Source organism: Streptomyces sp. NPDC053541 (assembly GCF_044544705.1).
In the GTDB taxonomy this organism is placed as follows: Bacteria; Actinomycetota; Actinomycetes; order Streptomycetales; family Streptomycetaceae; genus Streptomyces.
This window is the reverse complement of the sequence record NZ_JBITXM010000010.1, coordinates 274,247-328,575: the sequence shown is the minus strand read 5'-3', so window position 1 is coordinate 328,575 and position 54,329 is coordinate 274,247. Positions and strand designations below refer to the sequence as shown.

Genomic DNA, 54,329 nt, shown 5'->3' with positions numbered 1-54,329 from the left:
CGTGCGGGTGCCGTCGGCGGAGCTGTTGCCGGTGACGTCGAGGCACTTGTCGGCGGCCGTGTTGACGACGTCGTGCGTGGCGGCGTTGTACGACCAGCGTTGGGCGCCGGTGCCGTTGCACGTGTAGAGCTGAACCTTGGTGCCGTCGGCGGTCCCCGCCGCGGTGACGTCGAGGCACTTGCCGAGGGCGCGGACGGAGCCGTCGGCGGCGAGGGTCCAGCGCTGGGCGGCGGTGCCGTTGCAGGTGTAGAGCTGCACCGGGGTGCCGTCGGCGGTGGCCGCGCCGGCCACGTCCAGGCACTTGCCGGCGAGCCCGGTCAGCGGCCCGGTGGGCGCGCTCGCCGCCGTGCCGGCCCAGGTGAAGGTGGCGGTGGTGCGCGCGGGGAGGCTGTACGTGAAGGACTGGCCGCCCCAGTCGACGCGGAGGGACTGCGCGGAGGCGCCGGGGTTGTGGGCGATGAGCGCCTTGGAGCCGTCGGGGTTGCGCCAGGCCACGTTCGGCACGGCGGAGTCGGCCGTGGAGGCGATGCGGTACGCGCCGGGGCGCACGAACTTGGTGAGGTGGCCGGTCGTGTAGTACTCGATGGTGTAGTCGACCTGGCCGGCGCGGGGGCCGCCCTCCTGGACGGTGATCAGTCCGGTGCAGGTGCCGCAGCCGCCGTTGTGCGGGCCCATGTCCTGGTTGAGCGCCAGGCTCCACTTGGTCAGGCTGCTGCTCCAGTTGCGGGCGTAGCCGACGATGTCCTTGAGGTCCTCGTCGTGCTGGTTGGCGATCCAGGTGCCGCCGGAGTGCTCGGTGCTGAACTGCCGGACGTTCGGGTACTGGTCGTGGACCTGGCTGCCGACGGCCGGGTCGCCGAAGTAGCCGTGCCAGGCGATGCCGCCGAACAGCGGGTCCTCGCGCACGCCCGCGTCGTTGAGGACGCCGGAGCCGAAGTTCGCGTAGTCGCCGTAGTTCCAGTCGTGCACCAGGACCTTGGTGGTGATCCCGGCGGCCCGGAAGGCCGGGTAGAGGTGGTTCTTGGTGAACTCGACCAGACCGGAGGGGTTCCAGCTCATGCCGGGGTAGTTCATGGCGGTGGGGTTGCTCGCCTGGCAGCAGTTGGGCTCGTTCTGGACGGAGAGGTAGTCGACCGTGACGCCGGCCGCCCGGTAGCTCTGCACGTACTTCACCAGATACTGGGCGTAGAGCGGGTAGTACTCCCACTTCAGCCAGCCCATCTGGTCCATCCGGCCGTTGTCCTTCATCCAGCCGGGTGCACTCCAGGGCACCGCCTTGAGCCGGAGCGCCGGATTGAGCTGCTTGGCCTGGACGGTCAGCAGGCGCACGTCGGTGTCGTAGCCGTTGGCGCCGAAGTCGCTCAGGTCGCAGCAGGTGTCGTCGAGCGAGACGTTGCCGGGCCGGGAGAGGTCGGAGGCGCCGATCGGGTTGCGGACGAAGGAGAGGCCGATGCCCTCGGTGGGCGAGAACAGCTTCCGCATCACCTGGTCGCGGGTGGCGGCGCTGACGGCGCCGCCGCGCAGGAGGTAGGCGGTGGTGTCGGTGATCGACGCGCCGCCGCCCTCGAACCGCTGGTACGTGGTGTTCTCGTCGACCGTGAGGGTGTGGCCCGCGCTGCCGCCGGCCGGGCCGAAGGCGAGCGGCGCCTGCGGGGCGAGGCCCCGGGTGACGGTGCGGCCGCCGGCGTCGGAGGTGGTGGTCAGCCAGACGTCGACCCGCTCGCCGGCGGCCTCGGCGACCCCGGGGCCGGTCATGACCAGGCCGCTCGCGAGGAGGGCGCCGGCCAGGAGGGCGGCGAGCCGGCGGGGGCGGCGGGGCCGGTGCCCGGTGCGGGCGCCGGTCCGGAACCTGCTCTTGTGATGCACCTGACAGGCCTTTCGGTGGGGGGCCAGGTCTCTTCGGACTTTCCTTAAGGCGTGAAGCTATGGAGGACCCACCCGCCCGTCAACCCCTCTCGCGTACAACTCCCGAACACGGGAAGCGGGTTGGAGTCGAATTCGTCCCAAGGTCTTGTCGGCATGGTCCGGACCATGGCACTGTTCGTTGCCGTCCACGACCCCTGACCGTCGGCGGTGACAACGATGTCCGCACCCCCCTCTCGACGATCACGACTCCTGCTGGCCCTCGGCCTCGGATGCGCCACGGTGGCCGCCCTGGTGAGCCCCGCCTCGCAGCAGTCCGCGCAGGCGGCGCCCGCGGCGCGGGCGGTGACCCGGGCCGCCGCGGCCGAAGTCGGCGTCCAGGCCACCACGTTCAGCGACGAGTTCAACGCCCCCGCGGGCACGCCGGTCGACGCCTCCAAGTGGAACCTGGAGACCGGCGACAACGTGAACAACCACGAGCGCCAGTACTACACGAACTCCACCCGCAACGCCGTGCACGACGGCCAGGGCAACCTGGTCATCACCGCCCGGCGCGAGAACCCGGGCAACTACACCTGTTGGTACGGGCGTTGCGAGTACACCTCGGCCCGGCTCAACACCGCGGGCAAGTTCACGCAGACGTACGGCACCTTCGAGGCCCGCATGAAGATGTCGCGCGGCCAGGGCATGTGGCCCGCGTTCTGGATGCTCGGCAACGACATCGGCAGCGTCGGCTGGCCGCAGAGCGGCGAGATCGACGTCATGGAGAACGTCGGCTTCGAGCCGAACACCGTGCACGGCACCATCCACGGCCCCGGCTACTCCGGCTCGGGCGGCATCGGCGCCCCGTACACGATCGGCTCGCCGTTCGCCGACGCCTTCCACACCTTCCGGGTCGAGTGGTCACCGGACCGGCTGGTCTGGAAGGTCGACGGCGTCACGTACCAGACGCGCACCTCCGCCGACCTCGGCGGCCGCGACTGGGTCTTCGACCACCCGTTCTTCCTCATCCTCAACCTCGCGGTCGGCGGCTACTGGCCGGGCGACCCCGACGGCAGCACACCGATGCCGAACACCCTGACCGTCGACTACGTCCGGGTCACCAACGACCAGCCGGCCCCGCCGACGGGCGGCGGCCCGATCACCGGCCTCGCCGGCAAGTGCGTGGACGTCGCCGGGGCGAACCCCGCGAACGGCACCCCGGTCCAGCTCTACGACTGCAACGGCACCCCCGCCCAGCAGTGGACCGTGAACGCCGACGGCACGATCCGCGCGCTCGGCAAGTGCCTGGACGTCACCGCCGGCTCCACGGCCGACGGCGCCAAGCTCCAGTTGTACGACTGCAACGGCACCGGCGCGCAGAAATGGCGGGTCGAGGCGGCCAAGGACATCGTGAACGTCCCGGCCGACAAGTGCCTCGACGTCCCGAACAGCAACGCGGCCAACGGCACCCGGCTGCAGATCTGGACCTGCAACGGCACCGCGGCCCAGAAGTGGACCGTGGGCTGAGGCTCCGGACGAGTGACCAGTGACCAGTGACCAGTGACGAGTCACGCGTGACGCACCGGGCGCGGGCCCGGTCGACGGCGGTCGACCGGGCCCGTACGCGTACGGGCTACGGCACGAAGCGCAGCGCCCACTCCGCACGGTTCGCGACCGCCAGGTCCTCGTCCTCCGTGAGCGGGCGCAGCAGACGCTCGGCGCCCTTCGGGTCGGCCTGCACCAGGTCGACGATCTCGGCGGCGAGACCGTCCTGGTCGTCGCCCAGGTCCACGGCCGAGGCGCGGACCAGGACCGGCAGCCGGTCGGGGCCGCCCAGCGCGGCGATGACGCCGCCGAGCAGCTCGCGGCCGTAGGAGTTGCGGTCGGCGACCGAGCGGTCGAGCTCGGCCTCCAGGCGCGGGAGCAGCTCCCGGTCGCCGCTCGCCGCGATCTCGTCGGCGAGGTCGATGGTCTCGTCGACGTCGGCGTCGAGGTCGTCGAGCATCCCGATCAGCCGGGTCACACGGGCGTCGTCGGTCATGGTGCCTCCTGGAAAGCGCCGTCCGCGGGGACAGGGGCGGGGACGGGGACGGTGGTCGACGCGTCGATCCCGGCGGTCGCCGCCACGCCCTCGGGACGGCCGTACTCGTACAGTTCACGTCCCGGCGCGCAGCCGTGCAAGGCGGCGGCCGGGTCCTTCGTGGCGGTCCACGGCGTGGCCGCCGCGGTCGCCCCGGGCGGGGCGACCCGCATCAGAGCTCGGTCACCCGGCCGTCCGCGACCTGGATGCGGCGGGTGGTGCGCACCGCGTCCAGCATCCGCCGGTCGTGGGTGACGAGCAGGAGCGTGCCGTCGTAGGAGTCGAGGGCCGACTCCAGCTGCTCGATCGCCGGCAGGTCGAGGTGGTTGGTCGGCTCGTCGAGGACGAGCAGGTTCACGCCCCGGCCCTGGAGCAGGGCGAGCGCGGCGCGGGTGCGCTCGCCGGGCGAGAGGGTGGTGGCCGGCCGCAGCACGTGGTCGGCCTTGAGGCCGAACTTGGCGAGCAGGGTGCGCACGTCCGCCGGCTCGGTGTCGGGCACGGCCGCGCAGAAGGCGTCGAGCAGGGTCTCGGTGCCGTGGAAGAGCTTGCGGGCCTGGTCGACCTCGCCGACGACGACGCCGGGGCCGAGCGCCCCGTCGCCCGAGTCCAGCGGCAGCCGGCCGAGGAGGGCGGCGAGCAGGGTGGACTTGCCGGCCCCGTTGGCGCCGGTGATGGCGACCCGGTCGGCCCAGTCGATCTGGAGGCTGACCGGCCCGAAGGAGAAGTCGCCGCGCTTCACGGCGGCCTCGCGCAGGGTCGCCACGACGGCGCCGGAGCGGGGCGCGGCGGCGATCTCCATGCGCAGCTCCCACTCCTTGCGGGGCTCCTCGACGACGTCCAGGCGCTCGATCATGCGCTGGGTCTGGCGGGCCTTGGCGGCCTGCTTCTCGCTGGCCTCGCCGCGCAGCTTGCGCCCGATCTTGTCGTTGTCGGTGGCCTTGCGGCGGGCGTTGCGGACGCCCTTGTCCATCCAGTTGCGCTGCATCAGGGCGCGGGACTCCAGGGACGCCTTCTTGTCGGCGTACTCCTCGTACTCCTCGCGCGCGTGCCGGCGGGCGGTGGCCCGCTCCTCCAGATAGGCCTCGTAGCCGCCGCCGTACAGGGTGATCCGCTGCTGGGCGAGATCGAGCTCCAGGACCTTGGTGACGGTGCGGGTGAGGAACTCGCGGTCGTGGCTGATGACGACGGTGCCGGCGCGCAGCCCCTGGACGAAGGCCTCCAGGCGTTCCAGGCCGTCGAGGTCCAGGTCGTTGGTGGGCTCGTCGAGGAGGAAGACGTCGTAGCGGGAGAGCAGCAGCGAGGCGAGTCCGGCGCGGGCGGCCTGGCCGCCCGAGAGCGCGGTCATCGGCTGGTCGAGGCCGACGGTGAGGCCGAGCGAGGCGGCCACCTCCTCGGCCCGCTCGTCGAGGTCGGCGCCGCCGAGGTCGAGCCAGCGCTCCAGGCTGACGGCGTACGCGTCGTCCGCTCCAGGCGCGCCGTCGACGAGGCCCTGGGTGGCCTCGTCCATGGCGGCCTGGGCGGCGGCCACGCCGGTGCGCCGGGCCAGGAACTCACCGACGGTCTCGCCCTCGCGCCGCTCCGGCTCCTGCGGCAGGTGCCCCACGGTGGCGGTGGGCGGCGAGAGCCGCAGCTCGCCCTCCTCGGGGGTGTCGAGCCCGGCGAGCAGCCTGAGCAGCGTGGACTTGCCGGCGCCGTTGACGCCGACGAGGCCGATCACGTCCCCGGGGGCGACGACGAGGTCGAGCCCGGAGAAGAGGGAGCGTTCGCCGTGGCCGGCGGCGAGGTCCTTGGCGACGAGGGTGGCAGTCATCAGGGAACGAATCCTAGGCGAGACCCACGATATCCCCGGGCCGGGGCGGTCCCGCAGGGGGGGCGGAGGCCGCGGGCTGCTGCCCGGCAGGCGCCGGGGCGGTCCCGCAGGCCGGCGGAGGCCGCAGGCTGCTACCCGCGGGCGGGCCGGTTCCGCCCGGGCCGGGGCGGTCCCGCAGGGGGGCGGAGGCCGCGGGCTGCTACCCGCGGGCGGGCCGGTTCCGCCCCGGGCCGGGCGGTCCCGCAGGGCGGCGGAGGCCGCGGGCTGCTACCCGCGGGCGGGCCGGTTTCGCCCCGGGCCGGGGCGGTCCCGCAGGGCGGCGTGGGCCGGGGGCCGGGGGCCGCTGCCCGTCAGGCGGGCCGGGCCGGAGCCGGCGCCCGGGCCGGCGCGCGGGGCAGGTCGTGCGCCGGGCGGGCCGGGTGTCTCGGGCCCGTACGGGAGCGCCCCGGCCCGGATCCGTACGGGTCCGGGCCGGGGCGTCAGCCGATGGGCGGGGCGGGGGCGTCAGCGCGGGAAGGGCTTCGGCGCGTCGTCGTCGGCGTCCTGGCAGGCCTTGGCCTTGCGCTCCAGGGCGGCGGCCTGGTCGCGGGCCTTGCGGGCCGCGGCCTTCTCGCCGAGGCGGTCCAGCTTCGCGGCCTTGTTGCGCAGCTCGGCGGCCTGCTGGCGGAGCTTGGCGACGTTGCAGGTGATCGTCGTGCCGGTGGCCGCCTGGGCGGCCGGGGCGGTCGCGGTCTGGCCGAGCAGCAGGCCCCCGGCCAGCAGCGTCGTGGCGGCCAGGGCCGTCAGGGTGCGGCGCAGCGGCGTCGCGTTCGTCATGGAGATCTCCGACTTCCGGGCCCTCGGGGCCCGTTCAGGCATGGTCAGTACCGATCCGTGACCCTAGCCCGGGATGATCATCCGACCCCGCCCTCCGGCGGCGCCGCTCACCGGCTTCTCAACACCTCTCCACAGGCTCTCCGCGAGTGAGTCCGTACCCGGCCCGCGGGTCGAGCAGCAGGGGCACCAGGGCGCGCTGCGGCTGGCGCAGCGGTACGAGCACGCCGCCGCCCTCGCCCTCGGCGCGCACCGCGACCCCGTGCAGGGCGAGCTCGTCGCCGGCCTGTGCGTACTGATCCGCCGTCAGGCGGTAGCCGCAGGGCGGGTCCTGGAGGATTTCGGCCGGCTCGGCGGGGTCGTTGTCGGCGCCGCCGAGGAACACCGGGCCGCGGTCGGCGAGGCCGGCGTGCCGCGACTGGGCGGTGGCCGCCGCGAGTCGTCCGGCGCGCTCCTCCACGTAGCCGAACGCGCCGTGGAGGGCGGCCCGTTGGGTGGCGACCCGGCGCAGGTGGTTGCGGGCCGGGTCGGTCTGCTCGGCCGGGTCGAGGGCGTCCTCGCGGGTCTCCACGAGCAGCCCGACGGCGTGCTTGAGGCCGGCCGTGTTGCGCAGGATGCGCTCCTGGCCGTCGCCGGCGACCTGCTTGAGCGGCTCGCCGGTGTAGGGGTCGGTCCAGATGCCGTAGATGCCGCTGCTGAAGCCGGCGCGTCCGGCGGCGGGCCGCACGTACGCCTCGGAGAGGGTGCGGGACTCGGCGTGGACGGCGGGGTCGGTGTTGAGGTTGCGCGGCCAGAGGGCCAGCAGGTCCTTGTCGTAGTAGGGCGGGGTGGCGCTGTACTCGTGGAGGTCGTAGACGAGTTCCGGCCGTCGGTCGCGGATGACGGCGGCGAGGGTCCGGGCCTCCGCGGTGCGCAGCGCGAGGTGGTCGCGGTTGATGTCGATGCCCGCGCCGTTGCCGCGGGTGTCGGCGGCGCGTCCGTCGGGGTTGGCGGTGGGAACGACGAGCAGGGTGGTGCGGGCCAGGAGGCGGCGGGTGGGCTCGCCGCGGTCGTGGGCGAGGTCGCGCAGGGTGCTCAGGCAGGCCTCGCGCCCGGCGGGTTCGTCGCCGTGCTGGGAGCAGATGAGCAGGACGCGGGTCGGGCCGGTGCCGAGCGTGGCGAGCCGCAGCGGGCGGCCCTGCGCGGTGGTGCCCACGGTGCGGACGGCGATGCGGTCGCTGCCGCGGTCGAGGGCGGCCAGGAAGGCCGTCTCCTCGGCCTCGCCGGTCCACCGGGCGCCGCCGCTCCCCTCGAATCCGGTGCGCGGGGGCGGGGGCGGGAGCGCGCTGCCGGCCGCCGGGGTGGGCGCGGCGAGCAACGGCAGGGCGAGGGCGGCGACGCAGGCCGGGACCAGGAGCGCGCGCCGGGGGCTGCGGGAGGTGCGGGTCGTCGTCAGCGGCATGGGGCGGAACGTACCGCTCCCCACGGGCGCGCAAAAGAGGGCCGTCACGGACAAGGGGTGCGGACGAGACGGGCGGAACGAGTGGTTCATGTCGGCCGAATGACGATCATGTGGCGGTGGGCGCTCTGGACGTGACGGCCCGTCGGGGCCTGAATAGTCTCGCTAAGGACCGACGGGCGGCTGTGCGGCTTACCTCTCGCTGCGCAGTCCACCGGCGGGGACGACTGACCGACGACCGAGCAGGGAGAACCCCGTGCACCGCAGAATCATCGTTCCGAGTGCCCTCGCGGCCTCACTGCTGCTGGCGATCCCGGCGTCGGCGGCCGACTTCTCGCCGGGCGCGCCGGGCATCGGCGACTCCTACTACCCCGCCAGCGGCAACGGCGGCTACGACGTGTCCCACTACGACCTGCGGCTGAAGTACCAGCCCGCGACGGACCTGCTGGAGGGCACGGCGACGCTGGTCGGCACGACGAAGCAGAACCTGTCCCGCTTCAACCTCGACCTCGGTCTGAAGGTGAGCGAGGTGCGGGTGAACGGGCAGCGGGCGACGTTCGCCACCTCCGGCGAGCACGAGCTGGAGGTCACCCCGGCGACACCGCTCGCCAAGAACAAGTCCCTGTCGGTGGTGGTCCGTTACGCGGGCAAGCCGTCCGAGCTGAAGATCGGCGGCTGGACGGCCTGGCACCGCACCCCCGACGGCGGCGTGGCGGCGCAGGAGCCGGACTCGGCCGTCTGGTGGTTCCCGTCGAACGACCACCCGCTGGACAAGGCCACCTTCGACGTCTCGGTCCTCGTGCCGGACGGCACCCAGGCGATCAGCAACGGCGTGCTGCAGTCGCAGTCCAGCCGGCTGGGCTGGACCCGCTTCAACTGGCGCTCCAACAAGCCGCAGGCGACGTACCTCGCCACGCTCGCCGTGGGCCGGTTCGACATCACCACGGACCGGACCGCGAACGGACTGCCGGTCCTCAACGCCTACAGCAAGGACCTCGGCGACAACGACGGCGCGGCACGCGCCTCGATCGAGCGCACGGCCGAGGTCGCGGAGTGGCTGGAGTCGCTCTACGGCCCCTACCCCTTCAACTCCCTCGGCGGCTACGTCCCCAACGTGACCAGCGGCTACGCCCTGGAGACGCAGACCCGGCCGTTCTACAGCCCGCGCCAGTTCGCCAACGGCGCCAACGTCTCGGTGGTCGTGCACGAGCTGGCCCACCAGTGGTACGGCGACAGCGTCTCGGTCGCCGACTGGAAGGACATCTGGATCAACGAGGGCTTCGCCCGCTACAGCCAGTGGCTCTGGTCCGAGAAGGAGGGCGAGGGCACGGCCCAGGAGCTGGCCGACTACGTGTACGGCTCGCGGGCGGCGGACGACCCGTTCTGGACGGTGAAGCCGGGTGACCCGGGCGCGGACGACCAGTTCCACATCGCCGTCTACGACCGGGGCGCGCTGGCCCTCCAGGCGCTGCGCAACGCGGTGGGCGACGAGGACTTCTTCGCCGTCCTGAAGGGCTGGCCGCAGGAGCACGCGTACGGCAACGCGCGCGTGGCCGACTTCGTGACGTACGCCGAGCGGGTCTCCGGCAAGCCGCTCGCCGCCCTCTTCGACACCTGGCTCTACCAGCCGGTCAAGCCGGCGGCCCCGGCGGCGACGGCGGCCGGTCTGGCGGCGGCACCGGCCGCGGAGGCGCCGGGCGGGAAGGCGCCGGGCGCGGCGCGCACTCCGGTGGCCCCGAAGTCCTGGAAGAAGATCGCGGCGACCAACACGATCCACGAGCACGACGGGCACTGAGCCGGGTCGAACGGATCCGAGCCACACGGGCCGGCGCCCTCGTCCCACGGTCGGGTGGGACGAGGGCGCCTGATGCCTGATGCCTCATGCCGGGAAGCCGGTCCGGCCGGGCAGCCGGGGCGGAACGGGAGCCGTGGGCCTCAGCCGCGGCGGGCCTGCCACTCGGGGGCGAGGATGCCCCAGATCTGCTTGTCGTGGCGGGCGCCGCCGTACGGCCAGGCCTCCCGGCGGGTGCCTTCCAGGGTCATGCCGAGCCGCTCGGCCACGGCGGAGCTGCGGGTGTTGTCGGCCCGGCAGTGCCACTCGGCGCGGTGCAGACCGCGCTCGCCGAAGGCCCAGTCGAGCAGCCGGGCGCAGGCCTCGGTGACCAGTCCGTGGCCCTCCGCCGCCGGCTCCAGCCAGCAGCCCAGCTCGCAGCCGCCGGAGGCCGCGTCGAAGGAGACGAACATGACGCCGCCGACCAGCTTCCCGTCCAGCCACAGGCCGTAGAGGCGGCCACCGTCGGAGGCTCGGCGCTCGCCGTACCGGACCAGGGTGGCCCGGGCGCCCGCCACGTCGTCGGTGACGAAGCCCGGGCCGACCCAGGGCCGGATGTGCTCGCGCGCCCGGTCGAGGTGGGCGGCGAACTCCTCGGCGTGCCAGGTCTCCAGCGGGCGGAGCTCGGCGTTGTCCCGCAAGGGGAGGGCGAACATGCTGACCCCATTCACACAACAAGCGTTATGACTATTACCGTAGCAGCATGCCACGTACCAAGGGAGATCACGAGGCCCGGCGCCGTGAGGTCTCCGAGGCCGTCTGGCGGGTGCTCGCCGCGCAGGGCTTCGACGGCCTCACGCTGCGCGCCGTCGCCGCCGAACTCGGCGCCACCACCGGACTGCTCACCCACTACTTCCCGGCCAAGCGCGACCTGGTCCGGCACGCCCTCGACCTGCTCGACGCGCGCACCGCCGCCCGGCCCCGCCGGGCCGGCGGCGAGGGCCTGGCCGCCGTGCGCGCCGCGCTCCTCGACATCCTGCCGCTGACCCCCGAGGCCACGGCGAGCAACCGGATCTGGGTCTCCTCCTGGGACACCGCCCTCGCCGACCCCGGCCTGAGCAGCGACCACGCCGCCCGCTACGCCCGCGGCCGGGCCCGGCTCACCGAGCTGGTCGCCGCGGCCCAGGAGCGCGGCGAACTGCCGCCGGGCGACCCGGACCGCGTGGCCGCCGGCGCCCAGTCCTTCGCCCTCGGCCTGGTCGTCCAGGCCCTGCTCGACCCGGCCCGCTTCCCGCCCGAGGAGCAGGCCCGACTGCTCGACGACTACCTGGCGGCACTGGCCGCCGGTCCGCCGCTGTCCCCGGCATCGCGTAAGGTCCCGCCATGCGGCACGGAAGCCCGGAGGCAGGGGCACAACACGTAGGGACCGGCACGGAGTTCGCGGGCCCGGCGGCCGAGGGCGGGGACGGGTTCCCGACGGGGGTCGGGGCCGGGTACGAGGCCGGGATCGGTGAGGTCGACTGGGGTGCCCTCCGGCACGCGTACGGCTCCGCCGAGGACGTCCCCGCCTTGCTGCGGGCGGCGGGCGGGGCGGCCGATCCGGCCGAGCGCGCGGAGGCCTTCGACGAGCTGGGGTCCGCGCTCTGCCACCAGGGGTCCGTCTACTCCGCGACCGTCGCCGCCGTCCCCTTCCTCGCCCGGCTCGCGCAGGCGCCCGGCACCGGCACCCGGGACCGGCTGCGCTGTCTGTGGTGGCTGCTCGCCGCCGCCGACGGCAGCGGCAAGGAGCACGGGGAGGTGTGCCGGGCGGTGGCGACGGCGCTGCCCGGGCTGCTCGGGCTCGCCGCCGACGAGGACCGGGACGTCCGGCGCGCCCTGGTGTGGCTGATCACGGCGTGCGGCGAGGCCTCGCTGCCGCTGCTCCCGCTGCTGCGGGCCCGGCTCGCCGAGGAGCCGGACGCGGACGTCCGGGCCGACCTCGTCACGGCGCTCGGGCTGCTCGACGTCCCGCCCGCCGACGGCCCGTCCGCCGCGGAGGCGCGCAACCTGGCCCTCCTCGCCGGTGCGCCCGAACCGGCCGTACGGCGGGCGGCCGCGACCGAGCTGCTGCGCACCGCGCCGCTCCCCCTGCCCGCGCCCCTGGTGGAGGCCGCGCTCGACGCGTACGAGGCCGCCCCCGGCGAGGACGAACCGCACCCCTGGCCCGCCGCCTACCGGCCCCTCACCGACCGGCTGCTCGACGACCCGGACGCCGGCCTGCGCGCGGTCGCGCGCGGGCTGCCGCTGGCCTGGGAGCTCACGACGACCTGGCGGGACCGCGAGCGCGACGTCCTGCCGTACCTCGCCGCCGAGGCCGCCGAAGCGGCCGAGGCCGGTGACCCCGCCGGCCTGTGCCGGGTGGCCCGGGTCGCCGCAGCCCTGCCACGGGGCGAGGAACCCGACGGCCGGGCGGCTGGGGCGGCGCCAGGACCGAGCCGGGCGGGCGTCGCCCAGCTCGGTGCGCCCCAGCCCTGGCTGGAGCCGTTCCTCGCCTCCCCGGATCCGGCGCTGCGGATCGGCGCGACACTGGTGGCGGTACGGCTCCGGGCGCCCGGGGCGGTCGCGCTCGTGACCCGCCTCATGGACGAACTCCCCGAGGAGGCGGCCTCGTTGCGGCTCGCCCCGATGGCCCTGCCGGGTCTCGTCGTGACGGCGGCCGTGGCGGAGTTCGGCGCGGCGGCGGAGCCGGTGGCACGGCGGGTGGCCGAGCGGCCGCGCGGGGCGTGCCTGTCGGCCCTGGCGCCGTTCCCCGCGCTGGTGGCCTCCCACGCGGGAGCGCTGGCGGCCCTGCTGCCCGAGGCCCCGGCGGCGGTGGCACCGCTCCTCGCCGGCTGCGCGGCGGCCGAGCCCGCTCTGCGGGCCCACGCGGCGGCGGGCGATCCGGACGCGGCCACGGCCCTGGCCCGGCTCACCGGGGACGCCGGGCCCGCCCTCGCTCTCGTACGGGCGGAGCCGGACGCGCCGGCCCGGCGGACGGCGGCCGTGCGCGTGGCGAGCGCCCTCGGCCCGTCGGCACGGGCGCTGCTGCCGCTCGTGACGGAGCGGCTGGCCGCGCCGAGCCGGGAGAGCCGGGCGGCGGCCGCGACCGCGCTCTGGCGGATCACCGGCCGCACCGCGGACACGGCACCGCTCGTCGCGGCCCCGCTGGCCCGCCCGTACACCCCGCACGAGGTCCAGCTCGCCTCGCTGCGCACCCTGCTGGCGATGGGGGTGCTGCCGGCGGAGGCGCGGGACGCCGTGCGGACGCTCGCCCGCTCACCGCGCCGGGTGGTGTCCGACGGCCCCTTCGAGGGGCTCCCGCACCCGGACGTCGAGGCCCGGCGCCTCGCCCGCGAGCTCCTGGCGGCGACCGGGACGGCATGACATGAGCGCGAAGACCGTAGAAGCACCAGGCACAAAGGGACGATACGCATGACACCGATCACCGGCCTCGACCTCACCGGATTCACCGCGCTGGAGCCGGGGGTGTGGACCGACGGGCAGGGGCTGCTGCTGTCCGTGCACTTCTTCGACCTGGTGCCCGACCTGCCCGCCTCCCTCGACGAACCGGACCGGCTGCGCCACGGTCTGGCCCGGTTCGCCGCCGCCGCGGGCGCCGGCCTGATCGAGGCCGAGCTCGGCGCGGTGGACGCGCTGCCCGCCGTACGCCAGCTGATCAAGGTGCCGCAGACCCAGGGCCCTGCCGGGCACGGCGCCGCCGGGGGCCAGGGAGGTCACGGGCAGGCGTTCGTCGGGTCCTGGACGGTCCCGCGGGCCCGGTGCAGCGTCGTGGTGAAGGTGCAGGCGGGCGAAGGCCGCACGACCGGTCTCCGCGAGGCGCTGATACTCAACGAGGTCGGTCCGATGCACTACTTCACCGCGCACCCCTACGGCGCCGACATCACCGGCGGTCTGCCCTCCCACGCGGCGGACGACGAGCGCTGGGACGCGCGCTTCCCCGACCACCCCCTGACCCGGGTGCGGGCCGCCCTGCGCCGGATCACCCCGAGCCTGGAGCTGCACGAGGGCTTCAAGGCCCTCCCGCCCTTCGCGGCGCCGGCCGCCCTGTCGTGACCGGGCGGCCTGTCGTGACCGGGCGGCCGGTTCAGCGGCCCGGACGTGCCGACGCCCCGGTCTGCGTCCGGGCCGCCGCCCTCGCCTCCGCCCGGGCCCTGCGGGCGAGCGGGAGGTAGCGCAGGCGTTCCGGGAGCACCGGGACGACCACGCGGACGAACCGGCCGAGGCGGCGCAGCCGGCGCTCCTGCTCGGGGGTCCACTCCAGGCCGATGGCGGCGCGGGCCTCCGGCGGCATGAGGCCGACGGTGAGGAAGGCGCGGGCGCGCAGGAAGGGCCGGCGCAGCAGCGGCCAGAGCGCGCGCAGGGCGAGGCGCACCGGGAGCGGGCCGCGGTCGGGGGCCGGGACGGGCAGGTCGGTGGCGAGCAGTTCGCGGACCACGACGGTGGCCTCCAGCTCCTCGTCGAGGACGCGGCGGTAGTACGGCCAGAAGTCCTCGATCGTCTGCGGCATGTCCCGGTCGTGGATGCCGAGGATCCGTCCGACCTGGAGCCACTCGGCGTAGAGCCGGCGTTCCTGGGCCTCGGTGAGCGGGCGGAAGAGGTAGCCGAGGCCGTGGCGGTAGACCGGGTAGCCGGTGGCGTGCACCCAGGCGTAGAAGGCCGGGTCGAGGGCGTGGTAACGGCGCCCGTGGGCGTCGGTGCCGGTGATCGTCTTGTGCAGCGCGCGCAGCCTGCGGCCCTCGGCGGCGGCCTGCTCGCCGCCGTAGATCCACAGCTGGAGCGAGCGCAGGGAGCGCTCGCCGCGGCCCCAGGGGTCGGTGCGGAAGACGGAGTGGGCGTCGACCCCGGCGCCGACGGCGGGGTGCGCGACCTGCAGGGTGAGCGCGGCGGGCAGCATGAGCAGGGCGCGGACGTCACCGGCCAGGGTCCACAGGACGCCGCCGACGGGCGGCGGCACGGGGTCGGGGCGGCGCGCGGAGGTACGGCGCGCGGCGGCGGGTCCCGGGGCGGTGGCCGTCGCGGGGCGTGCCGAGCGCCCGCCGGCGCGGCCGTCATGGTCGAAACCGTGGCCGTGGCCGTGGCCGTCGGCGGCACGGCCGGCGCGGTCGGCGGCGTGGTCGTGGGCGTGGTCCGTCAACGCGGTCTCCCTCTCGTTCTCCCAGGCTGCCCGGGGCACGCGGGCCGGGCAAGCGTGCGCGGGGCGGCGGCCCGGCGGGGCCGGGGCGGCGCCGGTCCCGCCCGGACGCGGATACGACGCGGGGCCGCGGCCCGGGCCTGGTGAGCGGCCCGGGGCGCGGCCCCGTACGGGTGGGCGGTGCGTCAGACGCGGTCGGCGCCGACCGGCTCGCCGACGATGCGGCCGGCCAGGGAGCGGGCCCAGGCGTCGACGTCGGCGGAGAGCTCGCGCTCGGCGGCCTCGCGCTCGGCGGCGATCTTCTCGTGGCCGGCGGCGAGGATGGCGTCGCGCTCGCGGATGCCCTCGGCGCGGGCGGCGGCGATGGCGGCCGAGCCCTCCTCGGTCGCCTGGGAGCGGATGCGGGCGGCGTCGTGGCGGGCCTCGGCGAGCTCGGCCTCGTACTGCTCACGGATCGCGGTGGCCTCGGCGCGCAGGTCGTCGGCGCGCTCGGTGCCGCCGTCGATGGCGTCCTCGCGCTCGGCGAGGGTGCGCTTGATCTTCGGGAGGATCCCCTTGGCCAGGATCAGGAAGGTGAGGCCGAAGAGGACGGCACCGAGAATGAGCTCCGCCCAGACCGGGTTCAGGGGGCCCAGGTCGGTGGGGAAGATCTGCTTGTTCTGCGCGAGGGTCATGGGCGCATCTTACCTGGTCGCAAAACTCGCAATTCAGGCAGATGGCCGAGAGTTGGCGCGATGGTGCGGACGGCGAAAGATTCGTGGCACCCAACGGCTACCGGAAGGTAACCGCGGCTGATTTGATGTGCCGCGCCCCAGCCCAACCCCCCACTCTTCCACGGGAGTTATACGTGCCGTTCACCGCGTCCCGCCGCCTCTTCGGTGCCGCCCTCTCGGTCGCGCTGGCCGCCGCCGCCCTGACCGGGACCGCGTCCGCCGCCTCGGCCGCTCCGGCGGCCGACACCGCCGTGGCCGCCGGCCCGGCCACCACCGCCGCCGCGACGCCGGGCCTGAAGGTGCTCACCTACAACGTCTTCCTCTTCTCCAAGTCCCTCTACCCGAACTGGGGCCAGGACCACCGGGCCGCGACCATCCCCACGACCTCCTTCTTCCGCGGCAACGACGTCGTCGTCCTCCAGGAGGCCTTCGACAACGCCGCCTCCGACGCCCTGAAGGCGAAGGCGGCCGCGGAGTACCCGTACCAGACCCCGGTCGTCGGCCGCTCGAAGTCGGGCTGGGACGCCACCGGCGGCGCCTACTCGACCACGACGCCGGAGGACGGCGGCGTGACGCTGCTCAGCAAGTGGCCGGTCCTCCGCAAGGAGCAGTACGTCTACAAGGACGCCTGCGGCGCCGACTGGTACTCGAACAAGGGCTTCGTCTACGCGGTGCTCGACGTCAACGGCAGCAAGGTGCACGTGGTCGGCACCCACGCCCAGTCCACCGACCCGGGCTGCTCGGCGGGCGAGGCGGCGCAGATGCGCAGCCGCCAGTTCAGGACCATCGACGCCTTCCTCGACGCCAAGAACATCCCGGCGGGCGAGCAGGTCCTCGTCGCGGGCGACATGAACGTGGACTCCCGCACGCCCGAGTACGCCACCATGCTCGCCGACGCGGGCCTGGTCGGCGCGGACGCCCGCACCGGGCACCCGTACTCCTTCGACACGGCGCTGAACTCGATCGCCCACGACCGCTACCCGACCGACCCGCGCGAGGACCTGGACTACGTCCTCTTCCGGGCCGGCCACGCCCGCCCGGCGGGCTGGACGAACAACGTGGTCCCGGAGACCACCGCGCCCTGGACGGTCTCCAGCTGGGGCACGCAGTACACGTACACCAACCTGTCCGACCACTACCCGGTCACGGCCTACCCGGCGGGCTGACCGGCCCCGGTCCGCCCGGCCCCGGTCCGCTCGGACCCGGGCGGCACGGACCGGTCGCGGCCGGTGGCGCCGCGGGACCCCCTCCGGGGCCCGCGGCGCCTCGCCGTCCCCTCCCTCAGGAGGCGCCGCCGAAGACGGTGTACGCCCAGAGGGCGACGACGCCGCCGACGCACAGCAGCACCACCCACGAGCCGACACCGGTGTGGCGCCCCGGGCGCGGAGCGCGCGGGGCCTTCGCCCTCCCCTTGCCGCCGCTCGCGCGGGCGGCCCGGGGCGGCCGGGCGCCGGCGGTGGAGGGCGCGGCGTCCGCCGCGGTCTCCGCGAGCAGTCGGCGGCAGACCGCGGCGAGCTCGGCCGTGCCGGAGGCCAGGTCCACGACGACCTCCAGACGGGCCGGCGCGGTGGTCCCGCCGTCCAGGATCCGTCCGGCGCGCATCAGCGCCTGGTCCTTGCCCCCGGTCGGCGCCAGGCTGATCCAGCGGCGCACATGATCGCCGCGGATCACCACTCCGCCGCCGCGCTCGCGGTAGACGGTGTGCTCCTTCCACAGGACCTCGGCCAACTCCGTGGCCTTCTCCCTGAGTTGCGCCTGCATACCCCTCCCCTGTGTCATGCCCCTGATTCGAACAGGCGCATGACTCTAGCGTCCGGAACGCCTCGCCCCCGCGCCCGCCCCCACGCCCGCGGGGGCTACGCCCCGACGTCGTACACCGTGACCGGTATCCCCCGGGCCACCAGGCGCTCGGCGATCAGCGGCTCGACCCGCTCCCAGCGCCCGCCGGCCAGGCCGCAGCCGATCCGGGGCATGTGCACGGAGGCCCCCAGCTCCGCCGCCTTTCCGGCGAGCAGGACGAGCGCGGCGTCGATCGCCTCGTAGCGCACGGGCACTCCGGTGCTGCGCCCCGTCCGTATCCCCCGCTGGCCCACCAGGTTGGCCACCCACACGTACGGCTCGACCCGCACGAACTGCGCCGCGCCCAGCCCGAAGTCGTTCCGCGCGCGCTCGCGGTGCCAGCGGCGGAAGGCCGCCTCCGGCTCCGGCCAGCGGCGCGAGACGGCGAGGACGAAGCCCTTCCCCCAGCCGCCCAGGTCGTTGCAGACGTGCGCCACGATCTTGACGCCCTTGCCGCGCGGCGCAGTGGCGTCCCCCCGTACGTACTCGATCGCGTTCATGGAACCACCGTACGAGCCGGGTCTGACAACGGGCCGGGACGGACTACTCCGCGCCGAGGAAGTCCCGCACGACGGCGGCGAATCCGGCCGGGTCGGTGGCGTGGACGGTGTGCCCGGCGGGCAGTTCGACGAGCCGGGCGCCGGGGCGGCGGGCGGCCATCTCCCGGGCGTGCTCCGCGCCGAGGACCCCGCTCCGGCTGCCCCGGACCAGCAGGGCCGGACCCGCGCCGGCCAGCCAGTCCGCCCAGTGGCCGCCGTTGAGGGCGCGCTGCGAGGCGACCATGTCCTCGGGCCGGAAGGCGAGCCCCCAGCCCCCGTCGGGGTGCTCCCGGATCGCGTCGGCGAGGTACGGGGCGGAGCTGCCGAGACGCGCGAGGAGGGCCGCGCGGGTGGGGGCCCTGCGCGGCCAGTCGAGGCAGAAGGAGAGGTCGCCGTCGACCTCGGCGCCGATGTCCTCGACGACCAGCGCCCGCACCCGCTCCGGGTGCCGGGCCGCGAACTGGTAGGCGTTGACCCCGCCGAGCGAGTGCCCGAGCAGGTCCACGGTCCGCAGCCCCAGGTGGTCGAGGAGGGCGGCGACATCGGCGACGTATCCCTCGCGGGAGTAGTCCGCCGCCGGGTCGGAGTGCCCGTGCCCGCGCTGGTCCGGGGCGACGACCCGGTGCCGTGGCCCCAGCGCCCGGGCGAGGGCCGTGAAGGTGTGTCCCTCGGCGAAGTGCCCGTGGAGGGCGAGCAGGACGCGTCCGGGTCCCCCGTGGTCGAGGTAGGAGAGCCGCCGGCCGTCGAGGTGCAGGGTCGCGCGCACGGGGCCGGGCCCGGGACCGTTCGTCGTCATGGACTCCAGGCTGTCACGGCCGGCGGTGCGGGCCCCGGGCGCCGATCAGGAGGGCGCCGCTCAGCCGGCTCCGCCCGTACGGCGGGCGCGGCGGAGGACCCTGGCGGCCAGGACGGTGGCGAGGGCGCCGACCAGGAGGGCGACGTAGGCGCCGCCGAGGCCGTTGCCGGTGCCGAGGCCGCCGTCGGCGGTGGCCGCGACCAGGGCGCCGAGGGCCATCGCGAACAGGCCGGCGCCCAGCGCGGGGGCGCCGCCGAGGCGGCCGAGATGGCCGGGGCGCCCGCTCAGGGCGCGCCAGGCGGTGACGGCGGCGAGCAGGCCGATCACGGCGGCCGCGGAGGATCCGATCCGGCCGGGGCTGAGGGTGTAGGCGCTGACGGCGGCGAGCGCGGTCGGGGCGGTGGTCATGGGGTGCTCCTTCTCTCCGGTCACGGTGTGCTCCGAGGATGTCCGGCGCGTCCCCGTGCGGTCGTCCGGCGGACGCGGACTCCTGTGCTGCCGCGCCGGCGGCAGGACGCGGCCCGGCTACCGCGTCCGTGGTAGCCGGGCCTGGTCCGTGCGGGGGATCCGGCGGCGCGGGGCGGCCGGTTAGGGTGCGCGCATGAAGGCTGGTGCGGCAGGGCTGTGGGCCCGGTTCGGGGACCCGCTGATCGCGCTCGGCGTGGCGGCGGCGCTGCTGGTGACGGGGGTGGCGGAGCGCTCCCCGGGACCGGCGATGCTCGGTTACGGGCTGCTCGCGGCCGGTGGTCTCGCGCTGCTCGCGCGCCGCCGGGCCCCGGTCGCGGTCCTGGTGGTGACCGGGCTGTGCGCGGTGGGCTACCAGGCGGCGGGCTTCGACGTGCCGGCGGTCGCCTATCTGTGCGCGGTGTACGCGGCGGTGCGGGCGGGCCGTCGCGCGGTCACCGCGGTGATGAGCCTGGCCATGATCGCGGGGCTGCCGGTGGCGCTGCTGGTGTCCGGCCCGGACGGTCTGGACGATCCGGGCGAGGCGTTCGCGCAGGCGCGCGGGGCGCTGCAGCTGGCCTGGCTGATCGCGGCCTGGGCGGCGGGAGAGGCGCTGCGGCAGGCGGAGCGGCGGGCGGACGAGGCGGAGCGGACCCGGGAGGAGACGGCGCGGCGCCGTGCCGACGAGGAGCGGCTGCGGATCGCCCGCGAGCTGCACGACTCGCTCACCCACCAGATCTCGGTGGTGAAGCTCCAGGCGGAGGTCGCCGTGCACGTGGCGCGGCGGCGCGGCGAGGAGGTGCCGGCGGCGTTGCTGGCGATCCAGGAGGCGGGGCGCGAGGCGAGCCGGGAGCTGCGCGCGACGCTGGAGGCGCTGCGGGACGACGACACGGCGCCGCCCCGCGGGCTCGACGCGGTGCCCGAACTGGTGGAGCGGGCGCGGTCGTTCGGTCTGGACGCGACGCTCACGGTGGAGGCGGACGGGGTGGCCGGGGGGCGGCGGCCGGACGTGCCGGCGGCGGTGGACCGCACCGTCTACCGGATCGTCCAGGAGTCGCTGACCAATGTGGCCCGGCACGCGGGGGCGCGGACGGTGTCGGTGCGGGTCGCCTGCCGGGCCGACGCGGTGTCCGTACGGGTCGAGGACGACGGGCGGGCCCGGCCGGACCGGGTGCCGGCGCCGGGCCTGGGGCTGCTGGGCATGCGGGAGCGGGTGACGGCGCTCGGCGGGCGGCTGCGCGCGGAGCCGCGCGCGGAGGGCGGCTTCGCGGTCCGCGCGGAGCTTCCGGTGGCGCCCGAGCCGGCGGCCGCGTCCGCGCCCGCGACGGGGCGTGTCTCGTGATCCGGGTGCTGCTGGTGGACGACCAGCCGCTGATCCGCAGCGGGTTCCGCGCGCTGCTCGACCTGGAGGAGGACATCGAGGTGGTGGCGGAGGCCGCCGACGGCGCGGAGGGCCTGGCACTGGCCCGCGCGCACGTGCCGGACGTGGCGCTCGTGGACATCCGGATGCCCTTGGTGGACGGCATCGAGGCGACCCGCCGGATCGCCTCCGACCCGGCGCTCGCCGGGGTCCACGTGGTGATTTTGACCAACTACGGCCTGGACGAGTACGTCCTCGACGCGCTGCGCGCGGGGGCCGCGGGGTTCCTGGTGAAGGACGTCCTGCCGGAGGACTTCCTGCACGCCGTCCGGGTGGCCGCCCGCGGCGACGCCCTCCTCGCCCCCTCCCTCACCCGCCGGCTGATCCAGCGCTACGTCACCCAGCCCCCCACCGCTCCCCCGGCCCCCTCCCCGGCCCTCGACGCGCTGACCGCCCGCGAGCGCGAGGCGGTCACCCTGGTCGCGCGCGGCCTGTCCAACGACGAGATCGCCGCGCACATGGTGATCACCCCGATGACGGCGAAGACCCACGTCAACCGCGCCATGACCAAACTCGCCGCCCGCGACCGCGCCCAGCTGGTGGTCCTGGCCTACGAGTCGGGCCTGGTCACCCCGGGCAGCACCGTCCCGGTCCGGCGGTAGCCCCCGTAACAGGACAGGCCCCTGTCGCTCGGGTATGCCTGTCCCATGGAGGTCCGTCGGCGGGAAGGGAGGCTCCGTCCGTCGCGGCGTGGCGGGCGGTGGTTGTTGTGCGTGCCGTTCGGGTTGATCACGGCGGTGACCGTGGTGGACGTGCTGGTGCCGCCCGAGGTGCATCTGGGGCCGTTTCTGGTGGCCGCGCCGGCGGTGGCGGCGTCGTTCGCGGGGGCGCGGATGACCGCGTTCGTGGGGGCGGTCGCGGTGCTGGCGCAGTCGGTGGTGGCGTTGGCGCGGACGAGCATCACCGATCTCAATCACACGTACCAGATCGTCGCGCTCGTGCTGATCTCGGTGATCGTGACCTTCTTCGCACACCTGCGGGAGCGGGACGAGGGCCGGGTGACCCGGCTGCGGGCCGTCGCGCACGCCGCGCAGAGCGTGGTGCTGCGGCCGCTGCCGCAGCGGGCGGGGCCGTTGCGGATCGCCTCGGAGTACCTGGCGGCCGAGGAGGAGGCGCAGATGGGCGGGGACCTGTACGCGGCGGCGCGTACGGGGCGGGGGACGCGGCTGCTGATCGGGGACGCCCGGGGGAAGGGGCTCGACGCGATCAGCGAGGCCTCGCTGGTGCTCGGTGCCTTCCGGGTGACCGCGGGGCGGGAGCGGGAGCTGCCGGACCTGGTCGGGCAGCTGGAGGCGGGGGTCGTCGCGGCGGACGCGGAGGGGAGCACCCTCGCGGACGAGGCCTTCGTGACCGCGCTGGTGCTCGACGTGCCCGACGACGAGCCGGTGGTGCGGCTCGTCAACCGCGGGCATCCGCCGCCGCTGCTGCTGCGCGAGGGGCGGGTGGTCCCGCTCGGCGGCACCGGGGCCGGCCCGCCCCTCGGGCTCTCGGACATCGTGGCCCCCGACACGGACGCCGCTGACGGCACCGGCGCCGGCACCGGCGTGGAGACCTTCCCCTTCCGCGTCGGTGACGTCCTGCTGCTCTACACGGACGGAGTCGTCGAGGCCCGCGACCACAGCCGCGCGTTCTATCCGCTCGCCGAGCGCCTGCCGGCCTGGGCCGGGGACGACCCGCCGACCCTGCTCGCCCGGCTGCGGGCCGATCTCCAGGCGTACGCGGGCGGGCACCTCGGCGACGACGCGGCGCTCGTCGCGGTCGAGCGGCTTCCGCCGGGCACGTGACTCTTTTACATGTCTGGTGAGACAGCAATACTGTTGAACCATGCAGCAGCAGGCGAGCCAGGAGCGGGCCGACGAGCCCGGCTACACCGTGGACGAGCTGGCCGCCCGGGCCGGGGTCACGGTGCGGACCGTGCGGTTCTACGGGACGCGGGGGCTTTTGCCGCCGCCCGTGATCGGGGCGCGGCGGGTCGGGCGGTACGGGCCGGTGCATCTGTCGCGGCTGGCGCTGATCGAGGAGTTGCAGCGGCAGGGGATGACGCTCGCGGCGATCGAGCGGTATCTGGAGCAGCTGCCGCCGGACCTGAGCGCGCAGGACCTGGCGATCCACCGGGCGCTGGTGGCGTCCTGGGCGCCGGAGTCGGCCGAGGAGATCACCCGGGCCGAGCTGGAGCGGCGGGCCGGGCGGGCGCTCGCGGACCGGGACGTGGACCGGCTGGCCGCGATGGGGGTGCTCGACCGCACCGCCGATCCGGACACGTTCCGGCTGGACGGGGCGCTGCTGCGGCTCGGGGTGGAGCTGCTCGGCGTGCCCATCGAGCACGAGACGATCCTGGCCTCGCGGACCGTGCTCCTGGAGCACGCGCGCAGCGCCGCGCAGGAGCTGGCCCGGCTGTTCCGGGAGCAGGTGTGGAACCCGTACCGGGAGAGCGGCGAGGACCCGGACCACCTGACCGCGATGAAGTCGCTCTCGGCGCACATGCAGCCGATGGTGGTCCAGGCCCTCCTGACGGCCTTCCAGCGCTCGCTCAGCGAGGAGCTGCGGACGGCCTTCCGGGCTACCGGGCGTCCGTGAAGACCTCGCCCCGCTCGGCCTTCTCCACCAGCAGGGCGGGCGGGGTGAAGCGCTCGCCGTAGGTGGCCGCGAGTTCGCGCGCCCGCTCGACGAAGCCGGCGACGCCTCCCTCGTACCCGTTGATGTACTGGAGCACGCCACCGGTCCACGCGGGGAAGCCGATGCCGAGGATGGAGCCGATGTTGGCGTCGGCGACCGAGGTCAGCACGCCCTCCTCCAGGAGCCGGACGGTGTCCAGGGCCTCGGAGAAGAGCATCCGCTCCTGCATGTCCCGGAACGGGATGTCCAGCTCCGGCTTGGTGAAGTGCTCGCGCAGCCCGGGCCACAGCTTCCCGCGCTTGCCGTCCTCGCCGTACTCGTAGAAGCCGGCGCCGCCGCTGCGCCCCGGGCGGCCGAACTCGTCGACCATGCGGTCGATGACGAGCTCGCCCGGGTGGCTGACCCAGGTGCCGCCGGCCTCCTCGACGGCCTTCTTCGTCTCGTTGCGGATCTTGCGCGGCAGGGTGAGGGTCAGCTCGTCCATGAGGGAGAGGACCTTCGCCGGGTAGCCGGCCTGGGCGGCGGCCTGCTCGACGGAGGCGGGCTCGGCGCCCTCGCCGACCATGGCGACGCCCTCGTTGATGAAGTGGCCGATGACCCGGGAGGTGAAGAAGCCGCGGGAGTCGTTGACGACGATCGGCGTCTTGTTGATCTGGCGGACCAGGTCGAAGGCGCGGGCCAGGGCCGTGTCGCCGGTGCGCTCGCCCTTGATGATCTCGACCAGCGGCATCTTGTCGACGGGCGAGAAGAAGTGCAGGCCGATGAAGTCGTCCTGCCGCTCGACGCCCTCGGCGAGCACGGTGATGGGCAGGGTGGAGGTGTTGGAGCAGAGCAGCGCGTCGGGCTCGACGACGTGCTGGATCTCCTGGAAGACCTTGTGCTTGAGCGCGGTGTCCTCGAAGACCGCCTCGATGACGGCGTCGCAGCCGGCCAGGTCGGCGACGTCGGCGGTCGGGGTGATCAGGGCGAGCAGGGCGTCGGCCTTCTCCTGGGTGGTGCGGCCCTTGGCGACGGCCTTGGCGCACAGCGTCTCGGAGTACGCCTTGCCCTTGGCGGCGGCCTCGGCGGAGACGTCCTTGAGGACGACCTCGATGCCGGCGCGGGCGCAGGAGTAGGCGATGCCGGCGCCCATCATGCCGGCGCCGAGCACGGCGACCTTGCGGACCTGGCGCTTCTCGATGCCCTGGGGGCGGCTGGCGCCGGAGTTGACGGCCTGGAGGTCGAAGAAGAAGGCCTGGATCATGTTCTTCGCGGTCTGGCCGGTGACCAGCTCCGTGAAGTAGCGCGACTCGATGGTGAGCGCGGTCTCGAAGTCGACCTGGGAGCCCTCGACGGCCGCGGCCATGATGTTGCGGGGCGCGGGGTAGGGGGCGCCGTTGAGCTGCTTGCGCAGGTTGGCCGGGAAGGCCGGCAGGTTGGCGGCGAAGCGCGGGTTGGACGGGGTGCCGCCGGGGATCTTGTAGCCGGGCACGTCCCAGGGCTGCGCCGACTCGGGGTGCGCGTCGACGAAGGCGCGGGCCTTGGCGAGCATCTCCTCGGGGGTGGCGGCCAGTTCGTGGACGAGGCCGTTGTCGAGGGCGCGCTTCGGGTTGTACTGGGTGCCCTGGAGGAGCACCTTGAGCAGGGCGTCGGTGATGCCCATGAGGCGTACGGTGCGGGCGACGCCGCCACCGCCCGGGAGCAGGCCGAGGGTGACCTCGGGGAGGCCGATCTTGGAGCCGGGGGCGTCGAGGGCGATCCGGTGGTGGGAGGCGAGCGCGATCTCGTAGCCGCCGCCGAGCGCGGCGCCGTTGATGGCGGCGACGACCGGCTTGCCGAGGGTCTCGATGCGGCGCAGGGCGTCCTTGATCTCGATGGCGGTGTCGAAGATCGCCTGGGCGTCCTCGGGGCCGGCCTTGATCATGTCCTTGAGGTCGCCGCCGGCGAAGAAGGTCTTCTTCGCGGAGGTCCAGATGATGCCGCGGATGGAGTCCTTCTCGGCGACCGCGCGGTCGGCGATCGCCTTGACGGAGGCCCGGAAGGCCTGGTTCATCGTGTTCGCGGACTGGTCGGGGTCGTCGAGGACGAGGGTGACGACGCCGGTCTCGTCCTGCTCCCAGCGGATGGTGGTGCTCTCGCTCATGCTGATGCTTCTCCGTTTGAGGGTTCGAGGTCGGACCGGGGCCGTCAGACGCGCTCGACGACGGTGGCGATGCCCATGCCGCCGCCGACGCACAGCGTGGCGAGGCCGTAGCGCTTGTCCTGGCGCTCCAGCTCGTCGACGAGGGTGCCGAGGATCATCGCGCCGGTGGCGCCGAGCGGGTGGCCGAGCGCGATGGCGCCGCCGTTGACGTTGACCTTGTCGAGGGAGACGCCCATGTCCTTGACGAAGCGCAGGACGACGGCGGCGAAGGCCTCGTTGATCTCGATGAGGTCGATGTCGTCGATGGTGAGTCCGGCCTTGGCGAGCGCCTTGCGGGTGGCGGGGGCGGGGCCGGTGAGCATGATGGTGGGCTCGGAGCCGGACACGGCGGCGGAGACGATCCGGGCGCGCGGCGTCAGCCCGTAACGCTCGCCGACCTCCTTGGAGCCGATGGCGACCAGCGAGGCGCCGTCGACGATGCCGGAGGAGTTGCCGGCGTGGTGGACGTGGTCGATCTCCTCGATCCAGTGGTACTTCTGCAGCGCGACGGCGTCGAAGCCGCCGAGCTCGCCGATGTCGGCGAAGGAGGGCTTGAGCCTGGCGAGGGAGTCGGCGGTGGTGCCGGGGCGCAGGTGCTCGTCGTGGTCGAGGACGGTGAGTCCGGCCCGGTCCTTGACGGGGACGATCGAGCGGTCGAAGCGCCCGTCCTTGACGGCGGCGGCGGCGCGCTCCTGGGAGAGGGCGGCGTACTCGTCGACGTCGCGGCGGGAGAAGCCCTCGATGGTGGCGATGAGGTCGGCGCCGATGCCCTGGGGGACGAAGTTGGTGGCGATGTTGGTCATCGGGTCGGCGAACCAGGCGCCGCCGTCGGAGGCCATCGGCACCCGGGACATGGACTCGACGCCGCCGGCCAGGACCAGGTCCTCCCAGCCGGAGCGGACCTTCATGGCGGCGAGGTTGACGGCTTCGAGGCCGGAGGCGCAGAAGCGGTTCTCCTGGACGCCGGCGACGGTGTCGGGCAGTCCTGCGGCGATGGCGGCGATCCGGGCGATGTCGGAGCCCTGGTCGCCGACCGGGCCGACGACGCCGAGCACGATGTCGTCGATGGCGGCCGGGTCGAGTCCGGGGAAGCGGGCGCGGATCTCGTGGATGAGGCCGACGACGAGGTCGATGGGCTTGGTGCCGTGCAGGGCCCCGTTGGCCTTGCCGCGGCCGCGCGGGGTGCGGATCGCGTCGTAGACGTACGCTTCGGTGGTCACGGTGTTGCCTTTCGGGCGAGTCTTCGGGCGGGTCGGTCGGGCGGTTCGGTGAGGCGGTCCTGGAGTGGATCGGGGCTCGGGGGGATCAGCCGAGCAGCGAGCGGCCGATGATCTCCTTCATGATCTCGGTCGTCCCGCCGTAGATGGTCTGGATGCGGCCGTCGGTGAAGGCCCTGGCCACCGGGAATTCGCTCATGTAGCCGTATCCCCCGTGCAGTTGCAGGCACCGGTCGGCGACCCGCTTCTGGAGCTCGGTGGCCCACCACTTGGCCATGGAGGCGTTCACCGGGTCGAGGCCGAGCCCCGCCGGATCGGCGTGCTCGGCGATGCAGCGGTCGACGAAGGCGCGGGTGACCGCGCACTCGGTGGCCATCTCGGCGATCTCGAAGCGCACGTGCTGGAGCTTGGCGAGCGGCCGGCCGAAGGCCTCGCGCTCCTTGACGTAACGGGTGGTGAGCTCCAGGAGGTGCTCGGCGCCGGCGATGCCCGCGACGGCGATGGCGAGGCGCTCCTGGGCGAGGTTGGTCATGAGGTGGACGAAGGCGCCGTTGAGCTCGCCGAGCAGGTTCTCCTTGGGCACGCGCACGTCCCGGAAGAACAGCTCGGCGGTGTCCTGGGCCTTCTGCCCGATCTTGTCGAGGTTGCGGCCGCGCTCGAAGCCCTCCATGCCGCGCTCGACGACGAGCAGGGACAGCCCGTGCGCGCCGCCCTCCGGGGTGGTCCTGGCCACGACGATCACCAGGTCGGCGAGGATGCCGTTGGAGATGAAGGTCTTGGAGCCGTTGAGCACCCAGTGGTCGCCGTGGTCCTCGGCGCTGGTGCGGATGCCCTGGAGGTCGGAGCCGGCGCCGGGCTCGGTCATCGCGATGGCGGTGATCAGCTCCCCGGAGCAGAAGCCGGGCAGCCAGCGGCGCTTCTGCGCGTCGGTGGCGAGCTTGGTGAGGTACGGGCCGATGATGTCGTTGTGCAGGCCGATGGCGAGGCCCGGGGCGGCCGCCCGGGTGAACTCCTCGGCGAGCACGGAGGCGTAGCGGAAGTCGGGGTTGCCGCCCCCGCCGTACTCCTCGTCCACGGCGATGCCGAGGAGCCCCTGCCGGCCGGCGGCCCGCCAGGCCTCGCGGGAGACGATGCCGTCCTTCTCCCACTGCGCGTAGTGCGGCAGCACCTCCTTCTCCAGGAAGGTGCGGACGACTCCCCGGAAGGCCTCGTGGTCGTCGGTGTAGAGGGTGCGCTTCATGCGTTCTTCGACTCCTGGGTGGGCGGGGCGTCCGGGGTGTGCAGGGCGGGTACGGCCCAGTCGCGGGCGACCTCGGCGGTGTCGGCGCCCGGCCGCGCGGGCCCGGTGCGCACGGCGCCGGGGGTGGCGGAGAAGCGGGGCGCGGGCGCGGGCTGGACGAGTCCGCCGTGCTCGACGAAGGTGCCGCGGGCGGCGAGGTGCGGGTGCGCCGGGGCCTCGCGCAGCGACAGGACGGGGGCGACGCAGGCGTCGGTTCCCTCGAAGACGGCCGTCCACTCCTCGCGGGTACGGGTGCGGAAGCGGGCGGCGACGGCCGCGCGCAGCTCGTCCCAGCGGGCGAGGTCGCGGCGCGCCGGGGCGACCTCCTCGATGCCGAGCAGGCGGGTGAACTCCTCGTAGAACTGCTGCTCCAGGGCGCCGACGGCCATGTAGCCGCCGTCGGAGGTCTCGTAGGTGCCGTAGAAGGGGCAGCCGCCGTCGAGCAGGTTGACCCCGCGCCGGTCCTGCCAGCCGCCCGCCGCGAGCATCCCGTGGATCATGGTGGCGAGGTGGGCGGCGCCGTCGACGATGGCGGCGTCGACGACCTGGCCCTCGCCGTGCTCGGTGGCGTGCCGGAGGGCGGCGAGGACACCGACGACCAGGTAGAGCGAGCCGCCCGCGTAGTCGCCGACCAGGTTGGCGGGGATGCTGGGCGGGCCGTCGGGGTCGGGGCCGATCATGCCGAGGGTGCCGGTGAGGGCGAGGTAGCCGATGTCGTGACCCGCGGTGGGCGCGAGCGGGCCGTCCTGGCCCCAGCCGGTCATCCGGCCGTAGACGAGCCGCGGGTTGCGGGCGAGGCAGGACTCGGGGCCGACGCCGAGGCGCTCGGCGACGCCGGGCCGGTAGCCCTCGATGAGCACGTCGGCGCGTTCGACCAGGTCGAGCACGGTGGCCGGGCCGTCCTCGGCCTTGAGGTCGACGAGGACGGAGCGCTTGTTGCGGTTGGTGAGGTCGTGCGCGGGGTCGATGCCGAGGCCGGGGCCGCCGGGCCGGTCGACGCGCACGACGTCGGCGCCGAGGTCGGCGAGCAGCATGGCGGCGAAGGGGCCGGGGCCGATGCCGGCGAGTTCGACCACGCGGACGCCGGAGAGCGGTCCGGTGCGGGACCGGGCAGGTGTCGTCATCGGGCCCCCAGGGGTGCGCGGCGGGTGTGACAGTGATGATGTAACACCGGAGATGCTAGGAACGTGTTCCACTCGGCACAAGCCCCCGAGCCGAGCAAGCGCTTGGAAATTACCCGGGAGTACCGCAGGGTCCATCCGGCGGGCGCCGTCCGCTAGAGTCCGCCCGACATGCGCGCCGGGTGCGGCGCGGGCGAAGGCTGAGGGGCTGGGGCGGGATGGAGACAGGGGCGGCCGTGCGGCCGTACGACGTGGTCCTCTTCGGGGCGACGGGTTTCGTGGGGGAACTGACCGCGGAGTACCTCGCCGGGCACGCCCCCGCGGACACCCGCTGGGCCCTGGCCGGCCGCAGCCGCGGCAAGCTGACGGCACTGCGCGACCGGCTCGCCCGGCGCTGGCCGCGCTGCGCCGAACTGCCGCTGCTCGTCGCCGACTCCGGCGACCCGGCCGCGCTGCGGGAGCTCGCGGGCTCCGCGCGGGTGGTGGCGAGCACCGTCGGTCCCTATGTCTGGTACGGGGAGGAGCTGGTCGCCGCGTGCGCGGAGGCGGGCACCGACTATCTGGACCTGACCGGCGAGGCCGAGTTCGTGGACCGCATGTACGTGCGCCACGACGCCCGCGCCCGCGAGACCGGGGCCCGGCTCGTGCACGCCTGCGGCTTCGACTCGATCCCGCACGACCTGGGCGTCTGGTTCACCGTGCGGCAGCTGCCGGAGGGCGTGCCGCTGCGGATCGACGGCTACGTGCGGGCCGGGGCGGTCTTCTCCGGCGGCACCTTCGCCTCGGCGCTGACCGCCTTCGGGCGCGGCCGGGAGATCCTGCGAGCCGCGCACGAGCGGCGGCTGCACGAGCCCCGGCTGGTCACCCGCCGGGCGAGGGCGCCGCTCGGCCGGCCCCGGTTCAGCCGCGAGACCGGCACCTGGGCGCTGCCGCTGCCCACGATCGACGCGCAGGTGGTGGCGCGTTCGGCGCGCGCCCTGGAGCGCTACGGGCCGGACTTCCGCTATCGCCACTACGCCTCGGTGAAGACGCTGCCGATGGCGCTCGGCGGCTCGGCGGCGGTCGGCGCGGGCGTGCTCGCCGCCCAACTGCCGTTCGTGCGGGACTGGCTGATGGGGCGCTGGGAGCCGGGCCGGGGGCCGAGCGCGGAGCGCCGGGCGCGCAGCTGGTTCTCGGTGCGGTTCGTCGGCGAGGGCGGCGGGCGGCGGGTGCTCACCGAGGTCTCGGGCGGTGACCCGGGCTACGACGAGACGGCGAAGATGCTCGCCGAGTCGGCCCTGTGCCTGGCCCACGACCCGCTGCCGAAGACCTCCGGCCAGGTCACCCCGGCGGTCGCGATGGGCGACGCGCTGCTCGACCGGCTTCGGGCGGCGGGCCTGCGCTTCCGGGTGGCGCACTCGGGCTGAGGCACCCGCCGGCCGCTCCGGCGTCGGGGCCGGCCGTCAGTGCCGGACGAGGCAGAAGGGGTGGCCGGCCGGGTCGGCGTAGATGCGCCAGGGCCGGTCGCCCTCCTCGTTGTCCAGGCGCCAGGCGCCGAGGGCGAGCACCGCCTCGTGCGCGGCGTCGAGGTCGGTGACCCGGACGTCGATGTGGAACTGCTGCTCGGGCGCGCCCCACACCGGCGGCCGGTGGTCGGCCACGCCCTGGAAGGCCAGCACCGGCGCGCCGCCGGCGCCGTGCAGGGTGGCCCAGGCGTCGCCGACGGCCCACTGGGGGTCGGGGCGGTTGATCTCGCCGCCGAGCAACCGCTGGTAGAAGACGGCCAGTTCCATCACGTCGGGGCAGTCGAGGACGACGCACTGCAGGGTTCCGACGGGGGCGGGACGGGGGGAAGTCATGCCTCCACTCTGCCGCCGGAGTGTCACGAGTGGATATCCGTACGGGTACTCACTCGTCCCAGCCGTCACAGGTCCCTGCTACTCAGGGCCTCCTTCAGGGCCCGGCGGCACAGCGCGTCGGCGTGCCGGGTGGTCTCGGGCAGCCGGAAGCGCGGGCTGAGGTGCAGGGTGTGGGCGCAGGCCCGGTCGAGCGAGACGCGGTGCCCGACGGAGACGAAGACCGGCTTGACCCCGGCCCGGGTGCGCAGCGCGCGTCCGACGGTCTCGCCGTCGGCGAGGAGCGGGCTGAACTCACCGCGGGCGGCGCCGGGTTCCTCGTACGAGAAGGTGAACGGGTTCTTGGCGACGCCGATCGAGGGGCGGCCGGTGAGGACCCCGAGGTGGCTGGCGAGACCGAAGCGGCGGGGGTGCGCGATGCCGTAGCCGTCGCAGACCAGCAGTCCGGGGTCGGCGGTGAGCCGCCCGAGCGCGGCGAGCACGGTCGGCACCTCGCGGAAGGCGAGCAGCCCGGGCACGTACGGGAAGGACACCCGTCCGACGGCGGTCGCCTCCTCGACCACCGCGAGGCTCCGCCCGTCCAGGACCACGGCCGCCGCGGCGACCAGGTCCCGCTCGTCGTCGTAGGCCACGTCGAGCCCGGTGACGTTCCCCTCCCCCACCCCGGGCCCCTCCTCGCCGAGCACCAGCCGCCCCCGCAGCTCGCGCTGCGCGGCGAGCGCGGCGGCCTCGTCGGCGGGCCATCCCCCGGGAACCTCGATGATCGTCATGGTCCGAAACCCTATGCGGCGCGCCGGCGGGCGCGGGCGCGCGGGTAGCCTGGCGATCATGTTCGTACTGGAGTTGAGCTACACCGCGCCCCTCGACCGGGTCGACGCCCTGCTCGCCGCGCACGTCGAGTGGCTGAACGCGCGGTACGCGGAAGGGGTGTTCCTCGCGTCCGGGCGGAAGGAGCCGCGGGACGGCGGGGTGATCCTGGCCGCCGGGGTGGGGCGGGCGGAGATCGAGGAGATCGTGGCCGGCGACCCGTTCGTGGTCGCGGGGGTGTGCGCGTACCGGATCGTGCAGTTCTACGCGACGAAGTCGGTGGACGGACTGGCCCCGTTCCGGGACGAGTTGCCGGTCTGACGGGCCCGCTCCCCCAGAGCGGGCCCCGCACATCTCTGCCTAGCCTCGCTCCGCCCGTGCGATGCGGCCCTTCTCGCCTGCGGCCCAGCAGCTGCCGTCGGGGGTGCAGTCGACCGTGTCGTACGAGCCGGGGTCGACCGTGCGCCAGGTGCGGCCGCCGTCCGTGGTGAGGTCGGTGCCGGTGGGGCCGACGGCCAGCGCTGCGGACCTGCTGTGCGGGAGCCAGGCGACGCCGGAGCGGTAGGCGGGCGGCGGGGTGGCGGAGGCGGTCCAGGTGCGGCCCGCGTCGCCGGTGACGGCGGCGGCCAGCGGCGAGGGCTGGTCCTTGCGGTAGTCGCCGCCGACCGCGATGCCGTGCCGGCGGTCGCGGAAGGCGAGCCCGAAGACGCCCTTGGCGCCCTCGCCCGCCGGGACGGTGGTCTCGGTCGCGGTCCAGGTCAGGCCCCGGTCCGCCGAGTGCAGCACCCGGCCGGTGGCACCGCCGCCGGTGGCCAGCCACACGTCCCGCGGCCCGGCGGACACCAGGCACTGGCCGCTCGCCGCGAACCCGGCCTCGCCGGGCAGCGCGGCCGGCATGCCGGCGTCCGGCAGGACCTCCCAGGAGCGGCCGCCGTCGCGGGTGGACAGGATGCGGTACTTCCCGTCGACCGGGTCGCTCATCGCGAGGCCGTGCCGCCGGTCGAAGAAGGTCATGCAGTCGTAGAAGGCGCGCGGGTCGGGGTTGCGGAAGGACTCCGTCCAGGTGGCCCCGCCGTCCTCGGTGCGGAAGATCCGGGACGCGTCGCCCTCGCCGATCGCGAGGACCACGGCGCGCCGCGCGTCGAAGGCCTCGACGTCGCGGAACTCCAGGCCGGCGGCCTCGGGCGGCGAGACGTTGCGCCAGCTCGCGCCGCCGTCGGTGGTGCGCAGCACGGTGCCCCGGGAGCCGGCGGCCCAGGCCACGGAGCCGCTGACCGCGGCCAGTCCGCGGAAGCGGGCGTCGGTGCCGGTCTCGGTGAGCCGCCAGCCGCCCCAGGCGGCCCCGGCCCGCGCCGGCCGGTCCTGCCCGGCCTCCCCGTCCTGCCCGGCCCGGCCGGCGGCCTCGGCCGGCACCGTCAGGGCCGCGGCCAGCGCCGCCCCGGCCAGTCCCGCCGCCATCACTCGTCTCGTCTTCCCCATGGACGTCATGGCGCCGGAAGCTAGCCCACCGCGAAGATCCCGTCCAGAGTGCCGACGTGCGCGCCGGGCGCCGTCTTCCTAGGCTGGGGCGCATGACGGACCGCGCGAACGACCCCGTCCCGGACGAGGCGCCCAAGGTCAAGGAGTACGAGGGCGAGGGGATCACCGTCACCTTCGAACCCCGCCGCTGCCTGCACGCCGCCGCGTGCGTGCGCGGGCTGCCCGGCGTCTTCGACCTGCGCAGGCGGCCCTGGGTGCAGCCCGGCGGCGCGGCGCCCGAGGAGGTCGCCGAGGTGGTCCGCCGCTGCCCCTCCGGGGCGCTGCGCTACCGCCTGCCGGACGGCACCGCCGAGCCGCCGGACGCCCCCGTCACCGTGCGCCGGATGCCGGACGGACGGCTGGTGGTGCGCGGGGACCTGCTGGTGCGCACGAGCGGCGGCGAGCGGCACGAGGTCCGTGCGGTGCTGTGCGGCTGCGGCGCCTCGGGCAACCAGCCGTACTGCGACCACTCCGGCCCCTGCGCGAACGGCGACTTCGACCGGGCCGACGACCGCTGAGCGCGGGCGCCGCCCCGAGCGGCGCCCCGAGCGCCGTGCCGTGCGGGCGGTGACACAGCTCACGTACCCCCGCGGTGCACGTTCGGGCTCCCTCGCTCGTCTCTCCTTGTGTCAGGGAGACGCGGCGGACCGCGCGAGCGACAGGAGGCTGGCCCATGTCCCAGGTCATCGAACAGGCCGTACAGGCCCGTCTGGTCGCGTCCGCGCCCCGCGCGGAGTCGGTCGCCGCCACGCTGCGCTACGACCGGGCCGACCCGTACGCGGTGAGCATGGCCTTCCCGCCGCCCGCCACCCTGGAGGGCGTCGAGGTGTCCTGGGCCTTCGCCCGCGAGCTGCTCGTCGAGGGCATGGAGGGCCCCGCGGGCCTGGGTGACGTGCGGCTGCGGCCGTACGGCTACGACCGCACGGTGGTCGAGTTCCACGCGCCCGAGGGCGTGGCCGTGGTGCACATCCGCACCTCGGAGCTGCGCCGCTTCCTGGAGCGCTCCCAGCACCTGGTGCCGCGCGGCCGCGAGCACCAGTACGCGGGCTGGGACCACTGGGACCGGGAGCTCGCGCAGCTCCTGGAGGAGCACTCGTAGCGGCGGCTCCCCCGGGCCCCGCCCCGCCGCCCACCTTAATTCGGTTGCCGCGCCCGGGCCCCGGCCCGTAGCGTCGTCCGCGTTGCTGTCCCCGCCAGATCGGAGCAGGCCGTTGTACGTCTGAGGCCCCGAGACACCGTGCCGCGCGTGCCGTCCCGCCGCCGCGCGTGCCGTCGTCCGACCTCGGCGTACGAGCGTTCCCGCCGCTCCGGTCCCTTCCGGCCCCGCCCTCCGTACGGCCCTGATCGCAGGACCGTGCCGTCCGGGCCCGCCGGCCGGCCGGAACCCGGCCCTGTGGACCCGCGCCCCGGTGTCTCACGCGATGCCCTTTTCCACGCTTCGCATCCGGGAGGCCCTCTTGGCACCTCGTCCCTTCTTCCTCACCTGTACGTCCCTGTCCTTCTCCTGGCCTGACGGCACCCGGGTCCTGGACGACTTCCGGCTGGCCGTCGGCCCCGGACGGACCGGCCTGGTCGGGCTCAACGGCGCCGGGAAGTCGACCCTGCTCAAACTGCTCGCCGGGGAGCTGACCCCGTCCTCGGGGACGATCCGCACGGCCGGCGAGATCGGCTATCTGCCGCAGAACCTGGTCCTGGACACCTCCCTGCGGGTGGACCGGGTGCTCGGCGTCGACGCGGTGCGCGCCGCACTGCACGCGATCGAGTCGGGCGACACCGCCGAGGAGCACTTCGCGGCCGTGGGCGACGCCTGGGACGTGGAGGAGCGCGCCCGGGCGGTGCTCGACCAGCTCGGGCTCGGGCACATCGGGCTCGACCGCACCATCGGGGAGCTGTCCGGCGGCGAGTCGGTGCTGCTGCGGCTCGCCGCGCTGCTGCTGGCCCGGCCGGAGGTGCTGCTGCTCGACGAGCCGACGAACAACCTGGACCTGTCCGCGCGGCGCCGGCTCTACGAGGCGGTGGACGCCTGGTCCGGGGTGCTGGTCGTGGCGAGCCACGACCTCGAACTCCTGGAGCGGGTCGACCAGATCGCCGATCTGCGGGACGGCGAGGTCACCGTGTACGGCGGTGCCTGGTCGGACTATCAGGCCGCGCTGGCCGCCGAACAGGAGGCGGCCGAGCGGATGGTGCGGGTCGCGGAGGCCGACGTACAGCGACAGAAGCGCGAACTGTCGGACGCACAGGCCAAGTTGGCCCGGCGTCGGCGGTACGCGCAGAAGAGCTTCGAGAACAAGGTCGTGCCGAAGGTGGTCGCGAACAACCGCCGGGGCCAGGCCGAGGTGTCGGCGGGCAAGCACCGCGCGCTGCACGCCGAGCGCCTGGACGCGGCGCGTTCCCGTCTGGACGCGGCGGTGGAGCTGGTGCGGGACGACGACGAGATCCGCGTCGAGCTGCCCCGCACCAAGGTGCATCCGGGTCAGGACGTGCTGATGGTGCGGGACCTGGAACTGCCGTACGGGGCCCGGGTGGAGGGAGGTTTCGAGCTGCGGGGCCCGGAGCGGGTCGCGCTGCTCGGCCGCAACGGGGCCGGGAAGACGACTCTGTTGCGGGCGCTCGCGGGCGAACTCGCCCCGGTCGCGGGGGAGGTCGGGGTCAACGTGCCGCTGCGCTTCCTGCCGCAGCGGCTCGACCTCCTGGACGACGGGCTGAGCGTGGTGCAGAACGTGGCGCGGTTCGCGCCGCGGGCCACGCCCAACGAGATCCGGGCCCGGCTCGCCCGCTTCCTCTTCCGGGGCGCCCGGGCCGACCGGCCGGCGGGGACGCTGTCGGGCGGCGAGCGCTTCCGCGCGACGCTGGCCGCGCTGCTGCTCGCGGAGCCCGCGCCGCGCCTGCTGCTGCTCGACGAGCCGACGAACAACCTGGACCTGGCGTCGGTCCGGAGCCTGACGTCGGCGCTCGACGCCTTCGAGGGCGCGCTGGTCGTGGTGAGTCACGACCTGCCGTTCCTGGAGTCGCTGGGGATCACCCGCTGGCTGCGGCTCGACGGCACGCTGCGCCCGACGACGGCCTGCGCGGTCCGGAAGGAGGACGCTCCCGCCGTGAGGTGACGGCGGCCCGCGGGGCGGGTTCTCAGGGGTGGAGTAACGCCCAGGACTTGGTGCCGCCACCGGGAGTGAGCACCGGGGCCAGACCCCAGTCCCCTCCGTGGGCCTCGACCGCCGCGGCCAGCAGCCACATGCTGCGGCTGCGGCGGTCGCGGCACTCCTCGGCGGTGCTGGGCGTCGCGTGGGCCGGGTGCTGGTCGTAGAGGACGATGCGCAGGGCGTCGTACTGCCAGCGCACCCGCAGGATCATCTCCCGGTCCGGGGTGAAGCGGTAGGCGGCGGAGACCAGTTCGGAGGCGGCGAGCGCGGCGGTGTCGCCGAGCTCGTCGAGGCCGTGGCGGTCCAGCAGGGTGCGGATGTTCTCGCGGGCGAGGCCCGCGCAGTAGGCACCGCCGGGAAGCAGCAGCGAGTAGCTGAGGTTCTCGGCGGCGGGAGGTACGGGCCCGGCCGCGGTGACGGCGGTCGGGAGGCAACGCAGTGCGCCCTTCATCAGGTTCTGCTCACTTTTCCTGGTGCTCGTGGGGGTGCTCACAGCGGCCGCGCGTAGCCCCGTGTGAGACTGGCACTACCGACCGTAGCCCACGGGTGGAGCACAGTGCTACTACTTCCGGGTAGAACGCCCGTACCTACGCGATGACTCTCACAGGGGGACAAACACCGTGCCGCCCAGGAGCACCCCGACCGCGCGCCAGCAGCGCCTCGGCCACGAACTGCGCAAACTGCGCGAGCAGTCCGGCATGTCGGCCCAGCAGGCCGCGGCCCTGCTGGGCGTCGACCGCACCCGCATCCCGCACGTCGAGGCCGGCCGCTTCGGCATCAGCCCCGAGCGGGTGCGCACCCTCGCCTTCAACTACGGCTGCCCGGACGCCGGCCTGATCGACCTGCTCGCCGCGATGGCCCAGGAGCGTGAGCGCGGCTGGTGGGAGCAGCACCGCGGGCTGTTGCCGCCCGCCCTGCTCGACATCGCCGAACTCGAGTTCCACGCCTCCGCCCTGGACACCGCCGTGACCACCCACATCCCGGGCCTGCTGCAGACCGAGGAGCACGCCCGGGCCGTCTTCGACACGGCCGCGCCGCCGCTGCCCGGCCCGGACCTGGAGGCGCGGCTCGCGCTGCGGCTGCGCCGGCAGGAGGTGCTGGACGGGGCCCGGCCGGTGCGCTACGAGGCGGTGGTCCACGAGGCGGCGCTGCGCATGCAGTTCGGCGGACCCGCGGTCGCGCGGGCCCAGCTGGAGCACATCCTGGCCCGCTCGGAGCGGGAGAACGTCGAGGTGCGGGTCATTCCCTTCAGCGCGGGGGGTTTCCCCGGGGCGGGTCAGTCGTTCACCTATGTGTCCGCGCCGGTGGCGCAGCTCGACACCGTGCAGCTGGACTCCTCCCACGGTTCGATCCTGCTCGACACCGACCTGCAACTGCGGCGCTACCGTGGCCTGTTGGAGCGGCTGCGCGGGCTCGCGCTGCCACAGCCGGCCTCCCGCGACCTCATCCGCGCGCTCGCACTGGAACTGTGAAGGACCCCCACCATGAAGCTCACCGACGACGTCGCCGCTCCCCTGCCGATCACCTGGAGCGAGGCCTTCTGCAGCGAGGGGGCCAACTGCTTCCGCTTCGGCCTGGACGACGCCGGCCGCGCGTACATCGGCTCGACCCTGACCCCCGACGCGTACGTCAGCGACTCCGTCGAGGCGCTGCGGGCACTGATCTCCGCCGTGAAGGCGGGGGCCGCCGACCATCTGCTCTGATGCGCTGCGTAGCCGCCCGACGCCCGGGAGTCCACGAACATACGCGTGACCTGGGTCTCTTCCGGGGGCGGGAGCTGGGCGCATAGCGGAACGTAACCGGACATCGCCGGGACGGGCTTGGCCGACGCCTTATGGGGCCTTTAACCTACGGTCTCGTAACCTACGAAGCCGTAGGTAGTTCCGTTTGCCCTTCTCCGTCCCCAGGAGTTCCCTTGACGCTCACCTCTCCCCACCTCGGCAGCTCGGCAGGGTGGACCGATGCGCGGCTCCTGTACGCCCTCGAAGAGGTCGTCGAGAAGGAGCTGGAGCGCCACCTGAAGGTCACCAAGGACTGGATGCCGCACGAGTACGTGCCGTGGTCGGACGGGCGGAACTTCCCCGGCTTCTTCGAGGACGGCGAGGCCTGGGACCGCTCGCAGTCCAAGGTCACCGACGTCGGCCGGATCGCCCTGGTGGTGAACCTGCTCACCGAGGACAACCTGCCGAGCTACCACCACGAGATCGCCACCCTCTTCGGCCGCGACGGCGCCTGGGGCACCTGGGTGCACCGCTGGACCGCGGAGGAGGGCCGGCACGGCATCGTGATGCGCGACTACCTGCTGGCCTCGCGAGCCGTCGACCCGGACGAGCTTGAACGTTTCCGCATGGCGCACATGAGCGAGGGCTTCGAGTCGGACAACCGGCACTCGATGCTGCACTCGGTCGCCTACGTGGCCTTCCAGGAGCTCGCCACCCGCATCTCGCACCGCAACACCGGCCACCAGTCCGGCGACCCGGTGTGCGACCGGATGCTCGCCCGCATCGCGCTGGACGAGAACCTGCACATGATCTTCTACCGCAACCTGCTGGGCGCGGCCTTCGAGATCGCCCCCGACCTGACCATGCAGGCGGTGCGGGACGTGGTCGTCGGCTTCCGCATGCCCGGCCACGGGATGCCCGGCTTCGAGCGCGCGGCGGCCCAGATGGCCATCGGCGGCATCTACAACCTGCGCATCCACCACGACGACGTGCTGCAGCCGGTGCTCCGCTTCCTCAAGGTGCTCGACATCGACGGGCTCGGCCCGGACGGTCTGCGCGCCCAGGAGGAGCTGGGCCTGTACATGAACGGCCTGGACGGCGAGGCCCGCAAGTTCGACGAGCGGCTCGCGGCGCGCAAGGCGCGGATGGCGGCCCGCGCGGCCGGCTGAGGCCGCGCCCCGGCGGACCCGGACGACGCCGTACGTGCCCCGGTGGACCCTCGCACATCGGGCGGACCCGGCCGGGGCTCAGCCCCGGCGCCGCTTGAGGCGGATCCGCTCCTTCTCCGAGAGGCCGCCCCACACGCCGAACCGCTCGTCGTGCCGCAGCGCGTACTCCAGGCAGGCGACGCGGCCCTCGCAGGCCCCGCACAGCAGCTTCGCCTCGCGGGTCGAGGAGCCCGGCGCCGGGAAGAAGAACTCCGGCCCGGCCTGGGCACACAGCGCGTCCTGCTGCCACGAGAGGTCGTCGGCCACGAGGGTCTCCGGGGCGATGGTCATGGTGTCGGTCTGCATGGGAACCACTCTGGCCGGGGGGCCTAAACGCGCCATCAACGTCCGATCAACGGCCTCGCCCGGACGTCAACACGGCGCGCCGGGGCAGGTCGCCGCGGGCCGGTCCGGCCGGTTTCGGCCATCCTCCGCCGGTCCTGCTGGGCCCTGGATCCCAGCGGGTGGGACGGCTCGTGAACGGTGTGTTTCCGCTCGCCCGATCCCGCCCGGCGGGCCTCCCGCGATGTGGCAGCGTGGGGCCCATGACCCTCCAGGCCCCGCCGTTCGCCCCGTCCGCACCGGCGCCCGAGACCGCGTCCGGGTCCGCGTCCGCGTCCCCGTCCCCGTCCGTGCCGGTGTCCACGCCGCCACCCGCCGGCGCGCCCGCCGGGGCACAGGCCGTCCGCCGGGCGCTCGACGTGCTGCGCTGTTTCCAGGACTACGGTCCCGAGCCGAGCGCCTCCGACCTGGCCCGCCGGCTCGGCCTGTCCACCTCGACCGCGCACCGGCTCGCCCGGACGCTGCTCGCGGCCGGTTTCCTGGAGCAGGACCCGCGCACCGCGCGCTACCGGCTCGGCCCGGTGGTCACCGAACTCGGCCGGATCTCGTACCACCAGCGGGGACTGCACCTCGCCGGACCCGAGCTGCGCGACCTCGCCGAGCGCACCGGCGGCACCGTCACCCTGGCGCTGCGCAGCGGCGCGCACGCGGTGACCGTGGCCGGCGGGACGGTCACGCCGAAGACCTCGCTGCGCCGGCCGCTGCGCGCGACCGCGCCGGGCCGGGTGCTGCTCGCCTGGCCGGGGCCCGGCGAGCAGCAGGACGCGGCCGATCCGCAGGGCACGCGGATCCGGGAGCGGGGCCACGTGCTGGCCGAGGACGAGCCGCAGCCCGGGGCGCGCGCACTGGCGGTGCCGGTCCTGGACCGGGACGGCCGGGCCCGGTTCGCCCTCGCCGTACGGGCGGAGGCGCGGCTGCTCTCCGACGCCCGGCTCGACTGGTTCCTGACCCGGACCGAGGCGTGCGCCCGGGCCCTGGAGGTGCTGCTGCTGCCGCCCGGGGAGCGGCGCGCGCCGGAGGCGTGACGCCAGGAGGCGGCTCGGCGGGGGCCCGTACGCCGTCCGGTCCGTCGTCTCCCCTCACTCCTTCTTCGCCCGGCTCGGCTGGACCCGCTTGGGCTCGCCGGGCATCTTCGGGTACTCCGGCGGATAGGGCAGGTCGCCGAGGCCGTGCTCGGCCTCGTCGCGGCGGGCGAGTTCGAGCAGCGAGTCCAGGGCGAAGCGCTCGGCGTCCATGTCTGCGTGCACGTCGCCCACCTCGGCGTAGCGGGCGGGCATGGTGCGGATGTCGAAGTCGCGCGGGACGGCGTCGTCGACCTCCTCCCAGCGCAAGGGGGCGGAGACCGGCGCGTGCGGGCGCGGGCGGACGGAGTAGGCGGAGGCGATCGTGCGGTCCCGGGCGGTCTGGTTGTAGTCGAGGAAGATGCGCTCGCCCCGCTCCTCTTTCCACCACTTGGTGGTGACCCGGTCCGGCATGCGCCGTTCGAGTTCCCGGCCGCAGGCGATGGCGGCCCTTCTGACCTGGGTGAAGGTCCACTGGGGCAGGATCGGCACGAAGACGTGCAGGCCGCGCCCGCCGGAAGTCTTGGGCCAGCCGCGCAGCCCGTGCTCGTCGAGCACCGCGCGCAGTTCGTGGGCGGCGCGGACGGCGTCGGCGTAGTCGGTGCCGGGCTGCGGGTCGAGGTCGAGGCGCAGCTCGTCGGGGTGGTCGGTGTCCTCCCGGCGCACCGGCCAGGGGTGGAAGGTGACCGCGCCCAGGTTGGCCGCCCACAGCACCGCGGCCGGTTCGGTGGGGCACATCTCGTCGGCGGACCGGCCGCTGGGGAAGGTGATGTGGGCGGTGGGGATCCAGTCGGGCAGGTACTTCGGGGCGCGCTTCTGGAAGAAGGACTCGCCGGTCACGCCGTCGGGGTAGCGCTCCAGGGTGGTGGGACGGTCGCGCAGGGCGCGGGTGATGCCCTCGCCGACGGCGAGGTAGTAGCGGACCATGTCGATCTTGGTGTAGCCGGGCTCGGGGAAGTACACCTTGTCCGGGTTGGACACCTTCACGGTCCGGTCGCCGACCTCGAGTTCCACCGCTGCCGCCTTGCCTGCCATGCCGGTCAGCCTAGGGCGGGCCCACATGGCGCGCATATCGGGACGAACCCTCCCTAGAATCGCGGGCATGGACCTGCCGGTGATGCCGCCCGTGAAGCCGATGCTGGCGAAGGCCGTCAAGAAGATCCCGCCGGGGATGCAGTACGAGGCCAAGTGGGACGGCTTCCGCGCGCTGGTGCACCGGGACGGGCCGGAGCTCTTCCTCGGCAGCCGCACCGGCAAGCCGCTGACCCGCTACTTCCCCGAGCTCGTCGAGGCGCTGCTCGCCCGGCTGCCGGAGCGCTGCGTGGTGGACGGCGAGATCGTCATCGCGCACGACGGGCGGCTCGACTTCGACCGGCTCACCGAGCGGATCCACCCGGCCGAGTCGCGGGTGCGGATGCTCGCCGAGACCACCCCGGCCCGCTTCGTCGCCTTCGACCTGCTCGCCCTGGACGACGAGTCCTTCCTCGACACCCCGCTCGCCGAGCGGCGCGCCACCCTGGAGCGGGTGCTCGACGGGGTCGCTCCCCCGGTGCACCTGGCGCCCGCGACGACCGACCAGGAGCTGGCGGCCCACTGGTTCGAGCAGTACGAGGGCGCCGGGCTCGACGGGGTGATCGCCAAGCCGCTGGACCTGCCCTACCGGCCGGACGCGCGCCTGATGTACAAGATCAAGCACGAGCGCACCGCCGACGTGGTGGTGGCCGGCTACCGCTTCCACAAGAGCGGGCCGGTGATCGGCTCCCTGCTGCTCGGCCTGTACGACGACCGGGGCGCCCTCCAGCACGTCGGCGTGTGCGCGGCCTTCACCGCCGCCCGCCGGGCCGAGCTGGTGGAGGAGCTGGCGCCGCTGGTGATGGACCCGCCGGACGGCCACCCGTGGGCGGCCTGGGCCGAGGAGTCGGCCCACGAGTCCTCCCGGCTGCCCGGCGCGCCCAGCCGCTGGTCGGGCAAGAAGGACCTGTCCTGGGTGGCGTTGCGCCCGGAGCGGGTCTGCGAGGTCGGCTACGACCACATGGAGGGCGACCGCTTCCGCCACACGGCCCAGTTCAAGCGCTGGCGCCCGGACCGCACTCCCGAGTCCTGCGGCTACGCGCAACTGGAGGAGCCCGTCTCGTACGACCTCGGCGAGATCCTGTCGTAGCGGCCCGGAGATTCCTTTACCACACGAAGATCGTCATGGCGACCGGCGGACGTGAGATGCCCCACACCGGGTTTGGCGGCAGCGCCGGTTTCTCGCCATCGCGTTCGACGGACTGATGCTCGATGCGGTCGGCGCACCCGGTCGCACCTGCGGGAACGTCAGGTGGCCCGGCGCGTGCGCCCGCACGCCCCGCCGAAGCGGCGTCCCGGGTGTTGCCCGGCGGTGACAGGGGCGTCGGCGAACCGGCACCCCCATCCGGTACGTATGGACGTACGGAGGAGAAATCCCTCTCCCCGCACCGCGACCCCCACAAGGACCGACCGTGATCGCCTCGCCCTCGACCCTCGTCCCCGTGCCGATCCCCGACCGCGTCGCCGCGCTGATCGGTTCCTGCCTGCCGCTGCACGTGCTCCAGGCCGAGGTCGACGCCGACAGCGCGGCGCGCGAGGTGTACCGCTTCCGCGGGCCGCTGTGCGCCGAGGACCGGGCCGACCGGGAGCACGCGCTCGCCGCGCTGGCCCGGGCCAACAAGATCCTCGCCAAGCACCACCCGAAGCTGCCGGTGCGCCCCCGCTGCTGACGGCCCCGCACGGGGCGGCGCCCGGGCCGCGCCAGACACCGCACGCACCGGTTCGGGTGTGCTCCACATGCGGGAGGCGGCCGTCGGTGTGACCCTGCGAGAGTGACCACCACCAGCGAAGCAGCGCCCGCGCCCCCCGCCGCCGAGCCCCCGGTGCTCGACAGCCGCCGTCGCAACGTCGTCTTCGGCACGATCATGCTCGGCGTGCTCCTCGCCGCGCTCGACCAGACGATCGTCGGCACCGCGCTCCCGACGATCGTCTCGGACCTCGGCGGCGCCGCCCACATGTCCTGGGTGGTCACCTCCTACCTCCTGGCGGAGACCGTCGCGACCGTCCTCGTCGGCAAGTTCGGCGACCTCTTCGGCCGCAAGGTGATCTTCCAGATCTCGGCGGTCGTCTTCATCACCGGCTCGTTCCTGTGCGGCCTCGCCACCAACATGACGCTGCTCATCGTGTGGCGCGGGCTCCAGGGCATCGGCGCCGGCGGACTCATGGTCACCTCGATGGCGCTGATCGCCGACGTCATCCCGCTGCGCGAACGCGGCAAGTACCAGGGCGCGATCGGGGCCGTCTTCGGCGTCTCCACGGTCATCGGACCGCTGCTCGGCGGTCTGTTCACCGACCACCTCAGCTGGCGCTGGGCCTTCTACGTCAACGTCCCGATCGCGATCCTCGTCGTGATCGCCGCCGCCCGCTCGATCCCCGCCGTGCGGTCCGCGAGCCGGCCGGTCATCGACTACCTCGGCATCGCGCTCGTCGCGGTCGGCTCCAGCGCGCTGATCCTGGCGACCAGTTGGGGCGGCAACGAGTACGCCTGGGGCTCGGGCGTCATCATCGGCCTGTTCGTGGGCGGGCTCGTCGCGCTCGCGCTGTTCTGCTGGGCGGAGACCCGGGCGGCCGAACCCATGCTGCCCATGCGCCTGTTCCGCAACCCGGTCTTCACCGTGTGCTCGGTGCTCAGCTTCGTCGTGGGCTTCGCGATGCTCGGCGCGATGACCTTCCTGCCGACGTATCTGCAGTACGTGGACGGGGACTCGGCGACGACCTCCGGCATCCGGACCCTGCCCATGGTCATCGGCCTGCTGATCGCCTCGATCTTCAGCGGCAACGTGGTCAGCAAGACCGGGCAGTACCGCGTCTTCCCCATCGTCGGCTGTCTGGTGATGGGCCTCGGCCTCTTCCTGCTGTCCCTGATGGACCCCGACACCGGCACCTGGCTCGCCTCGCTGTACATGTTCGTGCTCGGCGTCGGCATCGGCCTGTGCATGCAGGTGCTCACCATCGCCGTGCAGAACACCGTGGACTACGCCGACCTGGGCACCGCCACCTCCGGCGTGACCTTCTTCCGTACGCTCGGCAGCTCCTTCGGCACGGCGGTCTTCGGCACCATCTACGCCAACTCCCTGAAGCCCAACCTGACGGAGGGGGTGGGCCGGGCCTCGGCCCTCGCGGCGGAGGCCGGGCTCGACCCGGCGGCGGTCGCCCGGGCCGCGCAGAGCCCGGCCGGGGTGCACGGGCTGCCCGACGCGGTCGCCGAACCGATCGTGCAGGCCTACGCGGACACCCTGCAGACCGTCTTCCTGTGGACGGTGCCGGTGGCGGCCGTCGGCTTCGTCGTGGCGCTCTTCCTCAAGCAGGTGGCGCTCCGCGACACCGCCCGCGCCTCGGCGCCCGACATGGGCGAGGGCTTCGCCTCCCCCACCACCAGCGGTGACTCGGCCAAGCTGCTCGAACTCGCGGTCGGCCGGATCATCCGCAAGACGGACTACGACACCGCGAAGCGCATCGTCGCGGATTCCGACACCCGGCTCGACACGGCCGGCGCCTGGGCCGTGATGCAGGTCGAACTCTTCACCCGGATCGTCGGCCACGCCAGCCTCGGCCTGATCTCGGCCGGCCGCCGGGTCCCGCCCGAGGTCCTGCTCCCGGTCTTCGACCGCATGGTCGACGAGGGCTTCCTCACCCGGCATGGCAACCTGCTGTCCCACACCCCGGCCGGCAAGCGCGAGGCCGACGTCATCACCAGGGCCTGGAGCGACTGGCTCGCCACCCGCCTCGAACAGGAACGCGGCCGCCCGAGCGGCCCGGAACTCCGCGCGGCCACGGACGCGATCGCGAAGAAGCTGATCGCGGAGGACCTCGCCCAGGGCATGCCCCGCGGCGACCGGCAGCCGGTGGGCGCGCGGGTGGCGTGAGCCCGGCGGCCGGGGGGCGGGAAGCCTTTTCGGGCCGGGCGCGGAAGCCCGGCGGCCGGGGGGCGGGAAGCCGTTTCGGGCCGGGCGCGGAAGCCCGGGCCCCCGGAGCCGCTCAGGCCTCCGTCGGCCCGTCTGCCCCACCGGGCGCGGCCTCGGCGACGTAGACCGCGACCCCGTTCGGCCTCCCGACCGTGAACCAGTCGTCGGCGAGGCTCGTGACCAGCTCGCGGAGGATGTCCAGCGCGATCCCGTGGTCGCCCACGGCGCCCGCGACCGGCCCGGCGTCGGGCCAGACGACGACCACAAGCGGAGCGCCCAGCTCCTGAAGCCCGTTCCAGACCGAGTCGGCGAGGGCGTCCCACACCCTGCCGGGCCCGAGCGGCGGGTCCAGGGGCAGGGCTTCCCGCACCGCCCGGAAGAACGCCTCCTTGTCGGTCCGCCCGCCGGTGGAGAGCGTGAACACGGGAACACCCTGTCGGGCGGCCTCGTCGAGGATCCCGGGGAGGGCCGTGCGAGACACCTCGTGGAGGCCCGCGGTGATCGTCACCGTCAGTCCAGGAAGTCGCCGTCCACGTACACCCACGCGCCCTCGTGGCGGGCGAAGCGGCTGCGTTCGTGGAGGGTGCCGGGGGTGCCCGTGTGGGTGTAGGCGGCGCGGAAGGTGACCGTGCCGTGCTGGTGGAAGGGGGTGCCGTCGGTGGTGGCCTCGATGGTCAGGCCGGTCCAGCGCATCGCCGGGTCGAAGTCGACCGTGGCGGGGCGGGTGGCCGGGGACCAGGTGCGGAGCAGGTAGGGCTCGTCGCGGAGGACGAAGGCGCTGTAGCGGGAGCGCATCAGGAGCTCCGCGGTGGGGGCGGTGGCCGGGCCGGTGTGGAAGCGGGCGCAACAGTCGCCGTACGGGGCGGGCAGGCCGCACGGGCAGGGCGACGCGGCGGTCACCGCGGGGGCGGGACGAGCCGGGCGGGCGGGGCGGGTCTTGCGTCGGGACATGCGCTCATTGTCGCGTGCCCCGGCCGGCCCGCCCCGCCCAGGTGCCGGGTCAGCGCGGGTCGCGCCACATGCCCCAGAGCAGCGGGCCGCCGCCGGGCAGCGCGAACTCCTCGCGCACCCGGAAGCCGAAGTGCTCGTACACCGGCAGGTTGGCCGCCTTCGAGGACTCCAGGTAGACCGGCGCGCCGGCCGCGTCGGCCTGGGCGAGACCGGAGCGCAGCAGGGCCGCGCCCTGGCCGGTGCCCTGGGACGCCGGGGCGGCGCCGATCAGGGCGAGGGACCAGTGCGGCTCGGCCGGGGCGTGCGCGGCCGCGGTCTCGACGGCCTCCTTGAAGAGGCCGGCCCGGTCGCCCAGGATCGCGATCAGCTCCTGGATGGTGTCGCCGTCCGGCACGGCCTTCTCCTGCGCCTCGGCCGGCACCCAGAACGCGGCGGCGCCCTCGGTGCGTTCGCACACGCCGTTGGCCAGGTACTGGCGGGTGAAGAGGGTGGAGAAGTAGCGGCCGAGGGTCGCCTCGCGGGTGGCGTCCTCGGGGAAGAACCAGCGCATCATCGGGTCGTCGTCGAAGGCCAGGGCCAGCGTGCGGCTGATGTCCCCGGCGTCCCCGAGCACTGCCTTCGCGGGCATGTTCGTGTTCGCCATGCGGACATTCTCGCCACAAGTGATCTTGAGCGATCGACCGGGGTCCCTCTCCGCGTTCCGCTCAGACCGTGCCGAACCAGGCCTCCGCGAGCGCGTGCGGGTCGCCGCCCGCGCCGCGGTCGCCCAGCTCCCGCAGGTACCAGGGCAGATCGCTGTAGACGTGCAGCAGCGTGTACGCGAGCAGCACGTCCGGCTCGAAGTCCTCGCCGTACGCGCGGAGCAGCCGCCCCAGCAGGGCCGGGTCGCCGCCCGTGACGAAGACGCCGACGCCCACGAAGTCGTAGGCCCGGTCGCCGATCATCGCGGGCTCGAAGTCGAAGAGACCGGTGAGCCGCCAGTCCTCGGGGTCGACCAGGAGGTGCTGCCGCATCACCTCGGTGTGCAGCAGGCTGGGTCGCGGGGTGCGCGGCAGCGGTACGGAGTCGAGGAAGCCGCCGATCCGGGCCAGCCACTCCTCCGGCAGGCCCCGGGCGCGCTGCCGCGCGACGGCGGCGGCCCGTTGGCGGTCCACGAAGGCGCTCCAGTCGCCGGGGCCGAGCACCTCGCCCAGCGCGCCGGTGTCGAGGCCGTGCAGCACCGCGAGGGCCTCGCCGACCCGGTCGACCAGCCGCTCCCGGTGTGCGGGCGGGACCCGCTCCCACACCCGGGCCAGGTTCGCCCCGGGCAGCCGGGACATCAGCACGTACCGCCAGCCGTTCTCGTACTCCCCCGCGTCGTGCACCCGCGGGGTCGGCACGGGCAGCCGGCCGTCGACGTGCGCGAGGACCCGCCCCTCGGCGAGGCCGTCGCGCGCGGCGGCGGCCGGGAACAGCTTCAGGACGTGGGCGTCCCCGACCGCGTAGACCGGCTGCGTCCCCTCGGTGAAGCGGCTCAGCGGGGCGCCCGCGAGCCCGAGCCGGGCGCACAGGTCGGCGACGCCGGGCCGCATCACCGCCTCGTCCCCGACGACCGCGGCCCATTCCTCGTCCGTTTCCACGACCGGCAGCATGTCCGGCACCCTAGGGGCGCCGAAGGCGCAGGGCGAACGGATTTCCGTGCCTACGGCCGGTACCGCAGCGGGTGTCCCTCCGGGACCTCCACCACCGCGATGCGGACGCCGTCCGGGTCCGCCAGCCACATCTCGATCAGGCCCCACGGCTCGGTCACCGGCTCGCGCAGCACCCGCGCGTCCGGCCGGCCGCGCAGTTCCTCGCGGGCCGCGTGCACGTCGGCGACCTGGAGCCAGAGGCGGGGGCCGGGGTCCGGGGGCGGGGTGGGGGCGCGGCCGGAGAGTTCGAGGAAGCCGCCGCCGAGGAAGTAGACGGTGCCGCGCTCGGGGCCGGTGCCGAACTCGCGGTAGACCGGCAGGCCGAGGGTCTCGCCGTAGAAGCGCCGGGAGCGTTCGGGGTCCGTCGGGCGGAGCAGGACCCGGCTGCTGAGCACGTGCATCCCGATAGCGTACGGCCATGAAACTGACGATTCTCGGAGGCGGCGGATTCCGGGTGCCGCTCGTGTACGGCGCCCTGCTCGGCGACCACGCCGAGGGGCGGGTCACCCACGTCACCCTCTTCGACCTGGACGCCGGGCGGCTCTCGGCGATCGCGCGGGTGCTCGGCGAGCAGGGCGAGGGGGTGCCGGACGCGCCGGTGGTGAGCGCGACGACCGATCTCGACGAGGCGCTGCGCGGGGCCGACTTCGTGTTCTCGGCGATCCGGGTGGGCGGGCTCGCGGGGCGGGCGGCGGACGAGCGGATCGCGCTCGCCGAGGGCGTGCTGGGGCAGGAGACGGTGGGCGCCGGCGGCATCGCGTACGGGCTGCGCACCCTGCCGGTGGTGACGCACATCGCCCGCCGGATCGCCGAACTCGCCCCGGACGCCTGGGTCATCAACTTCACCAACCCGGCGGGCATGGTGACCGAGGCGATGTCGCGGATCCTCGGCGACCGGGTGCTCGGCATCTGCGACTCGCCGGTGGGGCTCGGCCGGCGGGTGGCGCGGGTGCTCGGCGCGCAGCCGGACGAGGCGTGGATCGACTACGTGGGGCTCAACCACCTCGGCTGGCTGCGGGGGTTGAAGGTCGGCGGACATGACATACTGCCGCGGCTGTTCGAGGACGAGGCGCTGCTCGGTTCCTTCGAGGAGGGCCGGCTCTTCGGCCCCGCGTGGCTGCGCTCGCTGGGCGCGGTGCCCAACGAGTACCTGCACTACTACTACTTCAACCGCGAGGCGGTCCGCGCCTACCGCGAGGCGGAGAAGACCCGCGGCGCCTACCTCCTCGACCAGCAGGCCGGTTTCTACGAGGAGATGGGCAAGCCGGACACCCCGCCGCTGGCGACCTGGCACCGGGTGCTCGCGGACCGCGAGGCGACCTACATGGCGCACAACCGGGAGGCGGCCGGCGTCGGCGAGCGCGACGAGGCGGACCTGGAGTCGGGCGGGTACGAGAAGGTGGCGCTCGCCCTGATGCGGGCCATCGCGCGCAACGAGCGGGCCACGCTGATCCTCAACGTGCGCAACCGGCAGACCCTTTCGGTCCTGGACGCGGACGCGGTGATCGAGGTGCCCTGCTTCGTGGACGCGGCCGGCGCGCACCCGGTGTCGGTGGACCCGCTGCCGTACCACGCGGTGGGTCTGGTGACGGCGGTGAAGGCGGTGGAGCGGGAGGCGCTCGCGGCGGCCGAGAGCGGTTCGCGGGCGACCGCGGTGAAGGCCTTCGCGCTGCATCCACTGGTGGACTCGGTGGCGGTGGCCCGCCGGCTGGTCGACGGCTACACGGCGGAGCACGCCGGTCTTGCGTATCTGCGTCGCTGACGTGGACGGCTGACGAACACCTTTACGAGGTGGGGTGTCCGGCCTAGGCTCGCGCCCCATGACTTCACCGACTGCACCGCGACGACGGGGTGTGCGACGAGGGGTGGCCCGGCTGCTCGTGGGCTGTCTGCTGGCGGCCGGGCTCGTGGGCACCGGGACGGTGGCCGACGGGGGCGCGGCCGCCGCGGAGAGCGGCGGCGCGACCGTGGTGCCCGTGCAGACCACCGGGCCGGCCGACCGCCGGTTCAACCTGGTGGTGATGGGCGACGGGTACACGGCGGCCGAGATGCCGGAGTTCCGGGCCGATCTGGAGCGCCATCTCGGCGTGTTGTGGAGCATCGAGCCGTTCGCCTCCTACCGCTCGTACATCAACGTGTGGGCGGTGGAGGTGCCCTCCAGGGAGTCGGGCGTGGACTGCGATCCCTCGCTCGACGCCCCGGCCCGCGACACCGCGCTCGACATGGGCTTCTGGGGCGGCTGCGATCCGGGCAGCGTGCAGCGGCTGCTGACCGTGAACAGCGCGAAGGCGGCCGGGTTCGCGGACCTGGTGCCGGGCACGAGCCGCGCCAACCGGCAGATCCTGGCGCTCGCGCACAGCTCCACCTACGGCGGCGCGGGCGGGAGTTACGCCACCGCTTCCGGCGGCAACGCGCTGTCGGCGCTCATCACCCCGCACGAGCTGGGGCACTCGCTCGGCGGGCTGCAGGACGAGTACGACTACTACGCGCGCGGGGTGCCGGGCGGCGGGTACGAGGGCGACGAGCCGTCCTCCGCCCACCACACGCTCCTGACGGAAGATCAGATGCGGGAGAGGCGCGCCAAGTGGTGGCGCTGGCTGGGCGAGGAGAGCGAGTCCGGCGGGGTGATCGGGCGCCACGAGGGCGGCCTGTACAGCACCCGGGGCGTGTGGCGGCCGAGCCGGCACTCGATGATGAAGACCCTCGGCTACGCCTTCGACCAGGTCGAGCGCGAGGTGATGGTGCGGGCCGTCGCGGCCAAGGTCGACCTGGTGCAGGACCACACCCCGGACGCGGCACCGCTCGGCGCCGACCGCACGGTGTGGGTGGACACGCTGCACCCCACGGGCGGCGAACTGTCCGTCCGGTGGCGGCTCGACGGGCGGCCGCTGCCGACCGGCGGGGCCCGCACGCTGGACCTGCGGTCCCTGGACCTCTCTCCCGGACGCACGTACGCGCTGACGGCCACGGTCACCGATCCCACCCCGTTCGTGCGCGATCCGGCGGTGCGCGGTTCGGCGGCGCTGACCCGGACCGTGCGCTGGACGGTGGACCCGGCGCTCCGCACTCCCGGGGACGCCACGCCCCTGGCGTTCACCGGCCACACGGCGACCTCGGCCCCGGTGGGCGCACGGACGGTGGTGTACGCCGACACGACCCACCCGGTGCGCCGGACGCCGGGCGTGACCTGGTCCCTGGACGGCCGCACGGTGCCGAACCCGGGCAACGACCGGGACCTGGACCTGGGCGCGCTGCACCTGGCGCCGGGCCCGCACGAGCTGACCGCGCGGATACCGGGGACGCGCGAGGTGCTGCGCTGGACGGTGGACGCCACGCCGGCCGCCGCCGGGTACGAGCTGTCGGAGCCGCTGCGCACGGTGCGGCGGCCGGGGCGGCCGGTGGAGTACGTGTACGACGGGCCGTTCACGATGCGGCTGACCGCCCGGGACGACGGCGAGGGCGCCGTGGTGAGCCAGTTCCGGGTGGACGGCGACGGCTGGTACACGTACTACGGCTGGCCGACGGACGCCGACGCTCCGTTCCGCTTCTCGCCCTCGGGCACGGTGATCGACGACCTGGTGTACGGCAAGCTGGGCCGGCCGCGCGCGGTGCCGTGGGACGACGCCACGCCCGACTACGGCACCCACACGGTGGAGTACCGCACGGTCGACGCGACGGGGAACGTGAGCCCGCCGCAGCGCTTCCTGGTGACGCTGGTCCGGCCGTGACCGACGCCACGCGCATCGAGGCCCCCGCCGGTGTCACGGCGGGGGCCTCGGGCGCGCGCGTACGGGACGGCGACGGGGTCAGCGCTTGCGGCCGACCGCCGCCCAGCCCGGGATGGGCTCGTCGCCCGGCACCGGGACCGGCTCGCCCAGCTCGGGGTGCCACTCGGCGGTGAGGGACACGCCCGGCTCGACGAGGTCGAGGCCGTCGAAGAAGGCGGCGAGCTCGTCGCGGGAGCGGGGCCGCAGGGTCAGCCCGCGGGCCTTGTACATGGCGGCGGCCTGCGCCGCGCCCTCGGGGTTGAAGTCCCCGGTGACGTGCGAGAGCACCAGGTAGCTGCCGGGGGCCAGCTGCTCGACCAGCTTGCCCACCAGCTCGTAGGCCCCGTCCTCGTCGCCGACGAAGTGCAGCAGCGCGAGCATCGACAGGGCGATCGGCTGACTGAAATCAAGGACCTTTCCGGCCCTTTCGAGGATCAGCTCGGGGTCACGGGCGTCGGCCTGGATGTACTCGGTGGCCCCTTCCGGGGTCGAGCGCAGCAGGGCGGCGGCGTGGGCGAGCACGATCGGGTCGTTGTCGCAGTAGACGATCCGGGACTCCGGCGCGGCGCCCTGCGCGATCTGGTGCAGGTTGGGCTCGGTGGGGATGCCGGTGCCGATGTCCAGGTACTGGCGGACGCCGTGGGCGCTGAGCCAGCGGATGGCGCGGTGCATGAAGGCCCGGTTGACCCGCGCCATGTCCCGGCCGCGGGCGTCGACGGTGAGGAGCTGGCGGGCCATCTCCTCGTCGACGGGGTAGTTGTCCTTCCCGCCCAGGAACCAGTCGTACATGCGCGCCGGGTGCGGCTTGCTGGTGTCGATCCGTATGCCGCTCTGCGCGGGTACGGGTTCCTGGTGGGTCATCGGCTCTCCTCGGCGGACGAACGGTGGCGCTTGCAGCAAGAGTTACGCGATGCACGGGGTGGGACGGAAGGGTTCAGGTGAGCAGGAAGTCAGCCTGACCGGATTTGGCCCCCTGGATGAAGGCGGCGATCTCTCCGTGGGTGTAGATGAGCGCGGGTCCCTCGGGGTCTGCGGACTGTCGCACGGCGACCCTGCCGTCGGCCAGCTTCATGGCCTCCACGCAGTTGCCCCCGTTGCCGCCGCTCCACGGCTTGTGCCAGCCCTCGGCACCGAGCTCCGCGGCGGGCATGCCGTTGTATATGCGATCCATTCACAGCTCCTTGCGGAGATTCCGGAGAATCTCCTTCGTGCGTTGTGCAGTCGCGGCCTGGGCCGCCATGCGGTCCATGACCTCGAGGTGGGAGGCCACCTCGGGACGCGCGTCCAGGTAGACGGCGCCGGTCAGGTACTCGCTGTAGACCATGTCCGGGAGTTCGGGCATGGCGAAGCGGAAGAGGACGAACGGTCCGTACGTACCGGGGTGGTGTCCGGACGCGAACTCCGCGATCTGCAGGGTGACGTTCGGCAGCTCGGACGCTTCGAGCAGCCGGTCGAGCTGGTCGCGCATCACTTCGGGCCCGTCACCGACCGGTCGGCGGAAGACCGTCTCGTCCATGATCACCCAGAACTTGGGCGCGTCCTCCCTGGTGAGCAGGGACTGGCGCTCCATGCGCAGGGCGACATGGCGCTCGGTCTCCTCGGATTCCGCGGCGTTCCTCCCGCCGACGGCCCCGCTGCGGAGAATGGCACGGGCGTAGTCCTCGGTCTGGAGCAGGCCGGGGACGAACTGGGGTTCATAGGCCCGGATGAGGCTGGCGGCCCCCTCCAGGCTGACGTACATGGAGAACCAGCCGGGCAGCACGTCGTGGAACCGCTGCCACCAGCCGGGGAGGTTGGCCTCCTCCGCGAGGGCGACGAAGCCCTCGGCCTCGGAGTCCGCGACCCCGTACGCCTTCAGCAGCAGCTGTACGTACGGGATCTTCAGCGCGACCTCGGCCGTCTCCATGCGCCGGATCGTCGCCGGGGCGACCCGCAGGACCTTGGCGGCCTCCTCGCGCTTGAGGCCGGCCCGCTCGCGCAGATCCTGCAGACGCTTGCCGAGTACGACCTGTCCCACCGTGGGGGCGGACCGCGGCTCGCTCACTCCCAAGACCTCCCCGACGCGCCGATTTCGTTGAGAGTGTGCCACGAACCCCACGGCGGAGAACACAGCACTCTGCAATTTTCAGAGTGCCACTTGCCAAGTGTCCGACTCGGGAGCAGAGTATTCCGGTGAACCAGTACGCATGCCGCCGGGCGAATCGCCCCGGAGGGGTGCGTACGGCACTCCTGCCCACAGTTGTGAGGATCGGTCGTGGCTT

Annotated in this window: 54 protein-coding genes (1 of these 54 cut by a window edge); 24 read left to right on the top strand and 30 right to left on the bottom strand. The window is 74.2% G+C overall.

The window, feature by feature from the left end:
- Nucleotides 1-1,788: the 5' portion of a ricin-type beta-trefoil lectin domain protein gene (locus ACIGW2_RS26235; RefSeq protein WP_399846522.1), read on the bottom strand. The gene continues 57 nt to the left of window position 1, outside the view; 1,788 of the gene's 1,845 nt are visible here — the first part of the coding sequence; the start codon lies at nt 1,786-1,788; the stop codon falls past the left edge of the window.
- 294 nt (nt 1,789-2,082) lie between these two features.
- Here ACIGW2_RS26235 and ACIGW2_RS26230 point away from each other — a divergent pair, with 294 nt between their 5' ends.
- Nucleotides 2,083-3,372, top strand: a complete 1,290-nt coding sequence (locus ACIGW2_RS26230; protein ID WP_391655999.1) for a lectin — start codon at nt 2,083-2,085, stop codon at nt 3,370-3,372.
- Nucleotides 3,373-3,478: 106 nt separating this feature from the next.
- Here ACIGW2_RS26230 and ACIGW2_RS26225 read toward each other — a convergent pair whose 3' ends face one another.
- The 4 genes from ACIGW2_RS26225 to ACIGW2_RS26210 all read right to left on the bottom strand — a co-directional run bounded on the left by ACIGW2_RS26225 (nt 3,479) and on the right by ACIGW2_RS26210 (nt 7,989).
- Complete coding sequence (locus ACIGW2_RS26225) at nt 3,479-3,886, bottom strand: hypothetical protein (RefSeq protein ID WP_361577366.1); 408 nt, start codon at nt 3,884-3,886, stop codon at nt 3,479-3,481.
- A 211-nt stretch (nt 3,887-4,097) separates the two neighbouring features.
- Complete coding sequence (locus ACIGW2_RS26220) at nt 4,098-5,735, bottom strand: ABC-F family ATP-binding cassette domain-containing protein (RefSeq protein WP_399846369.1); 1,638 nt, start codon at nt 5,733-5,735, stop codon at nt 4,098-4,100.
- A gap of 504 nt (nt 5,736-6,239) precedes the next feature.
- Nucleotides 6,240-6,551, bottom strand: coding sequence for a hypothetical protein (locus ACIGW2_RS26215; RefSeq protein ID WP_361577375.1), 312 nt, complete (start codon nt 6,549-6,551; stop codon nt 6,240-6,242).
- Nucleotides 6,552-6,669: 118 nt separating this feature from the next.
- Nucleotides 6,670-7,989 carry a M14 family metallocarboxypeptidase gene (locus ACIGW2_RS26210; RefSeq protein WP_399846365.1) on the bottom strand — a complete coding sequence of 440 codons (1,320 nt, stop codon included), beginning with the start codon at nt 7,987-7,989 and terminating at the stop codon, nt 6,670-6,672.
- A gap of 253 nt (nt 7,990-8,242) precedes the next feature.
- Here ACIGW2_RS26210 and ACIGW2_RS26205 point away from each other — a divergent pair, with 253 nt between their 5' ends.
- Nucleotides 8,243-9,781: a M1 family metallopeptidase gene (locus ACIGW2_RS26205; protein WP_399846363.1), complete on the top strand. Its 1,539-nt coding sequence runs from the start codon at nt 8,243-8,245 to the stop codon at nt 9,779-9,781.
- 140 nt (nt 9,782-9,921) lie between these two features.
- Here ACIGW2_RS26205 and ACIGW2_RS26200 read toward each other — a convergent pair whose 3' ends face one another.
- Entirely contained in the window at nt 9,922-10,473 is a 552-nt protein-coding gene (locus ACIGW2_RS26200; protein WP_391656004.1) for a GNAT family N-acetyltransferase, read from the bottom strand.
- Nucleotides 10,474-10,520: 47 nt separating this feature from the next.
- Here ACIGW2_RS26200 and ACIGW2_RS26195 point away from each other — a divergent pair, with 47 nt between their 5' ends.
- Genes ACIGW2_RS26195 through ACIGW2_RS26185 form a run of 3 tightly spaced genes read left to right on the top strand, consistent with a single transcriptional unit; the run spans nt 10,521 to nt 13,849 of the window.
- Complete coding sequence (locus ACIGW2_RS26195; protein ID WP_399846361.1) at nt 10,521-11,180, top strand: TetR/AcrR family transcriptional regulator; 660 nt, start codon at nt 10,521-10,523, stop codon at nt 11,178-11,180.
- Nucleotides 11,141-13,159: a hypothetical protein gene (locus ACIGW2_RS26190; RefSeq protein ID WP_399846359.1), complete on the top strand. Its 2,019-nt coding sequence runs from the start codon at nt 11,141-11,143 to the stop codon at nt 13,157-13,159. Before ACIGW2_RS26195 ends, ACIGW2_RS26190 begins: the two co-directional genes overlap by 40 nt.
- A 48-nt stretch (nt 13,160-13,207) precedes the next feature.
- Nucleotides 13,208-13,849, top strand: coding sequence for a hypothetical protein (locus tag ACIGW2_RS26185; RefSeq protein WP_399846357.1), 642 nt, complete (start codon nt 13,208-13,210; stop codon nt 13,847-13,849).
- A 31-nt stretch (nt 13,850-13,880) separates the two neighbouring features.
- Here the strand turns inward: ACIGW2_RS26185 and ACIGW2_RS26180 are convergent, their stop codons facing one another.
- Both ACIGW2_RS26180 and ACIGW2_RS26175 read right to left on the bottom strand, forming a co-directional pair.
- Nucleotides 13,881-14,750: an oxygenase MpaB family protein gene (locus ACIGW2_RS26180; protein WP_391656164.1), complete on the bottom strand. Its 870-nt coding sequence runs from the start codon at nt 14,748-14,750 to the stop codon at nt 13,881-13,883.
- A 362-nt stretch (nt 14,751-15,112) separates the two neighbouring features.
- Nucleotides 15,113-15,601: a hypothetical protein gene (locus ACIGW2_RS26175; RefSeq protein ID WP_361577393.1), complete on the bottom strand. Its 489-nt coding sequence runs from the start codon at nt 15,599-15,601 to the stop codon at nt 15,113-15,115.
- Nucleotides 15,602-15,774: 173 nt separating this feature from the next.
- Here ACIGW2_RS26175 and sph point away from each other — a divergent pair, with 173 nt between their 5' ends.
- Complete coding sequence (sph, locus tag ACIGW2_RS26170) at nt 15,775-16,806, top strand: sphingomyelin phosphodiesterase (protein WP_399846355.1); 1,032 nt, start codon at nt 15,775-15,777, stop codon at nt 16,804-16,806.
- Between the two features lie 115 nt (nt 16,807-16,921).
- Here the strand turns inward: sph and ACIGW2_RS26165 are convergent, their stop codons facing one another.
- The 4 genes from ACIGW2_RS26165 to ACIGW2_RS26150 form a co-directional block, all read right to left on the bottom strand.
- Nucleotides 16,922-17,401, bottom strand: coding sequence for a hypothetical protein (locus ACIGW2_RS26165; protein ID WP_399846353.1), 480 nt, complete (start codon nt 17,399-17,401; stop codon nt 16,922-16,924).
- Between the two features lie 95 nt (nt 17,402-17,496).
- The gene (locus tag ACIGW2_RS26160) at nt 17,497-17,979 is read right to left on the bottom strand and encodes a macro domain-containing protein (RefSeq protein ID WP_391656010.1); all 483 of its coding nucleotides are present in this window, start codon (nt 17,977-17,979) and stop codon (nt 17,497-17,499) included.
- A gap of 43 nt (nt 17,980-18,022) precedes the next feature.
- Nucleotides 18,023-18,814 (bottom strand): alpha/beta fold hydrolase, encoded by a 792-nt coding sequence (locus ACIGW2_RS26155; RefSeq protein WP_399846350.1) that lies wholly within the window; start codon nt 18,812-18,814, stop codon nt 18,023-18,025.
- 60 nt (nt 18,815-18,874) lie between these two features.
- Nucleotides 18,875-19,222 (bottom strand): DUF6223 family protein, encoded by a 348-nt coding sequence (locus ACIGW2_RS26150; protein ID WP_399846347.1) that lies wholly within the window; start codon nt 19,220-19,222, stop codon nt 18,875-18,877.
- Between the two features lie 193 nt (nt 19,223-19,415).
- Here ACIGW2_RS26150 and ACIGW2_RS26145 point away from each other — a divergent pair, with 193 nt between their 5' ends.
- From ACIGW2_RS26145 to ACIGW2_RS26130, 4 genes are read left to right on the top strand one after another with little or no spacing between them, the layout of a single operon-like run.
- Nucleotides 19,416-20,600 (top strand): sensor histidine kinase, encoded by a 1,185-nt coding sequence (locus tag ACIGW2_RS26145; RefSeq protein ID WP_399846345.1) that lies wholly within the window; start codon nt 19,416-19,418, stop codon nt 20,598-20,600.
- On the top strand, nt 20,597-21,280 hold the full coding sequence (locus tag ACIGW2_RS26140; RefSeq protein ID WP_391656013.1) for a response regulator: 684 nt from the start codon (nt 20,597-20,599) through the stop codon (nt 21,278-21,280). Before ACIGW2_RS26145 ends, ACIGW2_RS26140 begins: the two co-directional genes overlap by 4 nt.
- A gap of 45 nt (nt 21,281-21,325) precedes the next feature.
- The gene (locus tag ACIGW2_RS26135) at nt 21,326-22,462 is read left to right on the top strand and encodes a PP2C family protein-serine/threonine phosphatase (RefSeq protein WP_391656014.1); all 1,137 of its coding nucleotides are present in this window, start codon (nt 21,326-21,328) and stop codon (nt 22,460-22,462) included.
- 40 nt (nt 22,463-22,502) lie between these two features.
- Nucleotides 22,503-23,255 carry a MerR family transcriptional regulator gene (locus tag ACIGW2_RS26130; RefSeq protein ID WP_391656015.1) on the top strand — a complete coding sequence of 251 codons (753 nt, stop codon included), beginning with the start codon at nt 22,503-22,505 and terminating at the stop codon, nt 23,253-23,255.
- Here ACIGW2_RS26130 and ACIGW2_RS26125 read toward each other — a convergent pair.
- The 4 genes from ACIGW2_RS26125 to ACIGW2_RS26110 form a co-directional block, all read right to left on the bottom strand.
- Nucleotides 23,239-25,416 (bottom strand): 3-hydroxyacyl-CoA dehydrogenase NAD-binding domain-containing protein, encoded by a 2,178-nt coding sequence (locus tag ACIGW2_RS26125; protein ID WP_399846341.1) that lies wholly within the window; start codon nt 25,414-25,416, stop codon nt 23,239-23,241. The two genes, ACIGW2_RS26130 and ACIGW2_RS26125, sit on opposite strands and share 17 nt — an antisense overlap.
- Nucleotides 25,417-25,460: 44 nt before the next feature.
- Nucleotides 25,461-26,675 carry an acetyl-CoA C-acetyltransferase gene (locus ACIGW2_RS26120; RefSeq protein ID WP_356074320.1) on the bottom strand — a complete coding sequence of 405 codons (1,215 nt, stop codon included), beginning with the start codon at nt 26,673-26,675 and terminating at the stop codon, nt 25,461-25,463.
- An 85-nt stretch (nt 26,676-26,760) separates the two neighbouring features.
- Complete coding sequence (locus ACIGW2_RS26115; protein ID WP_391656017.1) at nt 26,761-27,912, bottom strand: acyl-CoA dehydrogenase family protein; 1,152 nt, start codon at nt 27,910-27,912, stop codon at nt 26,761-26,763.
- Complete coding sequence (locus ACIGW2_RS26110; protein ID WP_391656018.1) at nt 27,909-29,075, bottom strand: CaiB/BaiF CoA transferase family protein; 1,167 nt, start codon at nt 29,073-29,075, stop codon at nt 27,909-27,911. The genes ACIGW2_RS26115 and ACIGW2_RS26110 overlap by 4 nt, the downstream gene beginning before the upstream one ends.
- 215 nt (nt 29,076-29,290) lie before the next feature.
- Between ACIGW2_RS26110 and ACIGW2_RS26105 the strand changes: the two genes are divergently transcribed.
- Nucleotides 29,291-30,478 (top strand): saccharopine dehydrogenase family protein, encoded by a 1,188-nt coding sequence (locus ACIGW2_RS26105; RefSeq protein WP_391656019.1) that lies wholly within the window; start codon nt 29,291-29,293, stop codon nt 30,476-30,478.
- 36 nt (nt 30,479-30,514) lie between these two features.
- Here the strand turns inward: ACIGW2_RS26105 and ACIGW2_RS26100 are convergent, their stop codons facing one another.
- Nucleotides 30,515-30,910 carry a VOC family protein gene (locus ACIGW2_RS26100; protein ID WP_361577436.1) on the bottom strand — a complete coding sequence of 132 codons (396 nt, stop codon included), beginning with the start codon at nt 30,908-30,910 and terminating at the stop codon, nt 30,515-30,517.
- A gap of 65 nt (nt 30,911-30,975) precedes the next feature.
- Entirely contained in the window at nt 30,976-31,677 is a 702-nt protein-coding gene (locus tag ACIGW2_RS26095; RefSeq protein ID WP_391656021.1) for an endonuclease V, read from the bottom strand.
- Nucleotides 31,678-31,735: 58 nt separating this feature from the next.
- On the opposite strand from ACIGW2_RS26095, the gene ACIGW2_RS26090 reads away from it, so the two are divergent.
- A complete protein-coding gene (locus ACIGW2_RS26090; protein ID WP_356074337.1) occupies nt 31,736-32,035 on the top strand; it encodes a YciI family protein in 300 nt (99 codons plus the stop codon).
- Nucleotides 32,036-32,074: 39 nt separating this feature from the next.
- Here ACIGW2_RS26090 and ACIGW2_RS26085 read toward each other — a convergent pair whose 3' ends face one another.
- Nucleotides 32,075-33,202 (bottom strand): WD40/YVTN/BNR-like repeat-containing protein, encoded by a 1,128-nt coding sequence (locus tag ACIGW2_RS26085; RefSeq protein WP_399846335.1) that lies wholly within the window; start codon nt 33,200-33,202, stop codon nt 32,075-32,077.
- A gap of 83 nt (nt 33,203-33,285) precedes the next feature.
- Here ACIGW2_RS26085 and ACIGW2_RS26080 point away from each other — a divergent pair, with 83 nt between their 5' ends.
- From ACIGW2_RS26080 to ACIGW2_RS26070, 3 genes are all read left to right on the top strand, one after another.
- Complete coding sequence (locus tag ACIGW2_RS26080) at nt 33,286-33,750, top strand: (4Fe-4S)-binding protein (protein ID WP_399846333.1); 465 nt, start codon at nt 33,286-33,288, stop codon at nt 33,748-33,750.
- Nucleotides 33,751-33,905: 155 nt separating this feature from the next.
- Complete coding sequence (locus ACIGW2_RS26075; protein ID WP_391656024.1) at nt 33,906-34,331, top strand: SsgA family sporulation/cell division regulator; 426 nt, start codon at nt 33,906-33,908, stop codon at nt 34,329-34,331.
- 358 nt (nt 34,332-34,689) lie between these two features.
- Nucleotides 34,690-36,336: an ABC-F family ATP-binding cassette domain-containing protein gene (locus ACIGW2_RS26070; protein WP_399846331.1), complete on the top strand. Its 1,647-nt coding sequence runs from the start codon at nt 34,690-34,692 to the stop codon at nt 36,334-36,336.
- Nucleotides 36,337-36,358: 22 nt separating this feature from the next.
- Here the strand turns inward: ACIGW2_RS26070 and ACIGW2_RS26065 are convergent, their stop codons facing one another.
- A complete protein-coding gene (locus ACIGW2_RS26065) occupies nt 36,359-36,823 on the bottom strand; it encodes an ATP-binding protein (RefSeq protein WP_399846329.1) in 465 nt (154 codons plus the stop codon).
- A 169-nt stretch (nt 36,824-36,992) separates the two neighbouring features.
- On the opposite strand from ACIGW2_RS26065, the gene ACIGW2_RS26060 reads away from it, so the two are divergent.
- The 3 genes from ACIGW2_RS26060 (at nt 36,993) to ACIGW2_RS26050 (ending at nt 39,262) form a co-directional block, all read left to right on the top strand.
- Nucleotides 36,993-37,844, top strand: a complete 852-nt coding sequence (locus ACIGW2_RS26060) for a Scr1 family TA system antitoxin-like transcriptional regulator (protein ID WP_391656027.1) — start codon at nt 36,993-36,995, stop codon at nt 37,842-37,844.
- 12 nt (nt 37,845-37,856) lie between these two features.
- Complete coding sequence (locus ACIGW2_RS26055; RefSeq protein WP_391656028.1) at nt 37,857-38,075, top strand: hypothetical protein; 219 nt, start codon at nt 37,857-37,859, stop codon at nt 38,073-38,075.
- A 212-nt stretch (nt 38,076-38,287) separates the two neighbouring features.
- Nucleotides 38,288-39,262, top strand: coding sequence for an acyl-ACP desaturase (locus ACIGW2_RS26050; RefSeq protein ID WP_356065113.1), 975 nt, complete (start codon nt 38,288-38,290; stop codon nt 39,260-39,262).
- A 78-nt stretch (nt 39,263-39,340) separates the two neighbouring features.
- Here ACIGW2_RS26050 and ACIGW2_RS26045 read toward each other — a convergent pair whose 3' ends face one another.
- Nucleotides 39,341-39,607 (bottom strand): WhiB family transcriptional regulator, encoded by a 267-nt coding sequence (locus ACIGW2_RS26045; RefSeq protein ID WP_356065115.1) that lies wholly within the window; start codon nt 39,605-39,607, stop codon nt 39,341-39,343.
- A 239-nt stretch (nt 39,608-39,846) separates the two neighbouring features.
- On the opposite strand from ACIGW2_RS26045, the gene ACIGW2_RS26040 reads away from it, so the two are divergent.
- Entirely contained in the window at nt 39,847-40,668 is an 822-nt protein-coding gene (locus tag ACIGW2_RS26040; protein ID WP_399846324.1) for an IclR family transcriptional regulator, read from the top strand.
- Nucleotides 40,669-40,722: 54 nt separating this feature from the next.
- Here the strand turns inward: ACIGW2_RS26040 and ligD are convergent, their stop codons facing one another.
- Nucleotides 40,723-41,739 carry a non-homologous end-joining DNA ligase gene (ligD, locus tag ACIGW2_RS26035; protein WP_399846322.1) on the bottom strand — a complete coding sequence of 339 codons (1,017 nt, stop codon included), beginning with the start codon at nt 41,737-41,739 and terminating at the stop codon, nt 40,723-40,725.
- Nucleotides 41,740-41,806: 67 nt separating this feature from the next.
- Here ligD and ACIGW2_RS26030 point away from each other — a divergent pair, with 67 nt between their 5' ends.
- The 3 genes from ACIGW2_RS26030 (at nt 41,807) to ACIGW2_RS26020 (ending at nt 45,641) form a co-directional block, all read left to right on the top strand.
- Entirely contained in the window at nt 41,807-42,865 is a 1,059-nt protein-coding gene (locus tag ACIGW2_RS26030; RefSeq protein ID WP_399846320.1) for an ATP-dependent DNA ligase, read from the top strand.
- A gap of 322 nt (nt 42,866-43,187) precedes the next feature.
- A complete protein-coding gene (locus ACIGW2_RS26025; RefSeq protein WP_399846318.1) occupies nt 43,188-43,445 on the top strand; it encodes a hypothetical protein in 258 nt (85 codons plus the stop codon).
- A 102-nt stretch (nt 43,446-43,547) separates the two neighbouring features.
- Nucleotides 43,548-45,641 (top strand): MDR family MFS transporter, encoded by a 2,094-nt coding sequence (locus ACIGW2_RS26020; protein ID WP_391656033.1) that lies wholly within the window; start codon nt 43,548-43,550, stop codon nt 45,639-45,641.
- A 112-nt stretch (nt 45,642-45,753) separates the two neighbouring features.
- On the opposite strand, the gene ACIGW2_RS26015 is transcribed toward ACIGW2_RS26020, so the two are convergent.
- The 5 genes from ACIGW2_RS26015 to ACIGW2_RS25995 all read right to left on the bottom strand — a co-directional run bounded on the left by ACIGW2_RS26015 (nt 45,754) and on the right by ACIGW2_RS25995 (nt 48,702).
- Nucleotides 45,754-46,104 (bottom strand): barstar family protein, encoded by a 351-nt coding sequence (locus ACIGW2_RS26015; protein ID WP_399846315.1) that lies wholly within the window; start codon nt 46,102-46,104, stop codon nt 45,754-45,756.
- 86 nt (nt 46,105-46,190) lie between these two features.
- Nucleotides 46,191-46,631 (bottom strand): YchJ family protein, encoded by a 441-nt coding sequence (locus ACIGW2_RS26010; RefSeq protein ID WP_399846312.1) that lies wholly within the window; start codon nt 46,629-46,631, stop codon nt 46,191-46,193.
- Nucleotides 46,632-46,680: 49 nt separating this feature from the next.
- Nucleotides 46,681-47,274 carry a GNAT family N-acetyltransferase gene (locus ACIGW2_RS26005; RefSeq protein WP_391656035.1) on the bottom strand — a complete coding sequence of 198 codons (594 nt, stop codon included), beginning with the start codon at nt 47,272-47,274 and terminating at the stop codon, nt 46,681-46,683.
- A gap of 61 nt (nt 47,275-47,335) precedes the next feature.
- Nucleotides 47,336-48,262: an aminoglycoside phosphotransferase family protein gene (locus ACIGW2_RS26000; RefSeq protein ID WP_399846307.1), complete on the bottom strand. Its 927-nt coding sequence runs from the start codon at nt 48,260-48,262 to the stop codon at nt 47,336-47,338.
- 50 nt (nt 48,263-48,312) lie between these two features.
- The gene (locus ACIGW2_RS25995) at nt 48,313-48,702 is read right to left on the bottom strand and encodes a VOC family protein (RefSeq protein ID WP_399846305.1); all 390 of its coding nucleotides are present in this window, start codon (nt 48,700-48,702) and stop codon (nt 48,313-48,315) included.
- Between the two features lie 17 nt (nt 48,703-48,719).
- Between ACIGW2_RS25995 and ACIGW2_RS25990 the strand changes: the two genes are divergently transcribed.
- Together ACIGW2_RS25990 and ACIGW2_RS25985 are read left to right on the top strand one after the other, a co-directional pair.
- Entirely contained in the window at nt 48,720-50,063 is a 1,344-nt protein-coding gene (locus ACIGW2_RS25990) for a 6-phospho-beta-glucosidase (RefSeq protein WP_399846303.1), read from the top strand.
- A gap of 91 nt (nt 50,064-50,154) precedes the next feature.
- A complete protein-coding gene (locus tag ACIGW2_RS25985) occupies nt 50,155-52,029 on the top strand; it encodes a M64 family metallopeptidase (RefSeq protein ID WP_399846300.1) in 1,875 nt (624 codons plus the stop codon).
- A 78-nt stretch (nt 52,030-52,107) separates the two neighbouring features.
- Here the strand turns inward: ACIGW2_RS25985 and ACIGW2_RS25980 are convergent, their stop codons facing one another.
- The 3 genes from ACIGW2_RS25980 to ACIGW2_RS25970 form a co-directional block, all read right to left on the bottom strand.
- Nucleotides 52,108-52,929, bottom strand: coding sequence for an SAM-dependent methyltransferase (locus ACIGW2_RS25980; protein ID WP_356065141.1), 822 nt, complete (start codon nt 52,927-52,929; stop codon nt 52,108-52,110).
- 73 nt (nt 52,930-53,002) lie between these two features.
- Nucleotides 53,003-53,239 carry a DUF397 domain-containing protein gene (locus tag ACIGW2_RS25975; RefSeq protein WP_015037566.1) on the bottom strand — a complete coding sequence of 79 codons (237 nt, stop codon included), beginning with the start codon at nt 53,237-53,239 and terminating at the stop codon, nt 53,003-53,005.
- Nucleotides 53,240-54,112, bottom strand: coding sequence for a helix-turn-helix transcriptional regulator (locus ACIGW2_RS25970; RefSeq protein ID WP_361577503.1), 873 nt, complete (start codon nt 54,110-54,112; stop codon nt 53,240-53,242).
- Nucleotides 54,113-54,329 lie beyond the last annotated feature (217 nt).

Excerpts from the sequence above, each read along its gene's own strand:
- ACIGW2_RS26230 (WP_391655999.1), top strand. The coding sequence starts at position 2,083 with ATGTCCGCACCCCCCTCTCGACGATCACGACTCCTGCTGGCCCTCGGC.
- ACIGW2_RS26225 (WP_361577366.1), bottom strand. The coding sequence starts at position 3,886 with ATGACCGACGACGCCCGTGTGACCCGGCTGATCGGGATGCTCGACGAC.
- ACIGW2_RS26220 (WP_399846369.1), bottom strand. The coding sequence starts at position 5,735 with ATGACTGCCACCCTCGTCGCCAAGGACCTCGCCGCCGGCCACGGCGAA.
- ACIGW2_RS26215 (WP_361577375.1), bottom strand. The coding sequence starts at position 6,551 with ATGACGAACGCGACGCCGCTGCGCCGCACCCTGACGGCCCTGGCCGCC.
- ACIGW2_RS26210 (WP_399846365.1), bottom strand. The coding sequence starts at position 7,989 with ATGCCGCTGACGACGACCCGCACCTCCCGCAGCCCCCGGCGCGCGCTC.
- ACIGW2_RS26200 (WP_391656004.1), bottom strand. The coding sequence starts at position 10,473 with ATGTTCGCCCTCCCCTTGCGGGACAACGCCGAGCTCCGCCCGCTGGAG.
- ACIGW2_RS26195 (WP_399846361.1), top strand. The coding sequence starts at position 10,521 with ATGCCACGTACCAAGGGAGATCACGAGGCCCGGCGCCGTGAGGTCTCC.
- ACIGW2_RS26190 (WP_399846359.1), top strand. The coding sequence starts at position 11,141 with ATGCGGCACGGAAGCCCGGAGGCAGGGGCACAACACGTAGGGACCGGC.
- ACIGW2_RS26185 (WP_399846357.1), top strand. The coding sequence starts at position 13,208 with ATGACACCGATCACCGGCCTCGACCTCACCGGATTCACCGCGCTGGAG.
- ACIGW2_RS26175 (WP_361577393.1), bottom strand. The coding sequence starts at position 15,601 with ATGACCCTCGCGCAGAACAAGCAGATCTTCCCCACCGACCTGGGCCCC.
- ACIGW2_RS26165 (WP_399846353.1), bottom strand. The coding sequence starts at position 17,401 with ATGCAGGCGCAACTCAGGGAGAAGGCCACGGAGTTGGCCGAGGTCCTG.
- ACIGW2_RS26160 (WP_391656010.1), bottom strand. The coding sequence starts at position 17,979 with ATGAACGCGATCGAGTACGTACGGGGGGACGCCACTGCGCCGCGCGGC.
- ACIGW2_RS26155 (WP_399846350.1), bottom strand. The coding sequence starts at position 18,814 with ATGACGACGAACGGTCCCGGGCCCGGCCCCGTGCGCGCGACCCTGCAC.
- ACIGW2_RS26150 (WP_399846347.1), bottom strand. The coding sequence starts at position 19,222 with ATGACCACCGCCCCGACCGCGCTCGCCGCCGTCAGCGCCTACACCCTC.
- ACIGW2_RS26145 (WP_399846345.1), top strand. The coding sequence starts at position 19,416 with ATGAAGGCTGGTGCGGCAGGGCTGTGGGCCCGGTTCGGGGACCCGCTG.
- ACIGW2_RS26135 (WP_391656014.1), top strand. The coding sequence starts at position 21,326 with ATGGAGGTCCGTCGGCGGGAAGGGAGGCTCCGTCCGTCGCGGCGTGGC.
- ACIGW2_RS26130 (WP_391656015.1), top strand. The coding sequence starts at position 22,503 with ATGCAGCAGCAGGCGAGCCAGGAGCGGGCCGACGAGCCCGGCTACACC.
- ACIGW2_RS26125 (WP_399846341.1), bottom strand. The coding sequence starts at position 25,416 with ATGAGCGAGAGCACCACCATCCGCTGGGAGCAGGACGAGACCGGCGTC.
- ACIGW2_RS26115 (WP_391656017.1), bottom strand. The coding sequence starts at position 27,912 with ATGAAGCGCACCCTCTACACCGACGACCACGAGGCCTTCCGGGGAGTC.
- ACIGW2_RS26110 (WP_391656018.1), bottom strand. The coding sequence starts at position 29,075 with ATGACGACACCTGCCCGGTCCCGCACCGGACCGCTCTCCGGCGTCCGC.
- ACIGW2_RS26105 (WP_391656019.1), top strand. The coding sequence starts at position 29,291 with ATGGAGACAGGGGCGGCCGTGCGGCCGTACGACGTGGTCCTCTTCGGG.
- ACIGW2_RS26100 (WP_361577436.1), bottom strand. The coding sequence starts at position 30,910 with ATGACTTCCCCCCGTCCCGCCCCCGTCGGAACCCTGCAGTGCGTCGTC.
- ACIGW2_RS26095 (WP_391656021.1), bottom strand. The coding sequence starts at position 31,677 with ATGACGATCATCGAGGTTCCCGGGGGATGGCCCGCCGACGAGGCCGCC.
- ACIGW2_RS26090 (WP_356074337.1), top strand. The coding sequence starts at position 31,736 with ATGTTCGTACTGGAGTTGAGCTACACCGCGCCCCTCGACCGGGTCGAC.
- ACIGW2_RS26085 (WP_399846335.1), bottom strand. The coding sequence starts at position 33,202 with ATGACGTCCATGGGGAAGACGAGACGAGTGATGGCGGCGGGACTGGCC.
- ACIGW2_RS26080 (WP_399846333.1), top strand. The coding sequence starts at position 33,286 with ATGACGGACCGCGCGAACGACCCCGTCCCGGACGAGGCGCCCAAGGTC.
- ACIGW2_RS26075 (WP_391656024.1), top strand. The coding sequence starts at position 33,906 with ATGTCCCAGGTCATCGAACAGGCCGTACAGGCCCGTCTGGTCGCGTCC.
- ACIGW2_RS26065 (WP_399846329.1), bottom strand. The coding sequence starts at position 36,823 with ATGAAGGGCGCACTGCGTTGCCTCCCGACCGCCGTCACCGCGGCCGGG.
- ACIGW2_RS26055 (WP_391656028.1), top strand. The coding sequence starts at position 37,857 with ATGAAGCTCACCGACGACGTCGCCGCTCCCCTGCCGATCACCTGGAGC.
- ACIGW2_RS26045 (WP_356065115.1), bottom strand. The coding sequence starts at position 39,607 with ATGCAGACCGACACCATGACCATCGCCCCGGAGACCCTCGTGGCCGAC.
- ACIGW2_RS26040 (WP_399846324.1), top strand. The coding sequence starts at position 39,847 with ATGACCCTCCAGGCCCCGCCGTTCGCCCCGTCCGCACCGGCGCCCGAG.
- ligD (WP_399846322.1), bottom strand. The coding sequence starts at position 41,739 with ATGGCAGGCAAGGCGGCAGCGGTGGAACTCGAGGTCGGCGACCGGACC.
- ACIGW2_RS26030 (WP_399846320.1), top strand. The coding sequence starts at position 41,807 with ATGGACCTGCCGGTGATGCCGCCCGTGAAGCCGATGCTGGCGAAGGCC.
- ACIGW2_RS26010 (WP_399846312.1), bottom strand. The coding sequence starts at position 46,631 with ATGTCCCGACGCAAGACCCGCCCCGCCCGCCCGGCTCGTCCCGCCCCC.
- ACIGW2_RS26005 (WP_391656035.1), bottom strand. The coding sequence starts at position 47,274 with ATGGCGAACACGAACATGCCCGCGAAGGCAGTGCTCGGGGACGCCGGG.
- ACIGW2_RS26000 (WP_399846307.1), bottom strand. The coding sequence starts at position 48,262 with ATGCTGCCGGTCGTGGAAACGGACGAGGAATGGGCCGCGGTCGTCGGG.
- ACIGW2_RS25995 (WP_399846305.1), bottom strand. The coding sequence starts at position 48,702 with ATGCACGTGCTCAGCAGCCGGGTCCTGCTCCGCCCGACGGACCCCGAA.
- ACIGW2_RS25990 (WP_399846303.1), top strand. The coding sequence starts at position 48,720 with ATGAAACTGACGATTCTCGGAGGCGGCGGATTCCGGGTGCCGCTCGTG.
- ACIGW2_RS25980 (WP_356065141.1), bottom strand. The coding sequence starts at position 52,929 with ATGACCCACCAGGAACCCGTACCCGCGCAGAGCGGCATACGGATCGAC.
- ACIGW2_RS25975 (WP_015037566.1), bottom strand. The coding sequence starts at position 53,239 with ATGGATCGCATATACAACGGCATGCCCGCCGCGGAGCTCGGTGCCGAG.